This is a genomic window from Pseudomonas sp. ANT_J12 (genome assembly GCF_008370045.1).
Taxonomy (GTDB): Bacteria; Pseudomonadota; Gammaproteobacteria; order Pseudomonadales; family Pseudomonadaceae; genus Aquipseudomonas.
This window is the reverse complement of sequence record NZ_VOBN01000022.1, coordinates 1-57,671: the sequence shown is the minus strand read 5'-3', so window position 1 is coordinate 57,671 and position 57,671 is coordinate 1. Positions and strand designations below refer to the sequence as shown.

The 57,671-nt window shown below is 61.6% G+C and carries 35 protein-coding genes, 1 rRNA gene and 2 pseudogenes (1 of these 38 running past the window's edge); 12 read left to right on the top strand and 26 right to left on the bottom strand.

Features of this window, described 5'->3' with window-relative positions:
- Window positions 1-265 carry the 3' portion of a slipin family protein gene (locus tag FQ192_RS28670; protein WP_133840018.1) on the top strand. 494 nt of this gene lie to the left of the window's left edge, so only the last 265 of its 759 coding nucleotides appear in the window; its start codon lies beyond the left edge, outside the window; its stop codon occupies window positions 263-265.
- A gap of 408 nt (window positions 266-673) precedes the next feature.
- A complete protein-coding gene (locus FQ192_RS28665) occupies window positions 674-1,048 on the top strand; it encodes a DUF6124 family protein (protein WP_149661538.1) in 375 nt (124 codons plus the stop codon).
- Between the two features lie 102 nt (window positions 1,049-1,150).
- Here the strand turns inward: FQ192_RS28665 and FQ192_RS28660 are convergent, their stop codons facing one another.
- The 7 genes from FQ192_RS28660 to FQ192_RS28630 all read right to left on the bottom strand — a co-directional run bounded on the left by FQ192_RS28660 (window position 1,151) and on the right by FQ192_RS28630 (window position 15,099).
- Entirely contained in the window at window positions 1,151-2,095 is a 945-nt protein-coding gene (locus FQ192_RS28660; protein ID WP_149661537.1) for a sulfotransferase family protein, read from the bottom strand.
- Window positions 2,083-2,868, bottom strand: coding sequence for an aspartyl/asparaginyl beta-hydroxylase domain-containing protein (locus tag FQ192_RS28655; RefSeq protein WP_149661571.1), 786 nt, complete (start codon window positions 2,866-2,868; stop codon window positions 2,083-2,085). The genes FQ192_RS28660 and FQ192_RS28655 overlap by 13 nt, the downstream gene beginning before the upstream one ends.
- Window positions 2,865-3,470 (bottom strand): adenylyl-sulfate kinase, encoded by a 606-nt coding sequence (gene cysC / locus FQ192_RS28650; protein WP_149661536.1) that lies wholly within the window; start codon window positions 3,468-3,470, stop codon window positions 2,865-2,867. The genes FQ192_RS28655 and cysC overlap by 4 nt, the downstream gene beginning before the upstream one ends.
- Window positions 3,454-4,971 (bottom strand): TolC family protein, encoded by a 1,518-nt coding sequence (locus FQ192_RS28645; protein ID WP_149661535.1) that lies wholly within the window; start codon window positions 4,969-4,971, stop codon window positions 3,454-3,456. Before FQ192_RS28645 ends, cysC begins: the two co-directional genes overlap by 17 nt.
- A 42-nt stretch (window positions 4,972-5,013) precedes the next feature.
- The gene (locus FQ192_RS28640; protein ID WP_149661534.1) at window positions 5,014-12,324 is read right to left on the bottom strand and encodes an Ig-like domain-containing protein; all 7,311 of its coding nucleotides are present in this window, start codon (window positions 12,322-12,324) and stop codon (window positions 5,014-5,016) included.
- A gap of 51 nt (window positions 12,325-12,375) precedes the next feature.
- Window positions 12,376-13,221 (bottom strand): sulfotransferase, encoded by an 846-nt coding sequence (locus FQ192_RS28635; protein WP_149661570.1) that lies wholly within the window; start codon window positions 13,219-13,221, stop codon window positions 12,376-12,378.
- A gap of 306 nt (window positions 13,222-13,527) precedes the next feature.
- Complete coding sequence (locus tag FQ192_RS28630; protein WP_149661533.1) at window positions 13,528-15,099, bottom strand: glycosyltransferase family 39 protein; 1,572 nt, start codon at window positions 15,097-15,099, stop codon at window positions 13,528-13,530.
- Between the two features lie 212 nt (window positions 15,100-15,311).
- Here FQ192_RS28630 and FQ192_RS28625 point away from each other — a divergent pair, with 212 nt between their 5' ends.
- Window positions 15,312-15,899 (top strand): phage tail protein, encoded by a 588-nt coding sequence (locus FQ192_RS28625; protein WP_149661532.1) that lies wholly within the window; start codon window positions 15,312-15,314, stop codon window positions 15,897-15,899.
- 54 nt (window positions 15,900-15,953) lie between these two features.
- Window positions 15,954-16,265, top strand: coding sequence for a hypothetical protein (locus FQ192_RS28620; protein WP_149661531.1), 312 nt, complete (start codon window positions 15,954-15,956; stop codon window positions 16,263-16,265).
- Between the two features lie 68 nt (window positions 16,266-16,333).
- On the opposite strand, the gene FQ192_RS28615 is transcribed toward FQ192_RS28620, so the two are convergent.
- From FQ192_RS28615 to FQ192_RS28600, 4 genes are read right to left on the bottom strand one after another with little or no spacing between them, the layout of a single operon-like run.
- Window positions 16,334-16,831 carry a GNAT family N-acetyltransferase gene (locus tag FQ192_RS28615; protein WP_149661530.1) on the bottom strand — a complete coding sequence of 166 codons (498 nt, stop codon included), beginning with the start codon at window positions 16,829-16,831 and terminating at the stop codon, window positions 16,334-16,336.
- Between the two features lie 11 nt (window positions 16,832-16,842).
- Window positions 16,843-18,939 (bottom strand): biotin/lipoyl-binding protein, encoded by a 2,097-nt coding sequence (locus tag FQ192_RS28610; protein WP_149661529.1) that lies wholly within the window; start codon window positions 18,937-18,939, stop codon window positions 16,843-16,845.
- Window positions 18,940-20,259 carry an efflux RND transporter periplasmic adaptor subunit gene (locus FQ192_RS28605; protein WP_149661528.1) on the bottom strand — a complete coding sequence of 440 codons (1,320 nt, stop codon included), beginning with the start codon at window positions 20,257-20,259 and terminating at the stop codon, window positions 18,940-18,942. It lies immediately after the preceding gene.
- Complete coding sequence (locus FQ192_RS28600) at window positions 20,256-21,038, bottom strand: efflux RND transporter periplasmic adaptor subunit (protein WP_149661527.1); 783 nt, start codon at window positions 21,036-21,038, stop codon at window positions 20,256-20,258. Before FQ192_RS28600 ends, FQ192_RS28605 begins: the two co-directional genes overlap by 4 nt.
- 500 nt (window positions 21,039-21,538) lie before the next feature.
- On the opposite strand from FQ192_RS28600, the pseudogene FQ192_RS28595 reads away from it, so the two are divergent.
- Window positions 21,539-22,226: pseudogene (locus FQ192_RS28595) on the top strand (NYN domain-containing protein).
- Here FQ192_RS28595 and FQ192_RS28590 read toward each other — a convergent pair.
- The 11 genes and pseudogenes from FQ192_RS28590 to FQ192_RS28540 form a co-directional block, all read right to left on the bottom strand.
- A complete protein-coding gene (locus FQ192_RS28590) occupies window positions 22,207-23,799 on the bottom strand; it encodes an efflux transporter outer membrane subunit (protein ID WP_149661526.1) in 1,593 nt (530 codons plus the stop codon). The pseudogene FQ192_RS28595 and the gene FQ192_RS28590 sit on opposite strands and share 20 nt — an antisense overlap.
- Complete coding sequence (locus FQ192_RS28585) at window positions 23,796-24,857, bottom strand: HlyD family secretion protein (RefSeq protein ID WP_149661525.1); 1,062 nt, start codon at window positions 24,855-24,857, stop codon at window positions 23,796-23,798. Before FQ192_RS28585 ends, FQ192_RS28590 begins: the two co-directional genes overlap by 4 nt.
- Before the next feature lie 26 nt (window positions 24,858-24,883).
- The gene (locus tag FQ192_RS28580) at window positions 24,884-26,419 is read right to left on the bottom strand and encodes an MFS transporter (protein WP_149661524.1); all 1,536 of its coding nucleotides are present in this window, start codon (window positions 26,417-26,419) and stop codon (window positions 24,884-24,886) included.
- Between the two features lie 247 nt (window positions 26,420-26,666).
- Window positions 26,667-27,593 (bottom strand): annotated as a pseudogene (locus FQ192_RS28575) (LysR family transcriptional regulator).
- Between the two features lie 164 nt (window positions 27,594-27,757).
- On the bottom strand, window positions 27,758-28,624 hold the full coding sequence (locus FQ192_RS28570) for an ABC transporter permease (RefSeq protein ID WP_149661523.1): 867 nt from the start codon (window positions 28,622-28,624) through the stop codon (window positions 27,758-27,760).
- A 20-nt stretch (window positions 28,625-28,644) separates the two neighbouring features.
- Window positions 28,645-29,505, bottom strand: a complete 861-nt coding sequence (locus FQ192_RS28565; RefSeq protein ID WP_149661522.1) for an ABC transporter ATP-binding protein — start codon at window positions 29,503-29,505, stop codon at window positions 28,645-28,647.
- A gap of 5 nt (window positions 29,506-29,510) precedes the next feature.
- Window positions 29,511-30,536, bottom strand: a complete 1,026-nt coding sequence (locus FQ192_RS28560) for an ABC transporter substrate-binding protein (protein ID WP_149661521.1) — start codon at window positions 30,534-30,536, stop codon at window positions 29,511-29,513.
- A gap of 17 nt (window positions 30,537-30,553) precedes the next feature.
- Window positions 30,554-31,441: a TauD/TfdA family dioxygenase gene (locus FQ192_RS28555; protein ID WP_149661520.1), complete on the bottom strand. Its 888-nt coding sequence runs from the start codon at window positions 31,439-31,441 to the stop codon at window positions 30,554-30,556.
- Window positions 31,442-31,864: 423 nt separating this feature from the next.
- Window positions 31,865-33,232, bottom strand: a complete 1,368-nt coding sequence (locus FQ192_RS28550) for an HlyD family type I secretion periplasmic adaptor subunit (protein WP_149661519.1) — start codon at window positions 33,230-33,232, stop codon at window positions 31,865-31,867.
- Window positions 33,222-35,378 (bottom strand): type I secretion system permease/ATPase, encoded by a 2,157-nt coding sequence (locus FQ192_RS28545; RefSeq protein ID WP_149661518.1) that lies wholly within the window; start codon window positions 35,376-35,378, stop codon window positions 33,222-33,224. The genes FQ192_RS28550 and FQ192_RS28545 overlap by 11 nt, the downstream gene beginning before the upstream one ends.
- Before the next feature lie 42 nt (window positions 35,379-35,420).
- Window positions 35,421-36,773: a TolC family outer membrane protein gene (locus FQ192_RS28540; RefSeq protein ID WP_149661517.1), complete on the bottom strand. Its 1,353-nt coding sequence runs from the start codon at window positions 36,771-36,773 to the stop codon at window positions 35,421-35,423.
- A 359-nt stretch (window positions 36,774-37,132) separates the two neighbouring features.
- On the opposite strand from FQ192_RS28540, the gene FQ192_RS28535 reads away from it, so the two are divergent.
- Window positions 37,133-44,491, top strand: coding sequence for a retention module-containing protein (locus FQ192_RS28535; protein ID WP_149661516.1), 7,359 nt, complete (start codon window positions 37,133-37,135; stop codon window positions 44,489-44,491).
- Between the two features lie 148 nt (window positions 44,492-44,639).
- Window positions 44,640-44,978, top strand: coding sequence for a hypothetical protein (locus FQ192_RS28530; RefSeq protein ID WP_054050336.1), 339 nt, complete (start codon window positions 44,640-44,642; stop codon window positions 44,976-44,978).
- 155 nt (window positions 44,979-45,133) lie between these two features.
- On the opposite strand, the gene lapD is transcribed toward FQ192_RS28530, so the two are convergent.
- Window positions 45,134-47,080 carry a cyclic di-GMP receptor LapD gene (gene lapD / locus FQ192_RS28525; RefSeq protein ID WP_149661515.1) on the bottom strand — a complete coding sequence of 649 codons (1,947 nt, stop codon included), beginning with the start codon at window positions 47,078-47,080 and terminating at the stop codon, window positions 45,134-45,136.
- Window positions 47,081-47,094: 14 nt separating this feature from the next.
- Complete coding sequence (lapG, locus tag FQ192_RS28520) at window positions 47,095-47,787, bottom strand: cysteine protease LapG (RefSeq protein ID WP_149661514.1); 693 nt, start codon at window positions 47,785-47,787, stop codon at window positions 47,095-47,097.
- 266 nt (window positions 47,788-48,053) lie between these two features.
- Here lapG and FQ192_RS28515 point away from each other — a divergent pair, with 266 nt between their 5' ends.
- From FQ192_RS28515 to FQ192_RS28495, 5 genes are all read left to right on the top strand, one after another.
- Window positions 48,054-48,755, top strand: a complete 702-nt coding sequence (locus tag FQ192_RS28515) for a GntR family transcriptional regulator (RefSeq protein WP_149661513.1) — start codon at window positions 48,054-48,056, stop codon at window positions 48,753-48,755.
- 763 nt (window positions 48,756-49,518) lie between these two features.
- Window positions 49,519-50,295, top strand: coding sequence for a DUF3050 domain-containing protein (locus FQ192_RS28510; protein WP_149661512.1), 777 nt, complete (start codon window positions 49,519-49,521; stop codon window positions 50,293-50,295).
- The gene (locus tag FQ192_RS28505) at window positions 50,292-51,221 is read left to right on the top strand and encodes a diiron oxygenase (protein WP_149661511.1); all 930 of its coding nucleotides are present in this window, start codon (window positions 50,292-50,294) and stop codon (window positions 51,219-51,221) included. Before FQ192_RS28510 ends, FQ192_RS28505 begins: the two co-directional genes overlap by 4 nt.
- Window positions 51,222-51,234: 13 nt before the next feature.
- The gene (locus FQ192_RS28500; protein WP_149661510.1) at window positions 51,235-54,645 is read left to right on the top strand and encodes a non-ribosomal peptide synthetase; all 3,411 of its coding nucleotides are present in this window, start codon (window positions 51,235-51,237) and stop codon (window positions 54,643-54,645) included.
- A gap of 22 nt (window positions 54,646-54,667) precedes the next feature.
- Entirely contained in the window at window positions 54,668-55,135 is a 468-nt protein-coding gene (locus FQ192_RS28495; RefSeq protein ID WP_149661509.1) for an SRPBCC family protein, read from the top strand.
- Window positions 55,136-55,192: 57 nt separating this feature from the next.
- Here the strand turns inward: FQ192_RS28495 and FQ192_RS28490 are convergent, their stop codons facing one another.
- Window positions 55,193-57,073, bottom strand: a complete 1,881-nt coding sequence (locus FQ192_RS28490) for a methyl-accepting chemotaxis protein (RefSeq protein ID WP_149661508.1) — start codon at window positions 57,071-57,073, stop codon at window positions 55,193-55,195.
- Window positions 57,074-57,369: 296 nt separating this feature from the next.
- Window positions 57,370-57,485, bottom strand: a 5S ribosomal RNA gene (gene rrf, locus FQ192_RS28485).
- Between the last annotated feature and the right edge of the window lie 186 nt (window positions 57,486-57,671).

Below are 57,671 nucleotides of genomic sequence, written 5' to 3'. Positions count from 1 at the left end.
CAATGAATCGATGATCCGCGCCATCGCCAAACAGGCCGAGGCGGAACGGGAGCGGCGGGCCAAGGTGATCCACGCCGAGGGTGAATTGCAGGCCTCGGAAAAGCTGATGCAAGCCGCGGAAATGCTCGGGCGCCAGCCGGGGGCGATGCAGTTGCGGTACATGCAGACGTTGAGTTCGATTGCCGGGGACAAGAGTTCGACGATTGTTTTTCCGTTGCCGATTGAGTTGTTGAAGGGGATGGCGGATTTGTCGTCGAAACCTTAAAAGATCGCAGCCTTCGGCGGCGCCCACAGGCGCGTAGGCGCTGCCGAAGGCTGCGATCTTCTGATCTTTCCTACAGGCACCAACGTCCGGCAATCCCGTCGGAGATTTCCTTCAAGTTGTAGTGGTGTTCGTGAACTTGTTCCAGCCCGGAGCCAGGTCTAGTCTGGCTTTGTCACTGAATAAACGGTGACACGGACGTGCAAGTCCGACGAAACTGTTTAGGTTGCAACTGCTATGTATCCAACGAGCCTTTATCGGCTCGCTGCTTTATGGCGGCTGCGCGCAGGAGATCCTCGGATCTGCTGGGTGTCCTAAACAGTCCCGGTCTTGCACACCTGCGCTCGGCCGCCACCCCATTCGCGTGCAAGCGAACGGTGACGGCCTCCACTTACTGTTTAGGATTTTTATATGCACAAAGTTACTCCGAATCCTCCAGATAACTCTGGAACCGATTCCCCCGAAGCACTCGACGCCATAAAAATGAAAGAAGCCGCCGACCGCGCCTTCGCCCATTACTTCCCCCCAGCGGATGCAAAACCCGCCAAGCGCCGCAAATACCAACTCTTCACCGTCGCCCCGGACATCGACGACCCCGAAGCCCTGCTGGCCAATGCTTCCGAAGACTTGCTGTCCATCAGCGCCATCGCGGCCGGCCTGGCGGACGATGTGGAAGGCTCACTCCGTTCGGTGGCCCTGGCGATCAGCCGTTTGACCGATGGCGTGCAATTGTTGGTGGAGCGGGTGCTGGATCACCATGAGGCGAAGGCTGAGGCCAAACTCTAGCCGTGAGATTTGTGGTGAATTGATGGGCGCCATCGCGGGCAAGCCTTGCTCCTACAGGATTTGCGCTGCCCCTTGTAGGAGCGAGGCTTGCCCGCGAAGGCGTCAGACCTGACGCCCCGTTTCCAGCGCCTGGTACGGCGTTCGCGCCCAACGCTCCACCCGCTCGATCAACAACGCCGAAGCCTCGCGACGCTTGCTGTCGCTGTCCCCGACAAACACTTCCGATGGCTGCTTGGCATGCCGCCCCACCGCCGCAAACACCTGCTCGCGCTGCCCATCATCCAACCCGAAAAACCCGGCCAACCGTCCGGCCATCGCGTCCGGTAATTCGCTGTAATTAACAGCCAATCCCCCAAACTCCCGGCAATGCGCCAACCCCGTCGACAGCAACCGCCCCACCCTTCGAGCGATGTAATCCTCGCGGCTCTCAACCGGCAATTCGTCATCCAGCCCACTCGCGCCAATCATTCCCGGCACCATGTGCATGCCCGAACGGCGCACATGGGACACGGCAATTTCCAACGGATCGCGGTACAAAAACATCCACGGCGTCTCAGGAAAACACGCCCGCAACAACGGCAATTCAGCAATGTTCCAGGCATCAAGCTTGATCACCAACCGCTGCTCCGAACCGCAACGCCGCTGACCATAGGCGGACAGCAATCCTTCGATGGCGACACGCCGTTCAACGGCAGGCAAATCACCGCGCAGCAAGGCATCCAGCGGCGGCGGTTCGCTGATGACGATGTGATTATCGAGCCGGGCCAGCATCTGACTGATCAACGTCGAGCCGCAACGGGAGGCATGAAAAATAAACGCACTCGGCGCCAACCCAGGACTCTCGGCCTGCCACTCACCGAGAGCGGCCAACGGCGTTTGCCGACGAAACGCCTGGTTGAATGGCAACCGCAGCGCATCGTCCACGGCCTCGCGAAAAAACGGCTGATGCAGCGGCGTATCACCAAACCAGCACCAATCCACCTGCCACTCGCCGGCCGGCTGCCAGACCCGAATCGGCAACCACCCTTCCAGGTTCAGGCGTTCCATTGTTCATTCCATTGGCGACGGCCGTTGCGCATCGCCGCCCGCAGTTCTTCCCGGGAAAACACCAGGCCTCGCTCCGCCGCCAGTTCTAAAGTACGAGCGATAAAAACCTCGGTGTCGGCCAAGCCCTGCAACGCTTTCGAAAGCCCGGCATCCCCCGCCACCAACCGCTGAAATTGCTGCAAAGCACCCTCCCCGACATCAGGCGAAGGCGTCGTCGGCACCCCATCGATAATCGCCTGCTCCAGCCACGCACCGGGCCGGCAATCAAGCACCAGATGCACCCTCGCCGAAGTGTCGCGATTGTCCACCCGATGCGGCCGCGACAAATCGAGAAACCAGCATTCCCCCGCCGCCATCGGCATGCGCTGGCCATCGAGGAAAAAATCCACCTGCGGCGGACTCAGCAACGGGATGTGCAGACGCAAATCCGCCCCCGGCGCGCCCAGGTCATAGTCACGATGCTCATGAATGTGCCCGCCCGGACCGAGCCGCAACAGGCGCGCCGAGATGATTTCCAACGACAGGTCGCGCAAGGCTTGCTGCCAGCGGCCATCGCGCAACCACGGCGCGCGCAACAGCGGCTCACCCAGGCCCGGCGACAATTCAGTCAACGCATCCGCCGCCGAAATCAGCGCCACGCCACTCCACTCGCCCGCAAAGTAAGCCGTGTTGAAATGCCCGTGCCATTCGTCCTCACCAACCGCCGCCAACGCTTGCAACAGCAGCGGCAAATCCACCGCCACCGGCAGGCGCGAGAACGCGGCTCGGCTCATCGTGGCGGCAGGACCGCGCATTCGCCGAGCCAGGTCAGCAAGCGGTCGAGGCAGGCCTCGACCGACTGCACGCCGGTGTCGAGCACCAGCGACGCACACGGTGGTGTTTCGTAAGGCGCGGAAACGCCGGTGAACCCCGCCAGATCGCCGCGCCGGGCGCGGGCGTAATGACCTTTCGGGTCGCGCTGTTCGCACACCGCCAGGGAGGCGCTGCACCAGACTTCGCGGTAGTCCTCGCCCAGGCGCTGGGCAAACATTTCTCGCAACTCCACCAATGGCGCAATCATCGCCAGGATCACAATCTGCCCGTTCTCCACCAGCAACGCGGCGAGTTCACTGGCACGGCGAATGTTTTCCTGACGATCACTGTCGGCAAAGCCCAAATCGCGATTGAGCCCGACCCGCAGCCCGTCGCCATCGAGCACCACGCTCTGCACCCCGCGTTCGAACAACTCGGCGTGCAGCGCCTGGGCCAGGGTCGACTTGCCCGCCGCCGGCAAACCGGTGAGCAGAATCGCCGTGCCGCGATGGCCGTTGCGGGCCTCGCGTTGGGCACGGCTGATGCTGGCGGTCGGCGCCCGCAGGTTATTGAGCTGGGGCATGCGCCGCCACCGGCACCGCAATGTTGCCCGACGCCCACGCGGCTTCACGATTGGCCAACGCGGTGGCGATGGACTGGACTTCGGTGGATTGCACTTCGTCCGGCATCGGGTCGAGCCCGGCGCTGGCGAAGATCTGGCCGTACGCGTTGCGCAGATCGGCGTAGGACAGGTCCCGACGCAAATCCGCCTGCAAGGTGTTGAGTTCGCCCTGGATCAAATCCAGCTCGCCAATGCCGGCCGCCTGATGGCGGTTACGCAACTGGCCGAGAATCTGCCCGTCGATGCTCGACAGTTCCTGGTTGGTCTGGAATTGATGCAGCGCCTCCTGGTAGTTGGCGTTGGCCACGTAGAGTTGCGCCAGCACGGCGATCGACATCGCCTGACGCCGCGCCTTGGCCACTTCTTCGCCGGCCTTGGCCACGTTGATGGCCGCCGGGGCAGAGATCACGTTGAACAGGTTCCAGGTCAGCTTCACGCCGTAGTCGGCCCACTTGTCGTTGACCAGAAACGAGTTGCTGTCGTAATGCCCGCCAGCGGAAAACTCCAACCCTGGCAACAGCCGCAGCATGGCTTTGCGGGTTTCGGCGGTGCTGATGCGGGTCTGGTAATCCTGCTCGCGCAGTTCCGGACGGCTGGCCAGGGCTTCGTGCTCGAGGCTGGCCATGCCGACTTTCAATTGCGGAATCGTGTAGTCATCCGGGGTCGCCAGTTTCAGGTCGGTGCCCATCGGCAAGTTGATCAGGGTCGACAGTTCGGTCTTGGCCAGGGACAACGCGCGGCGCTGTTCCTGCAACTGGCGGGTCGCTTCGATCAGCGAGCGCTGGTAACCCAACGCAACCACCGGATCGCCGATGCGTTGATCGCTCATGCTCTGGCTGTTTTTGCGCGCCGTATCGACCCGCGCCGTCAGGCTGTCAATCTGGGTCAGCAAACGTTCGGCAGCCACCGCGCGCCAATACGCCGAGCGCACGTCCTGGACGATGGTGTTGATCACTTTGCGCCGGCGTTCCTGCACGATCAGACGCTGGTCGCCCTGCTGCTTGGCGCTGATGTAGCTGACGCCGAAGTCGAGGACGTTCCACACCATGGTCAGGTCGGCGACGCGACGGTCGCGGTCCTGGGAGGTCGACGGTTCCAGGGACTGGGTGCCGGTCAGCACGCTTTGGCTGCTGGAGGCGCCCTGGTTGCTGCGCCCGGCATAGCCGGCATCGAGGGCCATGCGCGGCAGCATGTCGAAACTGGCGAGGTCGAGTTGGCGCTTGGCCAGGGCCTCTTCCATGATCTTGAGCCGGCCTTCGAGGTTGTATTTCACCGCGCGAGCCATGGCCTGGTGCAAGGTCAGCGGGCCATTGAGCGGCTCCTGGCCGGTGTACATGGTTTGCATATCGCTTTTGGCGCGTTGCTCACTCACGCTGCGTTCAATCGGCTCACTTTTGACGGCACATCCGCTGATTGCAAGCGCCAGCAGGCTGGCGCCGAATAACTTATGACTTCTTTTCATCCCTGGATCGCCCCTAGGTGCCGCACTGTATTAGGTGTGTGTTCAAGCCTGCATTTCGCTGATGCCGGCCTGTTGCAAAGCTGCGGCCAGAAGGCTGACCTGCCGCTGCTCGGTGTCTTTGAGTTCTTGTAATTGCTGGGTCAGGCTCGGCGCGCCAAATACGCCACGCAGTCCCTGGGAAACATCGCCGCTACGGATCGAATGATTGCCGAATGAATTCAGCGAATCGCGCTCGGCGCCGCTGTCCTGATGGAACAGGCTCGACAACGTGCTGGTGCCGAACACCCCGCCATCGCCGCCGCCAAACCCGAGGAAACCGTGCCCCGAGCCATCGCCGGCACTGTCGCTGCTGGCAAAGACCTGAGCGATGAAGCTCGGTGCCAGCGCGCCACGGTTGATGAAGATGTCCCCCAGCGGCCGGATACCGTCGCCCAGCACCCGATCTTCGAACAACGGCGCAAAGGTCAGTGGCGAGGCCAGCGTGCCGGTGGGTGCGGCGAAGATCACCGGTTGCAGCGGCAGGTGCGGTTGATCGATGACGATCACCGGTGCCGGGGTGCGGAATTCCGGATCCGCCGGCACCACCACGACTGTCGTCGGCGGGGCGGTCACGGTGTTGATCGCATAGCCGTTGGATTGGCTGGTGCCGCTGCCGGCATTGCCCGAACCATCGGTCACGCCCGCGACGTTAAGGCTGATCGCATTGTTGGCGTTGCTGAGGTTGCTGGTGGGCGTCAGGGTCGCGGTCCAGGTTTTGCCGCCGTCGTTGCTCGCCAGGTTGGACAAGGTGCCGTTGGCCACGCTGATGTCGGACAGGTCGAAACCGCTCACCGCTTCGTTGAAGCTGAACGTCACCAGCGAGGTCTGGCCCACGCCCAGGTTCGGGTTGGCCACCACCACCGTGGCGGTCGGCCGTTCACTGTCGATGGCGTAGTTGTTGGACACCGCCACGCCCGTGCCGGTGTTGCCGGCCAGGTCGGTGACGTTGCTGGTATCGAGTGCGATGAAGTTGCTCGGGTCGGTCACGCCGGCGGTTGGCTTGAAGGTCGCGGTCCAGGTCTTGCCGCCATCGGTGCTCGCCAGGTTGCTCAACTCGCCGTTGGTCACGCTCAGGTCCGACAGGTCGAAATTGCTCACCGCTTCGCTGAAGGTGAAGGTCACCAGCGTGCTCTGGCCGATGCCCAGGTTCGGGTTGGCGACCGAGATGGTCGCGGTTGGCCGGGTGGCGTCGAGGATGTAGTTGTTGGAGATCGCAATCGTACTGCCGGTGTTGCCGGCGAGGTCCGTCACGTTGCTGTTGTCGAGGATGATCAGGTTGGTGGTGTCGTTGATGCTGGCCGTCGGCGTCAGGGTCGCGGTCCAGGTGGTGCCGCCGTCACTGCTGAGCAGGTTGGACAGGGTGCCATTGGCCACGCTGAGGTCCGACAGGTCGAAACCCGAGACTGCTTCGCTGAAGGTGATGGTCACCGTGGTGGTCGAGCCGATGCCCAGGCGACTGTCCGCCACAACAATGGTCGAGGTCGGCCGCGCGGTGTCGATGGCGTAGTTGTTGGAGTCGGTCACGCCCACGCCGCTGTTGCCCGAGGCATTGGTCACGCCGGTGTTGTCGAGGCTGATCAGGTTGGTGGTGTCGGTCACGTTGACGGTTGGGGTGAAGGTTGCGGTCCAGGTAATGCCGCCGTCACTCGACGTCACGTTGCTCAAGGTGCCATTGGCGATGGTGAGGTCGGCGTTAGTGAAACCGCTGACCGCTTCGCTGAACGTAATGGTCACCCCTGAAGTTTCCCCGACTTTCAATGCGTTGTCGGCGACCACGATAGTCGCCGTCGGCACCTCGGTGTCCACCGCATAGTTCGCTGAGTTGGTCACACCGGTCCCGGCATTGCCGGCCAGGTCGCTGATGCCGGCATTGTTGAGCGTGATGAGGTTGGTGGCATCGGTCACGCCCACGGTCGGGGTGAAGGTCCCGGTCCAGGTGATGCCGCCGTCACTGCTGCTGACGTTGCTCAGCGTACCGTTGGCGACGCTCAAATCACTGTTGTCGAAACCAGTCACGGCTTCGCTGAAGGTGATGGTCACCAACGAGGTTTCGCCCGGCCGCAGGTCGGTATCAGCCATGACGATTGTGGCGCTCGGACGCTGACTGTCGATCACGTAGTTGTTGGAATCGGTGGTGCCTGCACCGGCGTTGCCGGCCAGGTCCTGAATGCCGGTGTTGTCCAGGCGAATGATGTTGCTGGTGTCGGTGATGCCAGCCAACGGTGACAGGGTCGCGGTCCAGGTAATGCCGCCGTCGCTGCTGCTGACGTTGCTCAGGGTCGCGTTATCGATCAACAGGTCGGCGTTGGTAAAACCGGTCACGGCTTCGCTGAAGGTGATGGTCACCAGGCTGGTTTGACCGACGCCGAGTGCCGCGTCGGCGACCACGATGGTCGCAGTGGGACGCTGGGTATCGATGGCAAAGTTGTTTGAGTTGGTGACGCCGCTGCCGGCGTTGCCCGAGGCGTTTTGCACGCCGCTGTTGTCCAGGGTGATGAGGTTGGTCGCGTCGGTGATGGCGTTGGTCGGTGTAAACGTCGCCGTCCAGGTAATGCCGCCATCGCTGCTGGTCACCCCCGTAAGTGTGCCGTTGGCAATCGTCAGGTCGGCGTTGCTGAAGCCGGTCACGGCCTCAGAGAACGTGATCGTCACCAACGAGGTTTCGCCGATGTTCAGCGCGTTGTCGGCGACCACGATGGTGGCGGTCGGCAGCACGGTGTCGATGGTGTAGTTGCCCGAGTTGGTGACGCCTGCGCCCGCGTTGCCGGCCAGGTCAGCCACACCGGTATTGGCCAGGGTGATGACGTTGGTCGCGTCATTCACGCCAACGCTCGGCGTGAAGGTCGCGGTCCAGGTGAGGCCGCCGTCGCTGCTGCTCACGGCGCTCAACGTGCCGTTGGCAATCGCCAGGTCGGCATTGGTGAAACCGGTCACGGCCTCAGAGAAGGTGATCGTCACCAACGAGGTTTCACCAGCGCTCAGGGCGGTGTCGGCCAGGACGATGGTCGCCGTCGGGCGGACCGTGTCGATGGCGTAGTTGTTGGAATCGGTGGTGCCGCTGCCAGCATTGCCCGCCAGATCCTGAACCCCGGTGTTGTCGAGGGTGATCAGGTTGGTCGCGTCGGTGATGGCGCTGGTCGGGGTGAAGGTCGCCGTCCAGGTGATGCCGCCGTCGCTGCTGCTGACCGCCGACAACGTGCCGTTGGTAATCGTCAGGTCGGCGTTGGTGAAACCGCTGACCGCTTCACTGAAGGTGATCGTGACCACGGAGGTGTCGCCGATTTTCAGCGCGGTATCCGCGAGCACGACGGTAGCCGTTGGCCGCACGGTGTCGATGGCGTAGTTGTTCGAATTGCTGGAACCCACGCCGACGTTGCCGGAGGAAACGCCTTGTACGCCGGTATTGTCCAGGGTGATCAGGTTGGTCGCGTCGGTGATCGCGCTGGTCGGGGTGAAAGTCGCCGTCCAGGTCACGCCGCCGTCGCTGCTGCTCACGGCGCTCAACGTACCGTTGGCGATGGTCAGGTCGGCGTTGGTGAAACCACTGACCGCTTCGCTGAAGGTGATGGTCACCAACGAGGTTTCGCCGATTTTCAGGGCGTTGTCGGCGACCACGATGGTGGCGCTCGGCGCGACGGTGTCGACCACGTAGTTGCCCGAGTTGGTGGTGCCGCTGCCGGCATTACCCGCCAGGTCCGCCACCCCGGCGTTGGCCAGGGTGATGACATTGGTCGTATCGTTGACGCCCGCGCTCGGGGTGAAGGTCGCGGTCCAGGTGATGCCGCCATCGCTGCTGCTGACAGCGCTCAACGTGCCGTTGGCGATGGTCAGGTCGGCGTTGGTGAAACCGGTGACCGCCTCGCTGAAGGTGATGGTCACCAGCGAGGTTTCGCCGGCACTCAGGGTCGTGTCGGCCAGGACGATGGTCGCCGTAGGTCGGACCGTGTCGATGACATAGTTGTTGGAGTTGGTGCTGCCCGTGCCGGCATTGCCTGCCGAGTCATTGACCCCGGTGTTGTCCAGGGTGATGACGTTGGTGGTGTCGTTGATGCTGGCGCTCGGGGTGAACGTGCCCGTCCAGGTGACGCCGTCGTCGCTGCTGCTCACGGCGCTCAACGTGCCGTTGGCGATGGTCAGGTCGGCGTTGGTGAAACCGCTGACCGCCTCGCTGAAGGTGATGGTCACCAGCGACGTCTGGCCGATGGCCAACGTGGTGCTTGCGACCACGATGGTCGCTGTAGGTCGAACCGTGTCGATTACGTAGTTGTTGGAGTTGGTGGTTCCCGTGCCGGCGTTGCCTGACAGATCGCTGACTCCGGTTTTGTCCAGGGTCACGACGTTGGTGGTGTCGTTGATCGAAGCGGTCGGGGTCAGCGTGCCGGTCCAGGTAATGCCGCCGTCGCTGCTGCTGACCGCCGTGAGCGTGCCGTTGGCAATGGTCAGATCCGCGTTGGTGAAACCGCTGACTGCCTCGGAAAAGGTGATGGTCACCAACGAGGTCTGGCCGATAGCGAGGCTGGAGGTGGCGACCACGATGGTGGCGGTCGGCCGCACGGTATCAACCCCGTAGTTGTTGGAGTTGGTGGTGCCCGTGCCGGCGTTGCCCGACAGGCTGCTGACCCCGGTGTTATCCAGGGTGACGAGGTTAGTGGTGTCGGTTATCGAGTTGGTTGGGGTCAGCGTAGCGGTCCAGGTGATACCGCCGTCGCTGGTGCTCAGTCCACTGACGGTGCCGTTGGCCACGGTCAGGTCGGCGGTGGTGAAACCGGTCACCGCTTCGTTGAAAGTGATGGTCACCAGCGAGGTTTCGCCGATGGCCAGTGCGGTGTCGGCGACGACGATGGTCGCGCTCGGGCGCACGGTATCCACGGTGTAGTTGTTCGAGTTGGTGCTGCCGATGCCCGCGTTGCCCGCCGTGTCGCTGACCCCGGTGTTGTCCAGGGTAATGACGTTGGTGGTGTCGTTGATGCTGGCGCTCGGGGTGAACGTGCCCGTCCAGGTGACGCCGCCGTCGCTGCTGCTCACGGCGCTCAACGTGCCGTTGGCGATGGTCAGGTCGGCGTTGGTGAAACCGGTCACGGCTTCGCTGAAGGTGATGGTGACTTGCGAGGTTTCGCCGGCGGTCAGCGCGTTGTCCGCGACCACGATGGTCGCGGTCGGCCGCACGGTATCGACCACGTAATTGTTGGAATCGCTGGTGCCGATGCCCACGACACTGCCACTGACGCTCTGCACCCCGGTGTTGTCCAGGGTGATGACGTTGGTGGTGTCGGTGATCGATGCGCTCGGGGTGAACGTCGCGGTCCAGGTCACGCCGCCATCGCTGCTGCTCACCGCGCTCAGCGTCCCGTTGGGGATGGTCAGGTCGGCGTTGGTGAAACCGGTCACGGCGGTGCTGAAGGTGATGGTCACCAGGGAGGTTTCGCCGATGCTTAAGGTCGGGTCGGCCACGACGATGGTCGCGGTGGGCGGCTCGATGTAATTGTTGATCAGGGTGCCGTCGTTGCGCAGGTTGGTCACGTTCGAGGGCGTGCTGCCCGCAGCGCCGCCGCCCGATGCACCACCGCCGGAGCCACTGCCGCCGACGTTGCCGCTCAGGGCCGTGAAGTTGGCCGCCGTCATGATCAGCGTGCCCTTGTTCCAGATCCCGCCGATGCCTTGGCCGGCCGCACCGCCGGGATCAGCGCTACCGCCGTCACCGGCGATCCCGCCGCCACCACCACCGCCGCCACCGGCCGCGATGTTGCCGGTGATGTGCGAGGTGCCAATCACGGTCAAGGTGCCGGAGTTGTAGACGCCGCCCGCAGCTGAACCGCCGATACCGCCGACCCTGTCCCAACCGGAGCCGCCACCGCCGCCACCGACCGTAATGGTGCCGTTGGTGGCTGAACCGCCATGGCCGCCAACGCTGTAGCCCGATGTGCCGGAAGTGCCGCCAGCACCGCCGGTACCGTTGACGGCACCGCCACGACCACCGAGATGAATCGAGTCATAACTGCCGCCGATACCGCCCGCACCGGAACCACCCACGGTCCCGAAATACGTTGGCCGGCCCTGTGCCGTGGTGTTGCCGCCGGCACCGCCGCCTGCTCCGCCAACGCCGCCGCCACCACCACCGCTACCACCGCCGTAAATCGGCGTCACGCCACCGCCGCCACCGCCCCCGGACGCCGCGTTGGCCGTCACGGTGACGTTTTTCAGGGTCAGGTTACCGGCATTCGAAATCCCGCCGCCCAAGGCGTCAGCAGCGGTGAAACCACTGTTGGCGCCATTGCCGGCCGCCAGGCCTTTGGTGATGGTCAAGCCGTCGAGTATCACGGTGCTGCCAGACGCGACTTCGATGACACGGGTTTTGTATTGACCGCTGAGGGTCACGTCCGCCACGCCGTCGTTGTTCAGGTCGCCGTCGATGGTGACGTTCTTATTGATCAGCAATTCGGTGTTCAGGTTGACGGTCATGCTGGCGCTGAACGTGACGATGTCGCCGTTCTGTGCCAGCGCCAGTCGGCCGCGCAGGGACGCACTGTCGCCGCTGTCCAGGTTGTTGGTCGCGGTCCAGGTCGCCAGGCCCCATTGGTAGGCGCTCATGGACTGGGTCGAGAGCACGTTGACGCTTTCGATGCTGCCGGTTGCGATTTCCAGGTTCCAGTCGCCGCCCACACCGGTGCGGTTGGTGGACGCGGCAACATCGCGGCCGGTCATGCTGGCAATCGAGCCGACGAAACTCAGGCCACGATCACCTTCGGCGGTGTAGCAACCGTAGATCAGGATGTCGCCACCGACGTTCATGTCCTTGCCGATTTGCCCGAGTACCGCGCTGCGCTCGCCGACGTTATCGGCGGACAGGTAAGTGCTGCCCAGCCACAGATCCCCGGCGTTGCCGTGGGCAATGATTTCTACCGTGCTGATGCCTTGGTGGCTGCCGAGGTAATCGGCGATCTGTTGCAAGCCGTCCTTGCTGCCGTCGAGTTGCACCACCTGGGTGCCGGGAGCGACGCCTTTGAGCAGGCTGTCCGAGTCTTTGACCCGCGAATCGACGAACACCACCGTCTGCCCTGGCACCGCAACCGGCGTGGCGGCCGGCGCAGGTGTCGCATCGGCTTGGCCGTGGGTGTCCTTGCTGGCGACCGGGTGATCGGCAGTCGGCGCTTTGGCGGCGTCGGCGGTCGGATGGCTGTCAGGCTGGGCGGCATCGGCCACCGTGGCTGCCACCGCGCCGTCGAACAGCATGCGCGGTTCCAGCGAAATGATCATGGGGGCAGCCAGTGCCCGTGCGCCTTCGGTAACCCGTGACTTGCCTTTGCTCCACCACATGCTGCTCACCCGAACTCGAACTTTCTTGAGGCATCATTGAAAACGCCGCGATCAACTGATCGCGGCGTCGGCTTTCATACGAATGACATTGGCGGCGCTGGCTGAGCCATCGAGCCAAAAGGACAACTCTGCGTATTGTTTGAACAAATCCGGCGGCAGGACGGTGCGTCGGGTTTGCAGTTCAACCTTGGGTTTGACCTTGTGCAGGCCCGCGACCCCAAGACCTTGATCGAACTCCGGCGCGTCATACGCCAGGTTGTTGAAGTCGTGCTCAAACCACGGCTCGTCGATAAAGTCGTAGACCAGCCGCAGCACTCGCTCCGGGGCCTGGGTCAGCAGGTCGTAATCGACCAGCAGCAACGAATCGGCCTGTTCGCCGTAATACGCTTCCTTGAGCGCCGCCCAGGCAAAACCCACCAAACGATTGCGCTGGGCCAGGGTTTCGCAACGGCTGTAAACGGTGTTGCGCTCAGCGGCGTCGACAAACAGCTTGGTGTTTTCATAAGGATTGGCGCGGTAAATGCGCTCGAGGCTGTCCATCACCCAGGCGACATTGCGCACACAGGCAATCACCTTGGCTTTGGGGAACAGGTCGTTGATGGCCGGCAGACGCGAACTCCAGAGCCGGTTGGTGTCGAACACCACCGGTTTGTCGGCCTTGTCGGCATAGAAAGAGTCGAACAACCCGCGAAGCAAACGGCGGCGCAGGTCGGTATCGATTACCGCGCCAAACTCACTGCCGGCGCTGCATTGATCAAGGACACTACTGAAGAGAGAACCGACCGGGCTGGTCATACCGGCGTGAAAACGCGGGTTCTGCAAAAGAATTGCAGAAAGCAGGGTGGAGCCTGAGCGCGGCAAGCCGGAGATAAAGTGGAACTGCTGCAATCCCTTCACCCTAGTCATAAGTCCATTTGTAGGGCAAAGCGTAGTCTATGGCTGGGGTTTCGACTAGTGGTGTTTTGATATCAAATTGGCGCTGAACGGGCGGGAAACTGCGGTGAATGTCACTGTTTTTCAGGTGAAACGTTTAAGCGATTTTCAAGAGGCCGACAAACGGTAATGCTGGTTCGATTCGTAGGTTGTGTTGGCATGCGGCTTTACTTTGTAGCGACGGGTTGAATCAAAGCTTGGTCCAGAGACTGGCGTCGTGATTACCGAGGCGCATGCACAACCCGCCAACCAGCGGTTTCACTATGCCCCTCACGGCCGCACAAACAACCTCGCACGGATATCGCCCACCCGCTTCTCGCTCAGGTTTTTCCAGCCGGCAGGCAATGAAGGAAACTCATCCGGCATCTGTGCCAAACCAATCAACCAGACGCGCCCGCCGTTTTTAACCACATCATCGAGTCGGTCTACATACACATCGCTGCTCATCAATGTACCGAAGCCATAGGCATTCGGCCGGCTCGATGCTCCATCGGCCTGGGGCGGCGTATACAGCAGCGGCTTGGCCTCGGTGCGGTTGTAATAGACGTAAACGAGATACCAGAGCATGTCGCCCGTCACGATTTGGTCACCGGGGGCGAAGTGCTGATTGACGTAGTCGACCATGACGCTGAATTGTTCATCCGGATTGGCCGAAGCGTTGTTCTTCACCCCCACCAGTTCAACGCCGATGAACAACACCAGAATAGCCAGGGCCAGCACCCGGAAGTGGGCGTACAGGCGATCAACCGCCAGTGCCACCAGCATCGGCAAGCCCAACGCATAAGCGGTCAAATAACGCTCAATGAACACCGGCGAGATGAACGACACCGCGAAGACCAGCAGAACCGGCAGCACGCCGAAAAGTGCCAACAGCACGCTGCCACGGAAAACGCTGCGATCCCGTGCCAGCGCCACGCCAATCACCGCCAGCAACGCCAGCGGCAAGGTGATGAACAACCAGATTGGTAACGTTCCGCCATCGTCCTGAGTAAAAAACAACCAGATCATCGACGGCAACGAGCTCAGCGTGACCGGGTCTTCCCAGCCGACATCACCGTTGGCCTTGAGCGCGTCCATGTGCTGCACCAGATCGATCAGGTTGGGCACCCAAGGCAGGTACAACAATACAATCGCCAGGTTCGCCAACCACCAGGCCGGACGCTGGACATGCCGCAGGCGATAACCTGGTTGCAGACGCACCACGGCCAGCCACAGCCAGTGGCCGATCACGCACAACGCAGTGAAATAGTGGGTATAGAACGCCGCCGCCATCAGCAGCGCATAGACCACCAGGTAGCCGTTACGCCGGGGCTGCCGTACCCAGTAAACCAGCGCAATCGTGGCGCCGATCAGGAGCAGGCCGAGCAGGGAGTACATGCGCACTTCCTGGCTGTAACGCACCGCCGTGGGCAGCAGCGCCAGGAGGATCCCGGCCAGCAACGCCGCGCGCCGGGTGGCGAGCAAATCCACCAGCCACACGCCCAGCCCGACCGTGATGATCCCCGGCAATGCACTCAGGGTGCGGATCGAAAAAATGCCGTCGCCGAACCAGTCGATCCAGCCGTGCAACAGCAGGAAATACAGCGGTGGGTGCACGTCGTGGGCGGCATGGACCCAGATGTCGCTGAACGAATTCTGACTCAGCAGCAGGCTGGAACCTTCGTCGCCCCAGATCGCGGCGGCCGTCAGGTCGTAGAAACGCACCAGCGTCGCCAACACCATGATCGGCAACAACCAGTGTTCTTTGGCCCAGCGAACCCATCGTTGAGCGCCCATCCAGGCGCCTGGCGCTGCGTGGGGATCTTGCCTGTCGCCGACCGGCGTTTCTCTGCGCGCCTCCATTACTTCCTCTTGCGGGGCCGGTAAATTCACGACGGTGTGGTCACTGAAACATGCCGTCACTTTAGGCCAGCCAGGGTTAGCCGTCGATGCTGGCCTTGTCTGACACGACATCCGGCAGCACCGCCGATCCGGGTCTACGCTCTGCCTTGGCGTGACCTGGCCACGCACAGACGCGGGGCCCGCCAGAACATTTACCTGAAGGATGAGGATTTATGGACGTATTTATGGGCACCGTCATGACGTTTGGCTTTAACTTTGCGCCCAACGGTTGGGCTTTGTGTAACGGTCAGATCATGAACATCCAGCAATACCAAGCCTTGTTTACGCTGCTGGGGACCGTCTATGGCGGCAACGGCAGCCAGACATTCGGGCTGCCCAACCTGCAAAGCCGCTTGCCGATCTGCCAAGGCACCGGCCCGGGCCTGACCACCCGCGTCATGGGGGAAAACTCCGGCACCGAAAACATCACCGCCACCCTCAGCAACCTGCCCAACCACACCCACACCCTGAGCGGGATCACTGCGACCACCACCCTGCAATTGGCCAACCCGGCAAGCAACCCGGCCAGCGTGCCGACCGCGACCAATGCCTATCTCGGCACCTCGGGTGGCGGGCCAGGTCTGGCGACGATCTATTCCGACGCTCAGGGCGCATCGCCCGTTGCGCTCAAAGGTGCGACCACCACCGTGTCCGGCACCGTTTCGCCCACCGGCACCGGCCTGCCGATGGCCAGCATGAACCCCTTCCTGGTGCTGAACTTCAGCATCGCGCTGCAAGGCCTGTTTCCTTCGCGCAACTGAAAACACGCCGGGGGATTCGCCTCCCCCGGCCACTCACTTTGCTGGAGCGACACCATGCTGGAACAGGTTCAAGACCAACACTTCCAACCGCTGCTGGGCCAGACCACCACGTTGCGCCTGCCCGATGGCAGTGAACTGCCGATTCATATCGATAGCCTCGAACAAAAAACCCGCTCGCAACTGCCCCACAGCGAGCGTGTGCCGTTTAGTGTGGGATTCAACAGCCTCGAACCGACGGAGTTTGTGGACGGATTATGTGCGCTGGACCTGCCGGGGTTGGGGGCGGTGCAGGATATTTTCGTGTCCCGCGTGCCGGCGATGGGGCGGGATCCGGCGTTGGGATATTTCTATATCGCGTTTAATTGACCAACCGCCAACATCTCCACTGTGGGAGCTTGCTCGCTCCCACAGGTTATGCAGCGTTTTTTCGGGCTCTAACCTCGCGGATACCAGACCAACCGCTCCGCTGCCGGATTACACTCTTCAACCGAAAACCCCAACGCCAGGTAATGCCGACGCGCATGCGGATTGCTCGCCCACACCACCGTCGCCACCGGGCAGCGAATCTGCTGCGCGGCTTTCTGCACCCCTTGCAGCACCGTGCGGCCATGCCCTTGGCCGCGCGCCTGAGGAATGAACGCCAGGTACAACACGCGAATTTCATTGGGGCCGAAATCCGTGGTCAGCGCGCCGATGGGGGTGTCGAGTTTTTCCACCACGTAATGCATCGCGTGGGGGTATTCATCCTCAATGCCTTGTTCCTGCACCCGAAACTGCTGGGCGACCAATTCTTCGACCCGCTCGGGCTCGCCGTCGATCCATTGCAGATCCGGCCGGGCCGACTGATACAGGCTCTGCAGAAAAGGTCCGTCACTGGCCCGCGAAGGCCTTACCACCAAACCGTCCGCCGCCACTGCACCCTTGTTCGCCATGCTGCTCTCCCTTAAAAACCGCTTTCCCTGACACCCAGCGCCGCCATGCGCCGCCAGGCCGTACCCAGCAATGATTCACCGCTGCCCTGCAACACCACAATGCCGCGCAGGGGCTGCATCGGTGTCGACGCATTGTCGAGCAGGCTGAGCCGTGCGCCGTATTGCGCTTGTACCGGCTCCGCCCGTTGCGATTGATCACGGCGCACGGCAATCGGCCCGTGATGGTCGGACGTCAGCGCTTCCTGATCCACATAAGCAACGCCATTGGCATCAATGTCGGTCAGTTGCACGGCGACGGCCGGGTGCATCGGATCGTCGGCGATAAAGCGCCCGTGCGCGCCCGGCGTCACCCGCCAGAGATCAGCCTCGGCCAGATAACCGCGCAACCGCGCCCCGTCTTCGACCACCCGCGCCAACGCGTCTTTGGTGGCCAGCCAACGACCGGGCACCAGTTGCGGCAATAGATCGCGCACTGTGCCGGCGTGGGGCGCGCGAAGCAGCAGGCGCTCGCGCTGAGCGGCCAGCCCACGGTATTCGGCCACCGCTTCGGCGAGGCGTTGTTCAACGATAGTGGCGTCCGCCGCGGTTTCGCTGCGACCGGCCTGACGGCGCATCTGCAACTGCTGGATCTGAATTTCCTGGCGCACGATCGCCTGGCGCGAATCCAGGTCCGGCGATTCCAGCTCGACCAGCACATCGCCCTCGGCAACCACCTGACCGTCCTGCACATTCACGCGTTTGACCCGCGATGCCACCGGCGCATGCAAGGCACTGGCGCGTCCGGCCTCGAGCATCGTCGGCAACTCCACCGCGCTGCGCCATGGCAACACCAGCACCAGCAGCATCCCGAGCAACGCCAGGCCACTCAGCAATACGCGCGACCCGTGGGCCTGTTCACGACGGGTCCACCACTGGCGCCATTCACTCATGATCGGCAGAAAAATGAACCACACCAGCTCCACCAGCATCAGGAAAATCCCCAATACCTTGAAGAACAAGTGGTAGACCGCCAGCGCGATCCCGAAAAACAACACCGCACGCCACAGCCATGAGCCATACCCCCAAATCAACAAACGCCGCTGCATCTTCGGCGACCACGGCTCCGGCGCCGCTTCGCCATAGCCGAACAGAAACTCGCGCAGACGCCAGCGGCACAGGGCAAAGGCCCGCCCCTGGAGGTTGTCCACTTCGAGAAAATCGCTGAGCAAAAAATAACCGTCAAAACGCATGAATGGATTGAGGTTGATCACCAGCGTGGTCATCCACGTGGCGCTGGCGAGCATGAACGCCGCCGTGCGCGCCGGGCCGTCCGGCAGCAGTGACCAAGCCAATAGCGCGATGCAGGCCAGCAGCAATTCCGCCAACACGCCGCCGGCACCGATCAGCAGCCGGGCTCGACGGTCATTGACCCGCCAGGCATCGCTCACATCCGTATAAAACATCGGCAGCATCACCATGAACGCCACACCCATGCTCTGCACCCGACAACCGGCGCGCTTGGCCATGAACGCGTGGCCGAACTCGTGACAGAGCTTGGCGAAGAACAGCGCCACGCCGAAGGACAGCGCGCCGCCGAGGCTGAACAGGTGCGGGAACGTCGCGATAAAGCGCTGCCAGTCGCGGGACACCAGAAACACACCCAGCCCCAAAGTGGCCGGCAACCCGTAGCGCAATGCACGCGGGCCGTACCGCTCCAGCCACGGCCAGGCGCGATTGAGAAACGCGTCGGGGCGCCACAGCGGAATGCGGAAAAACAGGTACTGATGCAGCAGGATTTGCCACAGGCTGCGGCGCTGAGCGGCGGCTTTCAGGCTGTAGCTGGCACGTTGTTGCGGATCGAGTGCGGTGATCAAATCGTGGCTGCGCAAAAACCCCAGCAACTGCTCAAGCTCGGCACCGTCCAGCGGCAAACCCGGCTCACGGTTGGCGGCACGCAGCACTTGCTCGGGATCGCCAAGGGACCAATGCCGCAACAAGCGCATCGCCGCCGCGCCGAGTTTGAAATAGCGCCCGCGCACCGGATCCGCCAGGGTCCAGCGCGGCGAGCCGTCGAGGGCTGGGGCGGCGGCCGACAATTGCAGGTCGGCCCGCAAGCTCGGCAAGGTCATTTAGAGGCCCACGCTTTGCCGTAACCCGGCCAGCGGCCGGCGCAACAGGTACAACGCGAGCGGCGCGCGGTCGCCGAAGATTTTCGCGGTGCCGCGCAAACCGATTCGGGGCGGGGCATTTTCGAAATTGGCGTCCAGTCGGTAAGCCAGTTGCCCGCCCGCCGTGGGCTGCGCCTCGTAGGCTGAGCGTTCGAGTTTGGCCAAGTGACGCTGCAAGGGGTCGCTGTCGAGGAACAACGCGACCTGCGCCCCCGGCGCCAGGGCAATCGCATCGCCCACCGCCAGTTCGATGCGCAGTTCAGCCTGGTTCGGGTCGGCAATTTCCATCAACCGTTCGCCGGTCTGCACTGGTTTTCCGGTCCAGCGGTCGGCGTCGGCAAACACCGCGATGCCGTCGCGTTCGGCACGGACTTCGCTGCGTTTGAGCAGTTCGCGGGCGTAATCACGTTCAGCGCGTTTCTGCTCGACCCGCGCCGCCAACAGATCAATCTTCGAACTGGACTCCGTGTCGGCGAACGAGCGCTGGGAATTGGCCTTGAGCTCAGCTTCCGCCACACCCAGCGCACGATCGGCCACATCGGCCTGAGCCTTGAGGGTGGTGCTTTCGAAGCGCAGCAGCAGGTCGCCGGTTTTTACCGCTTGGTTGGGTTTGACCAGAAATTCGGCGATCACCCCGTCCAGCGGCGCCGCCACTACGCGCCCACCCAGCGGCACCACTTGCGCCGGCGCCAGCACCGATTGGCGCACCGGGATCAACAACCCCAGCAACAACACGGCGACCAAGGCGACCTGACGTTTTCGGGTCCAGCGCAGGCGCCAGGGTTTGCGCGGTTGCAGCGCCAGCCAGGCGTGGCTGTAGGTGTCGCCCAGTTGCGACAGCAGGATTTGTTCGGGTGGGTTCCACGCCACGTCGCGGGCCAGCCATAAACCGCCAAACACCTCGCCCTGATGATCCACCAACGGCAACCAAAACACCTGGGCGCTGGACAGACTTTTCCAATCGGCCTGAATCGGTTCGCTTAGCAGCGTGGGGGAAATCGCTCGCGCCTGTTTCAACAGCTCGAGCTTGAACAACTGCGCCACCGCCTGCTCGACAAACGCCACGAACGGCGCGTTCGGGTCCACGGTGCTGACACCGGTCACGGCTTGCACTTTGCCGGCAATCAACAGCGCCGCGTGGCGGAAACCGAACAACGCTTGGCCGTCATTGACCAGGCTGTAAGCCAGTTGCGCCGGGTTGCGAGCGGCGCGGGTCTGACGTTCAAGGTCGAGGAATCGGGCGAAGACCTGCTCGGCCCCGCCGGTCATCGGGGCGTTCACTTAAGCTCCGCGAATCGTGCCGTACCGCTCATACCCGCCATCAGGCCTGCAGCGTTCGGCAGCGTCGCTACCAACAGCAAGGTCTGGCTGCCTTCATCGATCCGCGCGCCCAGGCGCTTGACCGTGGCGTTCAGCGGTTGACCGGTTTCATCGGGGACAAAACTGAAGGTCTGGCCGGGCTTGAGCTTGCCCATCCAGCGCGACGGAATCAGCAAATGAATTTCCAGGGTGCGGTTATCGACTACATCCAGCAACGGCGCACCGGCCGCCACGCTTTCATAACGCTGGACCTTGCGCTCGACCACCTGGCCATCGAACGGTGCGAGCACGCTGCAGCGTTTGACCTGCACCTGATACACCTGGGATTGCGCCTGAGTCTCGCTGACCTTGGCCTCGGCCCGCGCCACTTCGAAACGCCCGACCGAATTCAACGCCGCCAATTGTTTGTTGTGCGACAGCTCTTCACTGGCGCCACGGCTGGCGGCTTGCGCGGCATTGAGCTGGGCCTGAAAACCCGAGCAATCGAACTTGGCCAGGGTATCGCCCTTCTTGAACGACTCGCCCTCGCTGAACGGCAACTCGACAATCCGCCCCGGCAACTCGCTGGCCAGCACCGCCTGATCCCGCGCCCGCAACACACCCCGGGCCTCACTGCTGGCCTGGGCAGTGCCACCGGCCGCGCTGTTCTCCAGCAACGGATCGTCTGGCGCAGGGGTTTGCGCTTGTACTGCGCACGTTACAAAGGTCAATCCGATAACCCAACTTCCAAAACGCGGCATAACCGTGACTCCCTGACGGATGACCGGAGTCTACGACAGCGGGGGGTTGCGTCAAGCAAATAGCCAGCATTGGGTGGAAATGTGTTGTTTCAAAAAGGACAAAATTTTCAGAGTGCTTGTTTGCTCTCTCGCCTAATGAGGACGGGTACAAAATCCCACACGAAATTGGGAACTCGCCTTCAGTCGAAACTGAAGCGGGGGATGGACGCTTCGCCCCTGCACACCATCCCCCTCTTCGCAGCTTGCCTGTTGCAACAATCGTTAACAGATGAAGCCATTTGTGACTTGACCCTCAACCTGGCAGCTGTCCAAAACTGGGTTGCCGGCGCTGGAAAGAATCCAGTCGAGTAGAGCCCTGATCCGTCAATGGTTGACGTGCATGACACATGCAATTTAGGATTTGCGCACTACTCAACCCCGTACGCAGAGATTCAGTTCTCTGGCAGTTGGGGTGAAAAAACCGGCTTCGGCCGGTTTTTTCGTTTCTGAGGGTTGGATTTGTGCGCACTGCGTTCTTCGTTGATGGCTACAACGTGTTCTACGGGTTGCTGGCTGATACCCCTTACAAATGGCTAAACCTGCCGCAGTTGTTGGCCTATATCGCTCACATTGAAAACCCTCAAAGCTCTGTCGCCTCAATCGACTACTTCACTGCGTCGGTTAAACCGGAACTGGCGACTCGTGGCATCGCATCCAAGGAGGCTCAAGATACTTACGTCCGGGCTCTGAGGGCTCACAAAGTTGACGTTCACTATGGCCGCCACCAACTCGAACCGGCGCGCGCCCCGTTTCATCAACAAGAAAATCGGTGCCTCGCGGCAGGACACAACGCCTATCTGGAAGCTGGAAGAAAAGGAAACTGACGTCCATATCGCGATAAGCATGTACCGCACAGCGGCCAGGCAAACCAAGGTCACCGCAGCTGAAAGCATCCAGCAACTCGTTCTGGTATCCGGGGATACAGACATGGCTCCCGCACTGAAAGCTATCCGAGAAGACTTTCCCCACATAACCATAGGTATCGTTCTTCCCTACAGGACAGGGCTCAAACGAATTCCGCCCGGTTCTTTGAAGGACCATTCGCACTGGATGCGACGTGCCATCTCCGCAGAAGAGCTCCAGTCACACCAGTTTCCAGACAAGGTCCCTACCCGCAAGACGCCAGCCATCAAACCGGATTATTGGTAGTGACTTTCGCCACCGAATAAACCGACTCCCACCCTCCCCCCAACGCCTTGTACAACCCCACCATCGCCAACGACACGCCCGTCGAACTCTCAACCCACTGCTGCTGAGTTGCCAACAACTCCCCTTGCACCGTCAGCACGTTGACGAAATCCACCACGCCTTCCACGTATTGCTGTTGCGCGGTACGTAACGCGATCTGGTTTTGGCGGACGGCTTCGGCGAGGCTGTCGCGGCGCAGTTGGCTGGCGTTGTAGGCGGTCAACTGGTCGTCGATTTCATGCCAGGCGCGCAGTACGGTTTGCTGGTAGGCGATGGCCGCTTCCTGTTGTTGGGCTTCGCGCAGGTTGAGCATGCCGCGCAGTCTGCCGCCGTCGAACAGCGGCAGGCTGAATTGCGGGCCGATGCCGAACGAGCGCGAGCCCCAGGAGCCGAAATCGCTCAGTTGCATGGCCTGGGAACCGATGTTGCCCGACAGGGTGATCCGCGGATAGAAATCACCCTTGGCCACACCGATGCTCGCTGTTGCGGCATGCAGGCGGGCTTCGGCCTGGCGGATGTCCGGGCGCCGTTCGGCCAGTAGCGACGGCAGGCCAATGGCGACCTGGCGCGGGGTCTGCGGCACGGGCGCGTCTGTGGATAACTCGGCGTGCAACGCTTGCGGTGGTTCGCCCATCAACAGGCTCAGAGCGTTGATCAGTTGTGACTGGCGCTGCTCCAGCGCGGGCAGGCGCGATTCGATGGCCGCCACTTGCGCGGCGGCTTCGGCGACGTCCAGGTCCGTGGCCACGCCATCGGCCAGGCGCAGTTGCGAGAGCTTCAGGCTATGCCGGGCGACGTCGAGGTTCTGCTCGGTGACGGCGCGGGTGTTCTGCACGCCGCGCAGTTGGATGTAGTCCTGGGCGGTTTCGGCCAATACCGACAACAGCACGCCGCGACGGTCGTTTTCGGCGACTTCGAGGGTTGCGTCGGCGGCTTCGGTTTCGCGGCGCACGCGGCCCCAGACATCCAGTTCCCAGGAGGCGGAAAAACCGGCGTCCCAGAGGTTGAAGGCTGAGTTGCCGTTTTTGCCTGAAGGATCGCTCAGGCCTTCGCCGCTGTTGCGTTCACGCCCGTAGCTGCCAGTGGCGGCGGTCGTGGGATAGCGGTCAGCGGTGATGACTTGGCGTGCGGCGCGGCTTTGCTGCAAGCGGCTGCTGGCGAGTTTCAGGTCGAGGTTATCGGTCAGGGCACGTTGGCTCAGGGCCGAGAGTTTCGGGTCATGGAACACTTCCCACCAGCGCTCGTCCATGGTTTGGGTGACCGCTTGGCTTTCGGCAGCCTTTTGCGGTTTTGACCATTCGGTGACCTGTTGTGGCTCGGGTTTGTGGAAGTCCGGGCCGACGGTGCAGGCGCTCAGGAAAAACAGGCTCAACACAAGAGCGACTGGCTGCATGCAGCTTTTGTGGCGAGGGGGCTTGTCGGAATGCCGCACCACCCCGTTGGGCCGCGAAGCGGACCCAGAATCTGCGAGTGCTGCGCACTCGAACGGGGGCAAGCCCCCTCGCCACAGGGATGAGTGATTAGCGGAGTTCATCGCTTGGCCACCTCATGCATTGGCGTCGCCGTATCAATCCGCGCCTCCACCGACATCCCCACCCGCAACCGATCCGCCAATGGCTGGCCCGGATCGAGGACGATCTTCACCGGAATCCGCTGCACGACCTTGGTGAAGTTGCCGGTGGCGTTGTCCGGTTTGACCGAGGCAAACGTCACCCCGGTGGCCGGTGCAATGCTTTCGACGCGGCCGCTCAACATCTCGCCGCCGAGACTATCGACGCGCACCTGCACGTCCTGCCCCTGCTGCACATCCCGCAGCTGAGTCTCCTGGAAATTGGCCACCACAAACGCCTGGGCCAACGGCACCACGGCGAGAATCTTGCTGCCCGGCGTCACGTAGGCGCCGACCCGCACCGCGCGCTCACCGACCATGCCATCCTGCGGCGCGACGATGCGCGTGTAGGACAGCTCGTAACTGGCGATTTCCAGCGCCGCTTGCGAGCGTTTCAGTCCACCTTCGGCGGCATCACGCTGGGCGGTGAGAATGTCCACTTGCTTGCGCTCCGCCGCCAGCACCGCCGTGGCGTTGGCCAGCCGCGCGGTCGCCTGATCGATGCGGGTACGTGCCTGTTGCGCGTTCTGCACCGTACCGGCGCCGACGCCGGCGAGGTGGTCGTAGCGATTCAATTCATGCTCGGCGAAGGCCATTTCCGCCTTGGCCGCGACCACCGTGGCCTGGGCCTGGGCGATCACCGAGGTCTGGCGTTCAAGAGTCGCTCGAGCGTTTTGCAGTTGCGCCCGTGCGACCAGGGTTTCGGCGTCGGCAGCCTGGGCGGCGGCGCGCAGGTCGCGGTCATCAATCAAGGCCAACAACTGCCCGGCCTTGACCTGCTGGTTGTCCTCCACCAACACCTCTTTGATAAACCCGGCGACCCGTGGCACGACCAGGGTGAAGTCCGCCGAGACAAAGGCATCGTTGGTGCTCTGTTGCGTGCGTTTGCCGAACAGCCCCGGCGCGACCAGGTAAATCAGCACGCCGACCGCGATCGCGGCGGCCACGCCAACCGCCACTTTTTGCTTGGTAAAAGTCGTCATAAAAATCTTCTGTTTCAGTGAAGCGTTCAAGTCGGCGCACGGGGCGGGAAGATCCGCGTCGGCAGCCAGAAAATCAGCAGGATCAGCGCGACCGCGACGCCCGCCATGCACAGATAAAGATCGGAGGCCGTGAGCACCACGGCCTGCTCGTGCAGTCGGTGGGCAAGGCCGGCGCTGTCGCTGTCGGCCAGGGGCGAGTTGCCGAGGTTGTCCACCAACATGGTCGAGTGGAAATGCAGGCGGGCGGTGGTCAGCGCGTCGATGACGCCGGTGGCGATCACTGCCGACAGGCCTTTGACGGTGTTGAACCAGGCCGAGGCGAACGGCCCTTCCATCGGCGTGATGCTGCCGGTTGCGAGCATCAACAGCGGCAACACCGCCATCGGTTGCCCGAAGATTTGCAGCAGTTGCAGAACGTAGAAATCATCACGAATCCACACCGAGGTCAGCTGCGAACCCCCGAGGCAGGACAGCGCCAACATGCTCAAGCCAAGCCCCAGCACCCAGCGACAATCGACCCAGCGCAGGTTGCACAACGCCGCCACCAACGGCAGCGCGATCAACTGCGGCAGCGCCGCCAGCAGCATGATCGGCGCGGTCTGGATCGGCCGATAACCCTGGACTTGCGCCAGGTAACTGGACGGAATGATCACCACCGCCAGCAACACAATCAACACTCCAGCGAGTGTCATCAAGGCAAACGACAGGTTGCGAATGCCGAGCATCTGCAACTTGAAAAACGGGATCGGTTGCGACCATTCGTTGATCAGAAACAGCACCAACAACAGCAAACCGCCGCCGAGCAAAAAGCAGATCAGGCTCGATTCGAACCAGTCCAGCCGATTGCCCTGCAAGATGCCGATCACCAACATGCAAATCGCTGGGAAACCCAGCAGCAAACCGCGCCAGTTGAATTGCTTCAAGCGTTCCAGGCGCAGCGGGTCCTGGGGCAAACCATAAGCCACGGCCGCCATCGCGATCAGACACGGCACGATGATTTGCCAGAAGGTCCATTGCCAGCCGACGTACTCGGTCCACAACCCGGCCAGCGGCGTGCCGAGGCCGGGGCCGAAGGTCGCGGTCAGGGCATACCCGGCCAGGCCGTAGAGCTTGACGTTGGCCGGCAGGAAACGCAGGGCGACGGTCATCAGCATCGGCGGCAACGCCCCGCCGGCCAGACCTTGCAAGATGCGCATGAGCAACAGGCTTTCGTAGTTCGGAGCGAATGGGCACAGCACGCCCAGCAGCGTGAAAGTGCCGATGGCGTAGAGGGTGAAACGCCTCAAGGAAAACGTCACCGAGCACCACGGCGCGAACGCCATCGCCGCCACCGACGTCGCGGTGTAACTGGCGACCAGCCAGGTGCCTTCGTCGTAACCGATGGCCAACGCGCCGCGAATGTCGGCGAGGGCGACTTTGGTCACCATCTCGTTCAGGCCGGACACCAGCACCGCCAGCAACACGCCCACCAGACCGATGATGATCCGCAGGCCGAAAACCGGCGGTGTGACGGCGGCAGGGCTGGCCACGGCGAGAGGGGCCGGGGCCGTGAGGGAAGTCATGGACTGCGAGCTCCGGGGTGTGAATACCGGGGCATTTTAGGGAGGATGAGGCGTTACGAAAATTGACTTGTTGGCAGGTTATAAGTGCGTCAGACGCAGCAATTGCGGGATCAGGCTTTTGTGGCGAGGGGGCTTGCCCCCGTTGGACTGCGCAGCAGTCCCTGTGCTTTGGTTTTGGGGCCGCTTCGCGACCCAACGGGGGCAAGCCCCCTCGCCACACAAGCCCGCGCCTACAAGGGGGCCGTGATCAACTTGAGATGGGCTGCGCGGCCAACCACGTCTCATCGCAACACGCCTTCAGCGTTTCACGCATCCAGCGATGGGCCGGATCCTTGTCGTAGCGTGGGTGCCAGGCCTGGGTCAGCATCAGCGTCGGCAGTGGAATCGGCAGCGTGAACTAGCGCAGTTTCAGGCCCAGGCGCCGTACGCTCAGCAGTGCTTCCTGGGGCACCGGCAGCAGCAGGTCGGAATCGGGCAGGGCAAACATCGCGGCATGAAAGCTCGGCGCAATCACTGCCACACGACGCTCCAGCCCCAACGCCTCAAGTGCCGTGTCGATTGGCCCACGGGCAATCCCGCGCCGGGACATGCTGATATGCGAAAACCCGGCGTAGCGCTCGGCGGTGATCTCCTGACCGAACAACGGATGATCTTCCCGCGCCAGACCAACGAAATGCGTTGAAAACAGGTTCTGGATCTTCACTTCCGGCATCGACGGGCGATTGTTGCTGACGCTCAGGTCGATTCGCCCTTCGCGCAGCGCCTCGTCGTCGCCATCGCCTTCAGGGACGAACCGCAGCTCGCAGTGCGGGGCCTGGCGCTCCATGGTGTCGAACAACTTGCCGCCGTAAACGCCGACGAAAAAATCATTGGCGCGGATGCTGAAACGCCGGCGTAACGTGCCCAGTTCCACCGCATCCGCCGAGCGAAATAGCAATGCGGCTTGCTCGACCACATCACGCACTTGCTCGCGCAACGCCAGGGCTTTAGGGGTTGGCACCAGGCCACGGCCAGCGCGGACCAGGATCGGGTCGCCGATGGCTTCGCGGATTCGGGTGAGGGTCCGGCTCATGGCGGCCGGGCTGAGGTTCATCCGCCGCGCGGCGCCCACCACACTGCCCTCATCGAGCAAAGCGTCGAGGGCGACCAACAGGTTCATGTCCGGGAGTTGCATGCTGAGCACTCATCGCTGATCAGGATTGATTCAGGCGCAATGCTAGCAGCGAATCCGTACTGTAGGAGCAAAGCTTGCTCGCGATGGAAGCGTCGCGGTGTATCAGGTGGACCGCGTTATCGTTTATCGCGAGCAAGCTTTGCTCCTACGGCGGGGTGGGTGTTTTAGCGTTGCATCCCCCAACGCTTCACCGTCACCCGCTCCAACGTATCGAACACCAGGTTCTCCACCAACAACCCAATCAGAATCACCACGGCCAACCCGGCAAACACCTTGTCGGTGTACAGCTCATTGCGATTCTGAAAGATGTACCACCCCAACCCGCCCTTGCCGCTGGTGGCACCAAACACCAACTCCGCCGCGATCAACGTGCGCCAGGCAAACGCCCAACCGATTTTCAGCCCGGCCAGAATCGACGGCAGCGCCGCCGGGATCAGGATGAACAGCACGAAACGCATGCCCTTGAGGCCGTAGTTACGCCCGGCCATGCGCAGGGTTTCCGAGACACCGAGGAACCCCGCGTAAGTGTTCAAGGCCAAGGCCCACAGCACCGAATGCACCAGCACAAAAATCAGGCTGTTCTGCCCCAGGCCAAACCACAGCAACGCCAGTGGCAACAACGCAATCGCCGGCAGCGGGTTGAACATCGAGGTCAGCGTACTCAGCAGATCACGACCGAACTGCGTGGAGACCGCCAAGGTGGTCAAGGCAAATGCCAGGACGATGCCGATCAGGTAACCCTTGAGCAAAACCACCAGCGAAATCCACACTTTGCCCAGCAATTCGCCGCTGAGCAGGCCGTCATACAGCGCGCTGCTGGTTTGCAGGAAGCTTGGCAGCAGCAGGTCGTTGTTCTGGAGACGGGCCACCACTTCCCACAACACGGCGAGCAAGATCAGGATCAGGCTTTTGCGAACCCAGCCCTGTTGCCATACACGCTGGCCGAGGGGCAATTCTCGCTCCAGCGGTACGCTCGTCAGGGGCTCTAATACGGTTTCGAATTCTTGACGCGCGGATGAAAACTGGCTCATCGGGCACTCCTCTCAATGGCTCAATAAGCGATGCGGATGTCAGAAAAATCCAGCTCGCGCTCGGTTTCCGGCGATTGACCTTCATCGAACAACAACCGGTGAATGCGCCGCGCCGATTCCTGAAACGCCACGCCACCCAGGCTGTGCAAGTCGTATTGATGGCTGTGGACTTCCGCCCGCACCCGCCCCGGATGCGGCGACAGCAGCAGGATGCGATTACCCACCACCAGCGCTTCTTCGATGGAGTGGGTGACGAACAGCAGGGTGAAGCGCACTTCTTCCCAAAGCAGCAGCAATTCTTCCTGCATCTTGCGTCGGGTCAGCGCGTCCAGGGCGGCGAAGGGTTCGTCCATCAGCAGGATTTTTGGCTGCATGGCCAATGCCCGGGCGATGGCCACCCGCGCCTTCATGCCGCCGGACAAGGTGTGCGGATAAGCATCGGCAAACGCCGCCAACCCGACCTTGTCCAAATAGTGCAGCGCCCGCTCCTCGGCTTCCTTGCGCTTGAGGGTTTTCGAGGCCAGCAGCGGAAACATCACGTTCTGCTTCACCGTTTTCCACGGCGGCAGTTGATCGAACTCCTGAAACACCACGATTCGGTCCGGCCCTGGCGCGTGGACGGTTTGCCCCAACAGACGAATCTCGCCCTCGCAAGGCTGGATGAACCCGGCCACCGCTTTGAGCAATGTCGATTTACCGCACCCGGACGGGCCGAGCAGCACAAAACGGTCCGCCGGATCGATCTCGAAACTGACCTGATGAGTGGCCCGGACAACGCGCTGCGGCGTGCGGTATTCCAGGCAGACGTGATCGACCGACAGCAGCGCCTGGGCTGCCGTGATCGGGTTGCTGGCCGTGTGGCCTTGCAAAGGAGCGTTCATCTCGATCAGCTCCCTTGCAGCGGTTTGGCGTCCTGGAAGAAGTAATCCTTCCACGAATCCGGTTTGTTTTTGATGGCGCCGACGCGGTAGAGGAATTCGGCCAGCGGGTAGGTGTTTTTCGGCGTGACGCTGAATTCGAACTGCGGGTTGTCGATGATTTTCAGCAGCGCCGCACGGTCGATTTTGGCCTTGGTCACGCGGAGGTAAGTGTCCGCCGCTGCGCCTTTATCGTTCTGCGCGAATTGCGCCGCTTCGGTCAGGGCTTCGACGAAGGCCTTGTAGGTTTTCGGGTTCTCGTCGCGGAATTTTTCGGTGGCGAACAGCACGGTCGGCGAGTTCGGGCCGAGCAGGTCGTAGGTGTTGAGCACCACATGCACGTTGGGGTTTTCCAGCGCCTGATCCTGGAACGGCGGGTTGGAGAAATGCCCGATCAGCTCAGTGCCGCCCGCGATCAGCGCCGCCGTAGCGTCCGGGTGCGGAATGGCGATGGTGTATTTGTCGAGACGATTGAATTCCTTGTCGCCCCACTGCTTGGCGGCCGCGTATTGCAGGAAGCGCGACTGCACCGACACCCCGACCGCCGGCACCGCAATGCGGTCCTTTTCGGTGAAGTCAGCGATGGTTTTAACCTTGGGATTGTTGCTCACCAGGTAATACGGGAAGTTACCCAACGAAGCGACCGCTTTGACGTTCTGCTTGCCGTGGGTGCGGTCCCAGATGGTCAGCAGCGGACCGACGCCGGCCCCGGCTATGTCGATGGAGCCGGAGAGCAACGCATCGTTGACCGCCGCCCCGCCCGAGAGCTGGGTCCAGTCGACCTTGATGTCGATGCCTTCCTGCTTGCCGTATTTCTCGATCAGGTTTTGATCGCGGACCACGTTGAGCAGCAGGTAAACAATACCGAACTGCTCGGCGATGCGGATTTCACCTTCAGCCTGAGCCACGGTCGGCGCCAACAGGCTGCTGGCGATCAGGCTGAAACCCAGGCCGATGGCCGCAGCCAGCGGTGCCAATGAAAGACGTTTGGACATGGTGGTTCTCCGACAAATCAGAAAGGCGCGTCGCCCTGGATGGTGGTGCGATACAACTTGCGGCGCAGGTAGCCGGGGCAGCCGGCGGCAAGGTGGATCAGCGAACGGTTGTCCCAGAACACCAGGTCGTGGGGCTGCCACTGATGGCGGTAGATGTTTTGCGGCAACACGCTGTGGGCGTAGAGCTCGGCGAGCAGCTGTTTGCTCTCATCTGCAGGCAGGCCAACGATGCGCGTGGTGAAGCCTTCGCTGACGAACAGCGCCTTGCGCCCGTTTTCCGGGTGGGTGCGGACAATCGGGTGCACGACTTCGGCGACCTGGGCGAGTTGCTCAGGCGTCAGGGTCGGGCGCCAATTGCCTTCGAATTTGGTTTCGCTGTAACGCGCCGTGTAGGAGTGCGCGGCGGAGCGGCCTTCGACGGCTTTTCGCAGCGCGCCGGGCAAGCCGTCCCAGGCTTTGTGCATGTCGGCGAACAGGGTGTCGCCGCCTTCGGAGGGCAATTCCTGGGCATGGAGCATCGAGCCCAGGCTCGGCAGCTCTTTGTAGGAAAGGTCGGAATGCCAGAACTTGCCGGCATCACCGAGGCCGACGGAGACGCCGTTTTCGATGATGTTGGACACGATGAGGATTTCCGGGTGCCCGGCCAGCAGGAACTGCTTGAGCACATGGATCTGCAACACGCCGAAGCGGCGGCTGAAGTCGATTTGCTGTTCGGGGGTAATGCGCTGGTCGCGGAAGACAACGACGTGATGATCCAGGTGCGCGCGGTGGATGCGGGCGAAGTCCTGGTCATCGATCGGGCGGGACAGGTCCAGGCCGATGATTTCGGCACCGACGGCGCCACTGAACGGGCGGATGTCGAAGGTTTGCGGCGCGATGCTTTGAGATGCAGAGACGGCTGACATTTAAATCACTCCCACGCACGGCACGCTCAAGGGCGCGCGCGTCGATCAGAAACTCACGGAGGTCCCGTGTTGGTTCGTGTCGTGCGGCGCGCCGATTGGTCGGCAGGTACGCAGGAGAGTGACTTTATAGTCATAAGAATTGAAATTTAAATACCGTTAATGAATAACGATATGCCACCGATTGTTCCCACGCCCCGGTGTGGGAACACACCCCGTGACGCTCTGCGTCACGGTGGACGCGGAGCGTCCAGGGCGGCATTCCCACGCAGAGCGTGGGAACGATCAGCAAGTGGTGTTTTTGAGGACGCCTTCGCGGGCAAGCCTCGCGCCTACAGGTCCGCGTCGCACACAAATGATGTGAACGACACAAACCTTGTAGGAGCGAGGCTTGCCCGCGAAGAGGCCATCAGCCCCTGCGAAGATCTACCGCTCGTGCAACGCCTCAGCTCGCGCCCGAATGATCGGCTTGAGCAGATAGCTGAGCACCGTCTTCTTGCCGGTGATGATGTCCACCGACGCCACCATCCCCGGAATGATCAGCAACGGCTTTTCATCGGTCCCGAGGTGACTGCGATCGGTGCGCAGCTTGATGATGTAGTAGGTGGTTTTCTTGTCTTCATCGGTAATGGTGTCAGCACCGATCTGCTCCAGCTTGGCTTTGAGCCCACCGTAGATGGTGTAGTCGTACGCGGTGAATTTCACCGTCGCCTCTTGCCCCGGGTGCAGGAAGGCGATGTCTTGCGGGCGGACTTTGGCTTCCACCAACAAGGTATCGTCCAGCGGCACGATTTCCACCAGGTCGACGCCCGGCTGGATCACGCCGCCAATGGTGTTCACCAGCAATTTGTTGACGATCCCGCGCACTGGCGATGTCACCAGGGTGCGGCTCACGCGATCTTCCAGGGCCTTGCCGGTGGCCTGGGCCTTGTTCAGGTCGGTGCGGGCTTCGTTGAGTTGGGTCAGGGCTTCGCTGCGGAACTTGCCGCGGGTCTCGTCGATCTTGCGCTGCACTTCCTTGATCGCCGATTCGGCGCGGGGAATGGCCAGGGTCGTCGCGTCCAGTTGCCCGCGGGTTTCCACTTCAGCACGTTTGAGCCGCAGCACTTCCACCGGCGATACCGCGCCCTGGGCCACCAGCGGCTCGGACATGTTGATTTCCTGGCGTTGTAACGCCAGGCCATTGCGGTACTGCGACTGCTTGGAGGAGAACTCGCGCAGCTCTTGCTGACGCTGGATCAACTGTTCCTGCAAGCCGCCGATTTCATCGTGCAACTGCTGACGACGGCTGGTGTACAGCGACTCTTCGCTGGCCGCCTGGCCGGGCACAGCTTTGAGCACGTCAGCCGGGAAATTCAGCGGACGGTCATCGACCTCGGCGCTCAGGCGCTCGACCCGCAGCAGCATCGACAGGCGATCCGCCTCGGTTTCGCCAACGTTGGAGGCGAATCGCGTGTCGTCCAGGCGAATCAGCGGCGCGCCAGCCTCGACGATCTGCCCTTCCTTGACGAACAGTTCGGAGACGATCCCGCCCTCAAGGTTCTGGATTTTCTGGATCTTCGACGACGGAATCGCCTTGCCGTCGCCCTTGGTCACTTCGTCGATCACGGCGAAGTTGGCCCACAGCATCAGGAACACGAAGAAGCCGATGATCGCCCAGATGGTCAACCGCACCACACGCGGCGCATCTTCGATCAGTGCTTTGTTCACTTCCGGCAACGGCTGGCCTTGCAGCGAGGCAGAGCCTTTGAAGTAGCGGCGGATAGAGTCCTTGAAACCCGACTTAAGCAACACTGATCTGCCCCTTCTTCAACGCTTCCATCACAACGGCTTTCGGCCCATCGGCGAGAATCTGCCCACGGTCGATCACCAACAGGCGATCCACCAGCGACAGCAGCGACGCCCGGTGCGTCACCAGCACCACGGTTTTGTTTTCAACCACCGCGGCGAGGCGTTGCTTGAGGCGTTCTTCGCCGGTGTTGTCCATGGCACTGGTCGGTTCGTCGAGCAGCAGGATCGGCGGGTTGAGCAGTAGCGCACGCGCCAGGGCCACGTTCTGCCGTTGGCCGCCGGACAGGTTCTGTCCGCGCTCGCCCACTTGCAGTTCATAACCCTGCGGGTGCAGACGGGCGAATTCGTGGACGCCGGCCAATTCGGCGGCTTGCAACACCAGTTCGTCTTCTACATAGCGCGCGCCCGAGACCAAATTGTCCCGCAGCGTACCGGCGAGCAATTGAATGTCCTGAGGCACGTAGCCGATGTTGTGGCGCAGTTCGCTGACGTCGATCTGGCGGATATCAACGCCATCCACCAGCAAGGCACCGTCGTCCGGCTGATAGAGGCCCACCAGCAACTTGGCCAGGGAGCTTTTGCCCGAGCCGCTGCGACCGATGATGCCGATTTTTTCGCCGGGCTTGATGATCAGGTTGATGTTCTTCAGCGCCGGGTTTTGCTGGTTCGGGTAGGTGAAGTTCAGCTGACGGCATTCGATGGCGCCTTGCAGGACCTTGCGGCTCAGCGGGCGCTCTTCGAAGTTGCGCTCTTGGGGCAACTCCATCATCTGGTCCACCGACACCATGGTCACCCGCGCTTGCTGGTAACGGGTCAGCAGGCCGGAAAGCGAGGCCAGCGGGCTCAGCGCACGACCGCTGAGCATGTAGCAGGCGATAAGGCCGCCCATGCTCAAGTTGCCGGCAATGATCTGGTACACGCCGAAGACAATCATGATCACCCCGGCCAGTTGCTGGATCAGCAGGGTGATGTTCATCGCCAGACCGGAGAGCATTTTCACTCGCAGCTCGAGGCGGCTGAGGGTGCCGATGGTCTGTTCCCACTGGTACTGGCGTTCGCTTTCGGCGTTGTTGACCTTCACGGCATCGAGGCCGGCGAGGGTTTCGATCAGGCTCGACTGGCGCTCGGCGGCCAGAGCCATGGTGCGTTCCATGGTCGCTACCAGCGGCTTCTGCAAGGCGTAGCCAATCAGCAGCGCTATCGGGAACGCGAGCACCGGAATCCAAACCAGATGGCCGCCGAGAATGGCGATGACCATGAAGATCAACAGGGTAAACGGCAAATCGATCAGGCTGGTCAGGGTCAGCGAGGCGAGGAAGTCGCGCAGGCTCTGAAACTCATGGATGTTCTGGGCGAAGCTGCCGACCCGGGCCGGGCGGTACTTCATGGCCATGCCGACGATGCGCTCGAACAGCGTGGCCGAGATGATCAGGTCGGTTTTCTTGCCGGCCAGGTCCAGGCACAGACTGCGCAGGCTCTTGAGGATCAGGTCGAACAGGTAGGCGCCAGTGATGCCGATCGCCAGCACCCACAGGGTCGATTCCGCCTGGTTCGGCACCACGCGGTCGTAGACGTTCATCACGAACAGCGGCGCGGCCATGGCGATGATGTTGATCAGGAAACTGGCGGCGATGGCGTCGGCGTACAGCCAGCGCGAACGCTTGAGGGTGTCGCGGAACCACGAACGCGCGCGGGGAATCAGCGTGCCGTGGTTAACGTCAAATTTATGTTGCGGTTGGGCGAAGAAGACTTTGCCGATGTAGTCGTCTGCCAGCAGTTCACGGTTGACGACACTTTCGCCGCCATCGGTTTCGCTGAGCAGCACACGGGCCTGATCGTCGCCCTGCCAGCCAAGCAGCACCGCACTGCGGCCGTCCTTGAGCAGCAACAGCGCCGGCATCGCGATCGCCGGAATATCTTCCAGCTTGCGCTGCAGCACCCGCCCTTGCAGCCCGGCGCGAGCCGCGGCGCGGGGCAGCAACTCGATGCTCAGGCGTTGCTTGGGCAGCGGCAGGCCAGTGGTGAGCATCGCCGCGCTGGCGGGTTTCTGGTGCAGCGTGCACAGGGCCAACAGACCATCCAGTAACGGATCGTCATGCAGCGCGCGTGGATCATGAATGAGTTGAACTCGACTGACTTCTGATTCCACGCTCGGCACTCTTGGCTAACAATTGAACGATAAAGGTCCTGCTCAATTCATACCGGGCAATTGAACCTTTGGCTTCACGTCGTTCTGCACAACGGATGCCAACGGTGCGACCACTCCCTGGCTCTTGAGCAACTCGCCCATGGTCGCCTTGATTCGGAACTGAGTAAATAACTGAGTGTTTTTAATGTCCGCCAGGCGGCGCGAAGCGGTGAACAACTCGTTTTCACTGTCGAGCAAGTCGAGCAAGGTGCGCTGACCCAGGCTGAACTGCTTCTGATAAGCCGTGCGTACCGCGGTGCTGTGATCGACATATTGCTGGGCGATCGGCACCTGGGCGTTGGCGTTGTTCAGGGCGTTCCAGGCCAGGCCCAGTTCTTCGTTCAACACGCGCAAGGCGTTGTTGCGGATGTCCAGCGCCTGGTTCGACAGGTACGACTTGGATTCCAGGTCCGCCTTGTTGCTGCCACCGGCGAACAGGTTGAAGCGCATGCGCAGCATGGCTTGCCACTCGTTGCTGTGGCCATTCTGGCCGTCGACATCGTTGTCGGCAGAGCGGCCCAGTTCGGCATCAAAACGCGGGTAGAACGACGACTTGGCCGCTTCGTACTGTTTTTCCGCCGCAGAAATGTCGGACTCGGCGGAGCGCAGGATCGGGCTGTTTTCCAGCATCTGCGAGCGGGCTTCGTTCAGGTTGGCCGGCAGCAGGGCGAGGAATGGCGCAGGACGCTCAAGCTGATCGGGCATCTGGCCGACAGCGCTGAGGAAGTTGGTCTCGGCGTCGGCCAGGTTGGTCTGTTCGGTGATCAGGTTGTTGCGGGCCTGGGCCATACGGGCTTCGGCCTGGTCCATGTCAGCGCCGCTGCCGACACCCCGGGAGGTGCGCAATTTGATCTGGTCGAAGATGCGCTCGTGGCTCTTGAGGTTGTCTTCGGCCAGGCGCACGAATTCACGACGGGTCAGCACGTCGAGGTAAACCTGGGCCACGGTCAGCGCGGTGCGCTCGGAAGTGCCCAGCAGGGAATAGGCGCGGGAGTTAACGGTGGCTTGTTGACGCCCCACTTCGCTGGACGTCGCAAAACCGTCAAAAACCATTTGCGACAGACGCAAACTTGACTCGCTGCGGTTCAGGGTTTCCCAGTGATTGCTGCCGGTGTCGGCGCGGGTGGTGACGTTATCCGTGCCTTCGCGCCCGTAACCGCCCAGCAGATCGACCCGTGGCAGGTATCCACCTTTGGCGGCCTTTAACTGATAATCCGCGGCCAATCGGCTATTAACCGCTGCCTGGATCTCCGGATGGACGTCCAGCGCTTGTTGCATGGCTTCTGGAAGGCTTTGTGCTTGTACGAAACTGGCGGCAAGGGCGAAGGGTAAGGCTTTGAACAAGTACGAACGCATGAAGAAAATTTCCCAGAACTTCTTGTCTTGAGTCACAGCAAATAGGGGCGCTGCGTCGGATGATGGCAACAGTAATGACCGTATGTCGGAAAGTTCAAAACAGGAACTGGATCACACGCTGTAGGACAGGTCGCCGCTTAAATATCAATGTGACATTACGGGGGCGATTGTTTAGGATGGCACCCATAAGGTCAATAGTTTGGCATAAAGTAAATAGCGAAAAAATATAGCCAAATTGTTGACGGATTACAGCGTCAAGCTTATGCCCTACATTTTTTAAAAGTACGTCCAGACTGCTTTGGCGAGTTCGCCATCAGGTCCATGGAAGTCAACTGAACGTGACACCCGGAGAGTCTTCAATGAGCAGTGTTGTTGCCATCGTCAAAAGCATTGTCGGTCAGGTTTTCGCGGTGTCCCCAGAGGGCGTGCGCCGCGTACTCGTTGAAGGCGATCGACTGCTTGTCGGCGATCAGGTAGACACCGGTGCCGCTGGCGCCGTCACGCTCGAACTGGCCGATGGCCGGACCCTGGACCTGGGCCGCGACACTCAATGGAGTGGCAGCGCTCCGGATTCCAGCACCGACCTGGCAGAAGCCACTGCACAAGCCGCGCCATCGGTTGAAGAACTGCAGCAGGCCATCGCTGCCGGCGCCGACCCGACCACAGACCTCGAAGCCACCGCAGCCGGCCCGACCGCTGCCGGTACAGGCGGCGCGGCCGGTGGCGGCCATAGCTTCGTGATGTTGGACGCCACCGCTGGCCGGGTAGACCCGACCATTGGTTTCCCGACCGCGGGCATCGGCGCTGCCGGAGCGACCACGCAGAACACCATCGGCGGCCAAACCACCAACAACGCCAACATCGTGCAGGCCTCGACCCTGAGCCTGAGCGCCACGCCAACCATCACCGAAGCCGGCGGCGTTCTGGTTTACACCGCGACCCTGACCCAGGCACCGACCAGCGACCTGACCATCACCCTGTCCAACGGCGCGGTGATCGTGATTCAGGCTGGCCAAACCACCGGCACCGTCAACGTGCCGCTGGCGCCGAACGACACCGTCTATAACGACCCGACCCAGATCGACGTGACCGTCACCGGCACCACGGGCGGCGCCGGCATCATCGTGACCCCGCCAACCGTGCCGGCGACGACTCAAGTCACCGACACCATCGACACCACCACCGTCACCCTGACGGCGGGCGGCACCGTGACTGAAGGCGGGCAGATCACCTACACCGCGACCCTGACCAACCCGGCGCAGACGCCGGTTACCGTCACCCTGTCCAACGGCTCGACCATCACCATCGGCGCCGGCCAGACCACCGGCACCGTCAACGTTCCGACGCCCGCCAATGACGTCTACAACAATGGCAGCACCGTCAGCACCACGATCACCAGTGCAACCGGCGGTAACTTCGAACAGTTGTCTCCAAACCCAGCGCCAGCGGTCACGACTATTACCGATTCGGTGGACACCACCAACCTGACCCTCACGGCCACTGGCACCGTCGTCGAGGGCGGCGAGATCACCTACACCGCGACATTGACCAACCCGGCACAAACGCCGGTCACTGTGACCCTGTCCAACGGTTCGACCATCACCATTGGCGCCGGCCAGACCACCGGCAGCGTGAACGTTCCAACGCCAGCCAATGATGTCTACAACAATGGCAGCACCGTCAGCATCACCGTTACCGGCACTACCGGCGGGAATTTTGAGAACCTGGTGCCGAGCAACGTAGCGGCCGTCACCACCATCACCGACTCGATCGACACCACGACCGTAACGCTGACCGCGACCCCGAGTGTTGCGGAGAACGGCACGATCACCTACACCGCGACCCTGACCGACGCCAAAGGCAACCTGGTCACTGCGCACAACGAGCCCGTCACCGTGACGCTGAACAGCGGCAAGGTGATCACCATCGCGGTCGGTGAAAGCTCCGGTAGCCTGCCGGTCACGGCGGACAATGACGTCTATAAAGGTCCGACCACCGTTTCCGAGTCGATCAAGGATGCCTCGGGCGGGAATTTGGAAGCCGTTGCGCCAAACACCACGCCAGCCACTACCATCGTCAGCGACGTGAATGACGCAACGACCGTGACGTTGACCGCCTCACCGACCGTGAATGAAAACGGCACGATCACCTACACCGCGACCCTGACCGATGCCAAAGGCAACCTGGTCACCGCGCACAACGAACCCGTCACCGTCACCCTGAACAGCGGCAAAGTCATCACCATCGCGGTCGGTGAAAGCTCCGGTAGCTTGCCGGTCACGGCGGACAACGACGTCTACAAAGGCCCAACCACCGTTTCCGAGTCGATCAAGGATGCCTCGGGCGGAAATTTGGAAGCCGTCGCGCCGAACACTACGCCTGCGACCACCATCGTCAGCGATGTGAATGACGCAACGACTGTGACGCTCACTGCCTCGCCGACCGTGAATGAAAACGGCACCATCACGTACACCGCGACCCTGACTGATGCCAAAGGCAACCTGGTCACTGCGCACAACGAGCCCGTCACCGTCACCCTGAACAGCGGCAAGGTGATCACCATCGCGGTCGGTGAAAGCTCCGGTAGCTTGCCGGTCACGGCGGACAACGACGTCTACAAAGGTCCGACCACCGTTTCCGAGTCGATCAAGGAAGCAGCCGGTGGCAACCTCGAAGCCGTCGCGCCAAACACGACGCCAGCCACGACCATCGTCAGCGACGTGAATGACGCGACGACCGTGACGCTCACTGCATCGCCGACCGTGAATGAAAACGGCACGATCACCTACACCGCGACCCTGACCGACGCCAAAGGCAATCTCGTCACCGCGCACAACGAGCCCGTGACCGTGACGCTGAACAGCGGCAAGGTGATCACCATCGCTGTGGGTGAAAGCTCCGGCAGCCTGCCGGTCACGGCGGACAATGACGTCTATAAAGGTCCAACCACCGTCTCCGAATCCATCAAGGAAGCGGCCGGTGGCAACCTCGAAGCCGTTGCGCCGAACACTACGCCAGCCACGACCATCGTCAGCGACGTCAATGACGCCACCACGGTAACCCTGACCGCGACCCCAGGCGTTGCCGAGAACGGCACCATCACCTACACCGCGACCCTGACCGATGCCAAAGGCAACCTGGTCACCGCGCACAACGAACCCGTGACCGTCACCCTGAACAGCGGCAAGGTGATCACCATCGCTGTGGGTGAAAGCTCCGGGATCTTGGCCGTGGCGGCCGGCAACGACGTCTACAAAGGCCCGACCACCGTGGCCGAATCCATCAAGGATGCGGCCGGTGGCAACCTCGAAGCCGTTGCGCCGAACAAAACGCCGGTCACCACTACGGTGAATGACGTCAATGACACGACTACCGTGACGTTGACCGCCTCACCGACGGTGAATGAAAACGGCACGATCACCTACACCGCAACCCTGACCGACGCCAAAGGCAACCTGGTCACCGCGCACAACGAGCCTGTGACCGTCACCCTGAACAGCGGCAAGGTGATCACCATTGCCGTCGGTGAAAGCTCCGGCAGCCTGCCGGTCATCGCGGGCAACGACGTCTACAAAGGCCCGACCACCGTGGCCGAATCCATCAAGGATGCGGCTGGTGGCAACCTCGAAGCCGTTGCGCCGAACAAAACGCCGGTCACCACTACGGTGAATGACGTCAATGACACGACTACCGTGACGTTGACCGCCTCGCCAACCGTGAATGAAAACGGCACGATCACCTACACCGCAACCCTGACCGACGCCAAAGGCAACCTGGTCACTGCGCACAACGAGCCGGTGACCGTCACCCTGGACAGCGGCAAGGTGATCACCATCGCCGTTGGCCAGAGCTCCGGCAGCTTGCCAGTCATCGCGGGCAACGATTTCTACATCGGCGCACCGACTGTCACTGACTCGATCAAGAGCGCCAGCGGCGGTAACCTCGAAGCCATCGGCGCGAACAAGTCAGTCGTTTCGACCACTGTCACCGACACCATCGACAAGACCGAAGTCAGCATCACCGGCAGCACCTCGGTGACCGAAGGCCAGACCGCCAGCTACACCGTCAGCCTGACGCACCCGGCGCAAACCGACGTGACGCTGAAAATCGTCTACAGCGGCACCGCCGCCGACGGTTCGGACTTCACCGGTGTGTACACCGTGAAGATCCCGGCCGGCGCCAGCAGCGCCAGCTTCAACGTGGCGACCATTGACGACAAGATCACCGAAGGCACCGAAAACTTCGTGGTCAAGATCGACTCGGCCACCGGCGGCAACTTCGAGAACCTCGCAGTCAGCGCCACCAATGGCAGCGTCAGCACCTCGATCATCGACAACGATGCGCCGCCGGTCATCGACCTGGATGCCAACAACTCCAGCGGTGCCACTGGTGCCAACTACAACGTGACCTTCACCGAAAACACCCCGGGCGCGGGCGTGTCGATTGCCGACACCGACCTGAAAATCACCGACCCGGACAGCACGATGCTGACCGGCGCGACCGTGGTACTGACCAACCGTCAGGACGGCGATGCGCTGAACCTGGGCAACAGCGTCAACGGCATCACCATCAATGCCAACAGCACCAACGGCACGGTGACGCTGACCCTGTCGGGCAACGCGACGCTGGCCGACTACATGCAGGCGATCAAGAACATCAGCTTCACCAACAACAGTGAAGACCCAAGCACCGTGCCGCGGATCATCACCGTGACCGTGACCGATGGCGGTAACTACTCGAACGTCGCAACCACCACCGTCAACGTGGTCGCTGTGAACGATGCGCCGACCGCTGCGCCAGCCAATGTCACCGGTACCGAAGACACCCCGCTGATCCTCGGCTGGTCGACCTTCGGCGTCAGTGATGTCGACAGCCCGGCCGCGAGCCTGGGGGTGAAAATCACCGGCCTGCCGGGCGAAGGCAAGTTGCAGTACCTGAATGGCTCGACCTGGACCGACGTCACCAACAACCAGACCTTCACCAAGGCTGACATTGACGCCGGCAAGCTGCGTTTCACTCCGGACGCTAACGAATCCGGGACCAACGGCTACGGCGGCACCGGCCTGGGTAACAATCAGGCGGACTACGCGCAGATCAAGTTCCAGCCAACCGACGGTCAATTGCTGGGCAACACCGGCACGATCAAAATCGACATCACGCCGGTCGCCGATGCACCGTCCCTGACCGTTGCGGACAACAGCGTCAAATCCACCGGGCTGATCAAGGAAGTCTGGACCGGTCTGTCGGGCCTGGGCACCGACGGCAGCGGCGCGCCGACTGGCACGCTCAAGTCGGTGATCGACGCGGCGGGTACACCGAACTCCAGCACCAACGTGACCAACGTGCAGTCCGACGGCAGTGTCGCAGCGGGTACGGCATCGAAAACTTCCGGCCTGATCTACCTCGAAGCCGGCAAGACCTACACCTTCAGCGGTTCTGGCGATGACAGCCTGCTGGTGACCATTGGCGGCAAGAACGTCGCGTCCGCCCTGTGGGGTGCGGGCGGCAGCTTGAGCGGTTCGTTCACCCCGACCGCCAGCGGCTACTACACCCTCGACATCTACCACCACAACCAGAGCGGCCCAGGCAGCTATGACGTCAACCTGTCGGTCAATGGCGCGACACCGGTCGATCTGAGCAGCGCGGGCGTGCCGTTGTACACCGGCGTGGCGGATCTGGCCGCGTCCGGCGTAACCGTCTCCGACCTGCATGGCACGGGCGGTGAGGGTTACTACGACGGCTACAAACTCAATACCGGTTTCGAAGGCACCAGCGTTCACCTGTCCGCGATAAAGACTGCACTGACCGACACCGACGGCTCCGAAAGCCTGAGCGTTAAAATCAGCGGCATCCCGGCAGGCTCGATCCTCACCGATGGCGCCGGCCACACCTTCACCGCCACCGCGACGGTCGGCGAAGCCAACGTCACCGGCTGGAACCTCGGCACCCTGACCGTGACCCCGCCGCCGTACTACAACGGCCAGTTCAACCTGACCGTGACCTCGACCTCCACCGAGGCCCTGGGCGGTTCGGCCATCAGCACGGCGCAGATCCCGGTCACCGTTTTCCCGGCGACGTACAACGCGATCACTGCCACCTCGGCCAGCGACACCGTCACCGGTACCGACGGCAACGACATCATCGTCGCCGACATCGGCGGCCTGACCGTGGTGCCGGGCACCAACTACAACATCGCCTTCATGGTCGACAGCTCGGGCAGCATGAGCGCGTCGTCGATCAACGCGGCCAAGGACTCGCTGACGTCGGTGTTCAACACCCTCAAGCAGAGCATGGGCGGCAACTCGGGCACCGTGAACATCTTCCTGGTGGACTTCGATACCCAGGTCAACAAGTCGGTGTCGGTCAACCTGAACGACCCGAACGCGCTGGCCTCGCTCAAGGCCGTCCTGAACTCGATGGCGTCGGGCGGCGGCACCAACTACGAGGACGTGTTCAAGACCACGGCCAACTGGTTCCAGAGCGCCGATGCAGTGGCCAACACCGGGGCGAAGAACCTCACGTATTTCATCACCGACGGCAAGCCGACCTACTACCAGAGCGGCGAGCAGACCAACCCGACGCTGTACAGCAACGTGAAACTCGACGACGTGGTGAAAACCAGCAACTACAAACCGGGCGACACGTTCTCCACGACCATCGACAGCACGCACATCCTGAACATCAACAGTGCGGGCGTCGCGACGCTGAAAACCGCCAACTGGTGGGGTGGCTGGGACTCCAGCAACCTCGGCACCGTTCACGCCCAGGGCGATGGCACCTACGAGTTGTCGGCGCTGGCGGGCAGTGGCAGCAGCACCACCCAGACCACCATCGACAACGCCAGCAGCAGCTTCGCGTTGTTGGGTAGCCTGTCGAACGTCGAAGCCATTGGCCTGAACAGCGATGTCACGCTCAACGACCTCAAGCCGTACGACTCGGACAAAACGCCGCAAACCAACATCAACCCCAATGACCTGGCCAACTCGATCATCGGTCACACCGAAGCGACGCTGCCAGGTTCCGACACGGTCAATGGCGGTGACGGCAACGACATCCTGTTCGGCGACCTGGTGAGCTTCAACGGCATCGCCGGCGAGGGTTACCAGGCCATGCAGGCGTTCGTCGCCCAGCAGACCGGCGTGGACGTCAGCAAAGTCACCACCAGCAACGTGCATCAGTTCGTGACCGAGCACTACACCACGTTCGACGTGTCCGGCGCCCACGACGGCAACGACACACTGCTGGGCGGCGCAGGCAATGACATCCTGTTCGGCTCGGGCGGTAACGACCTGCTCGATGGCGGCAAAGGCAATGACATCCTGCTCGGCGGCACCGGTAACGACACGCTGATCGGCGGTTCGGGCAACGACATCCTGATTGGCGGCTCGGGTGCCGACACCTTCGTGTGGAAGGCGGGCGACACCGGCAGCGACGTGATCAAGGACTTCAAGGCCAGCGAAGGTGACCGTATCGACCTGCGCGATCTGTTGCAGGGTGAAACCGGCAGCACCATCGACAACTTCCTGAAGATCTCCACCGTTGACGGCGTGTCGTCGTTGCAGGTCAGCTCGGCCGGCAAGTTCAACTCGGCGGATGCCGCGGCGGCGACGCCGGACGTGACGATCAAACTGGAAGGTAACAACTGGTCTACCGCCAACCTGCACTCGTTGATTGCCGGCAGCGATCCGACCATCAAAGTCGACCACAACAACAGCTGATCCAACGTAAAACGGCCGCCCTTATGGGGCGGCCGTCACGTTTGCGCCTATGTCACCGGTGACGATTTCGTCGCCGCACCGCATACTCGCCACCAGTTGGCCTATGCTGCTGACAGCATGACGCTGGTCCATTTCTGAGGGATGCTCAATGTTTTACGTGCAACGCGATGCGCAAGGCCAATTGGTGCGCGTGGAAGCCGCGGCCTACGCCGAGGCCACGGAAACACTGCCGGCCGACAATCACGAGATTCAGGCCTGGTACGCCAACGAAGTGATGGAAACCAGCCTCAAGCAGCTCAAGCAGAGCGACTTGGAAATGATCCGGGTACTCGACGACTTGATCCAGGTGCTGACCAGCAAAGGCGTGATCCGCGTCACCGACCTGCCGGCCGCCGCCCAGGCCAAGCTGATGGACCGGACCCAGGCCCGGGAAGCGTTGGGTGGGTTGAGCCATTTGATTGATGATGATGAGACGGGGTTGATCTAACCCCGGTCTTTTTAGATCGTTCCCACGCTCTGCGTGGGAATGCAGCCCGTGACGCTCTGCGTCACAACGGTGCCAGGCGCAATGCCGGCAGTGAGGCTGGAACGCGGAGCGTCCCTGGAGGCATTCCCACGCAGAGCGCGGGAACGATCAGCGGGTTACTTCCAGGGCTTGGGCTCACCAAACAACTGCCCCTGAACCCCATACAACCCCATCTCGCGAATCACCGACAGCTCCCCCTCTGTCTCGACCCGCTCGGCGATCAACGGCAAATCAATGCTGTGCGCCGCCCGCTGGATCGCCTCGATGAACAGACGCTTGTCACTTTCCTGGTCAATCGCCCGAATGTAGCTGCCATCGATCTTCAGATACGCCAACCCCAGCCGTGCCAGGTTGCCGATCATGCTGAACCGCCCGCCAAACCGTTGCAGGCTCAGGGAGAAGCCCAGCTCGCGCAGACGCCGGGTCAGTTGTTCCAGCACCGCTTGTTCGGGCAATTGCTCTTCGCCGATTTCCAGGGTCAGGCGCTCACCCTGGTTCGAGTGCTGACGCAAGATCTCGAAGACTCGATTCAACGCCTGCGGATCCGCCAGGGTCGCCGACGACAGGTTCAGCGCCAGGGACTCTTCATGCCCGGCCATTTGCTCCAGCACCAATTCCAGCATCAGCCGATCCAGCCGCGCGGTCCAGCCAAAGCGCTCCAGCCACGGCAGAAAGCGTCCGGCGGGGATGGTCTGACCCTGATCATCGATCAAGCGCGACAACACCTTGTAATGCAGCACCAGTGTGGTGTCTTGTGCCGCCACCACCGGTTGGAAGTACAACTCGAAGCGCTGCTGATTCAGCGCCACATCCAGCAAATTGTGCCAGGCATGATGGTCGTCGCCGACACTGGCCGAGGCGCTGTGGTCCAGGCACGCCCAGCTCGATTCGCCCTGGCCTTCGGCCTGCGCCAACGCCTGATCCGCCAGGCCGAGCACCGCTTGCGGCGAGTCGCCATGAACAAACGGCGCCAACCCGATGGACGCCACCGACGCCACATCGGTGGCACCGGTCGCGTGCAAACTGGCCAATGCACTGTCGAGGTTCTGTGCCAGTTGCAGCGCTTCTTCGCGCACCAGGCCCGGCGCCAGCACGGCAAATTCGCCGCCGCGAATCCGCGTCACGAGGTTCTGGGTTTCCGGGTATTTGGCGCACTCGCGGGATAATTGCTCGCCCACCGCTTTCAATAAATCATCGGTGCGTTGACCGCCCAGGCGCTGGTTCAAACCGGCCAGGTCCTTGACTCGCAACAGCAACAGATAACCGGAACTGGCCTGCTCCGGGTTGCTCACCCGGGCGTTCAATTGCATTTCGAAATAGCGCCGGTTGGCGAGGCCGGTGAGGTTGTCCTGATACGACTCGACCCGCAGTTTTTCGCTGCGCTCGGCCTGCTCCTGGAACAGCGCCTTGAGCTTCTCGACCATCTGGTTCATCGCCTGCACTACCCGGCGCAGTTCCGGGGTGCGCGGCAGTTCCGGCAGGCTGAGGAACTCGCGACGGGCGATGGCGTGGGATTGCTGGACCATGTAGTCCAGCGGTTTCAATTGCCGACGCAACAGCAGCGCGCCCAACACCGCACTCACCGCGCCGCAGATCAGCAACCAGCCGAGACTACCGAGCGCGCTCTGCCACAACTTGGCCAGGGCGAACATCGGGTGGCTGACCACCTCGACCCGCGCCGCTTGTTCCCAACCCCGGCTGACCAGTGCATCACCACCGGCCGGCTCCAGGCCGATCATTTTGACGAACCAGTCCGGCACGTTGTTCACCGCCGGAATGCCGCTGCGCTCGACGATGGTTTGATCCGTCTTGAGGTCGACCACGCGGATGCTCGCGTAGTAGCCGCTGTCGAAGATCGAACTGACCAGCAACTCGACCATCGCCGGGTCATCAATATTGGGCGTCAGGGACAATGCGAGCGCCGTGGCGGCGTCCTGGGCGTGGGAGCGCAACTGGTTGACGTACTGGGTGCGCGAGCTCTCCAGGCTGACCATGAAGCTGCCAGTGAAGGCGACCACAAGGAACAGGCAGATAGCGATCAACAGCTGTTTGAACAAAGACATCTGAGCGCGTGCTCCTAGTTAGTCGTCTCGACCGGAAATCCTTCGGCCTGCATTTTCTTCAACACATCCTGCCAACGGGACAGGCGCTTGGTGTCGCCGACTTTCTTGTTGCCCTTGGCGCCGGGCAGGTACAAGCCTTCGGCATTGAAAGAGTAGACCGGCAGCAAATCGGTTCGCTGGCTGGCGGGTTTGATCTCGTTGATCAGACTGTCGAGCACCAGCGGCATCGCCTCGGGCGTCGAATAGTAGGTCAATACCATGTGCGCCCGATTCAGGCGCAACGCCTTGACGTAGGTGATGCGCAGTTTGTCACTGGACACCCCGAGATGGCGCAGGCTGAAGTATTTGGCGATGGCGTAGTCTTCGCAGTCGCCGGCGCCTTTCCACAAGGCTTCGATCGGGGTTTCCCAATAGTCGACTTCGTGCCACAGGTCGATGTCTTCTTCGTAGCGCATCTGTTTATTGAAGAACTGGTTCACCACGTTGAGCTTTTCCATCTCGCCGACCTGCTTCTGGGTCGCCAGCAAACGCTGCCAGGCATCGATGCGTTGCTGCCCCTCGCCCAACGGCCCGTAAATGGCCTGAGCGCGATGGCTGATCAGGGAAAAATCCCAGTCGGCATGCAACCCGCCCAGCATGACGCCGGCCAGCAGCAGCGCGCAGCACAGCCAGCGCATCATCCGAGGGATCGCGAAACGTACCGCCAATGCAAGGCATCCAGGGTAGGCAGGTGGGAATCGGTTGATGGTGAAGCTTAGCTCGATAAAAGACAATGGCACGGTGCAATCACTGTTGCCACGCTAGACTTGATATGTGGCTGATCATAAAAAGATTGCCGCGCAAGACAGATCCTACAAAGTGACGGGCGTGAGGTATTGTTGCAGCGTTCTTTTACAAGGTTTGACAACGTGTATAACAGTCACTAGTGTCCATTGGATCCAATAACAACTTCAGTCATTCAGGGTGCGTAGTAGTGACACAGAAGCCCAATCCGTTAAACAGCATCAAGGTCAACGGGCCGATACCCGCTCATCTGGCGCGTTCGGTTATTGAAGAAACCCTGCGCTCGGCCATTCTCGACGGGCGCATCCCGTGCGGTACCGCCCTGCGCCAGCAAGACCTGGCCGACCTGTTCGGTGTCAGCCGCATGCCGGTGCGCGAAGCGTTGCGCCAGCTCGAGGCGCAAGCGTTGCTCAATGTGGTCGCCCACAAAGGCGCCGTGGTCGCCGCGCTGGTTCAGGGCGACGCCGCTGAAACCTATGAACTGCGCATCCTGCTTGAATCCGAAGCACTGCGCCGCTCGATTCCCTTGCTTGAAGCCGCCGATTTCGAACTGGCTGCCCGCTACATCGACGAATTGGAAACCGAGCACAACTACACCGAGCTCGGTCGGCTCAATCGGCTGTTTCACATGACCTTGTACAACAAGGCACCCAATCGCCGGTTATTGCGCCTGGTGGAAGACGGGTTGAACGAAGAAGAGCGCTTCCTGCGCTTCAACCTCGAAGCGATGGGCCTGGGCAAGCTGTCCCAGGAAGATCACCGGGACCTGTTGCGAGCCGTCGAAGACCGGGACACCGAACGCGCGGTAAAACTGCTGGAGCATCACCTCAATCGCGGTGTCGAGGTCATCACCCAATACCTCGCCAGCTCTGTCGCCCAGAAAAAACCTTGAAGTAGTACGACACCCCGCGCGCGGGCGAGCCATTGCGCTCGCCTTGCCTGGCTGATACCCGTCCTGGGTTACTCGGCGAATAGCTTTCTTACAAATCCCCTGTTCACTTATCTCTGATCGCCCGTGCGATGCCGTTCCTGCCAGTCCTGAGTCCCGCCTGCAACGCCCCCTTCCAGCTCGATAAATGCAGTCATCGAATGACGCACCAACGATAGCGGCTGCCGCCATTTACGCTCACTCTTGGGCCTGCCAACCCAACAATGACGGATGACGCGCCGCAGCCACGGCGCAGTCAACGCACCAAGAACCTACGGAAGGAGTCTTGCCACGGGAAAGGAAGTCAACGGCGTACTCCCGGCCAACTTCCATCCCCTCAGATCACACCAACGATTGCAGTTTTAAAGTTGCTCTGAGTGAGGCATTCACTCTCTTATTCGATTCTGACTTATATAAGCCGGAAGGAGCAACTTCATCCAAATAAAACTTGAGCCAGAAGTTTTATCGGAACTTGTCGCGCCCGCGAAAGTTGAACTTTCAAATAATATAAAAATAACTTGCCGGGAACTTTATTGATGTATTAGTTTTTCTCCGCCGACATTGGATCCAGGCGCAAGCCAGATTCCACAAGGCCCGCAAAGACTGTTTCATTACTTAAACACATCAATTCGATTGAGGCCCGCGCTCGCCAACAGAAAACATTAACCCACTGTCGCTTATTGATTACGTCCCACTTTGGTATTCCCACTAACTTATAGGCTCGCCCATGAAACCGACTAAAGACCGTCTCAATCAAAAGAAAGCAGAACTTAGCGCCCACCCGATTTTTGGCGAAATACATTCGCTTTCCATCCTGCAGCGCTTTATGGAAACCCACGTCTTTGCGGTCTGGGATTTCATGTCGCTGACCAAGCGCCTGCAACAGGAACTGACCTGCGTTCAACTGCCCTGGCTGCCGCCGCGAGATCCGCAGGCAGCGCGACTGATCAACGAGATTGTGCTCGGCGAAGAGTCCGATGATCGTCCCGCCAATGGTCACTACAGCCATTTCGAGTTGTACCTGGATGCGATGCGCGAAGTCGGTGCAAGTACCGCGGCGGTGGAACGTTTCGTGGCGCTGCAGAAGGAAGGCGTGAGCTACGACGTGGCCCTGCAAAGCGTGGACGTCGACCCCGCCGCCGCACAGTTTGTGCGCGACACCTTGCACACCGCGCTGCATGCCCCCGGCCATAGTGTGGCTGCCGCGTTTTTGCATGGTCGCGAGAGTGTGATCCCGCAGATGTTCCAGCGGATTCTCGACGACTGGGGCATTGGCATCGAACAGGCGCCGACCTTCCGTTACTACCTGGAACGCCACATCGAAGTCGACTCCGAAGACCACGGCCCCGCAGCGGAAAAACTCCTCGCCCGGCTGATCGATGGCGACCCGCAACGCCAGGAAGACGTGTACGCCAGCGCCATCGCCGCCGTGGAAAGCCGCATCGCCCTGTGGGATGGCTTGCGCGTCAGCATGAGTGAATCCGTCGGTGAGGTGAGCGCATGAACGCTGCCGACTACCAATCCTTCGCCGACGCCTGGGAAAGCCGCGCCACCATCCGCACCCGCCCTCGGCGCGTGCTGGAGAACGACACCAGGCTGATCTATCCGTTGAGCCGCCAACCCTTGGTGCTGAGCGAAACCTTCCTGCGCGAATGCCCGGAACAACGGGACTTCGCCCTGGTGCAGACGCTCTACAAGTTCATCAACGACGTGGTGATTTTCGAAACCGAGATCGTCGACAAGACTGCCCGCAGCATCGCCAAGAATCGCTTCACCGTGGCCTTCCCGTTCGCCTGCCGCTACGACGCCATGACTGTGGTGATAGACGAGGATTACCACGCGTTGGTGGCGATGGATTTCATGCAGCAAACCGTGGCGATGACCGGCATCACGCCGATCGAGTTGCCGGATGAAATCGAGCTGAGCCGGGCGATTCCGGCCGCGGTGGCCCTGGCCCCGGAACACCTGCGCAGCGCCGTGGAACTGATCTGCGTGGCCATCGCCGAGAACACCGTGACGGGTGACGTGGCGGCGTTCGCCAAGGACGACACGGTCAAGCAGTCGATCAAGGGGCTGATGGCCGATCACTTGCTGGACGAGGGTCGCCACTCGAGTTTTTGGGCGCGTCTGGTGCGCATCTACTGGCACACCGCGAGCGAAGCCGACCGCCAGTGCATCGCCCGGATCCTGCCGGTGTTCATCGCCCATTACCTGACCAACGACCTTCAGAAGTCCTTCGACTTTCGCCTGATTGAGTCCTTGCAGATCAGTGACGCCGCGCGCCGGGCACTCAAGAGCGAAGTCTCGGGGCTGGCCTTCCCGATCAATCGCCATCACCCGCTGGTCGCCAACATCGTGCGGTTCTTCCGCAGCAGTTCGCTGCTCGATTCGCCGTGCGTTCAAGAAGCCTTGAGCGACTACCTGGTTTAACGAGGAGAACATCATGAGACGTCTCGACATTGTGCTTATAGGGCAGAGCCAGGCCTTGACCGACCTGGCGCTGGAGCTCGAACTACATGGACATTCACTGGTACGCCTGACGGATGTCGGCGAGCCAGGGTTGGGCAGCGTCGATTTGGTGATCGACGATGCCAGCCTGGCCTTTCCCGACTTCGGTGAAGTGCCGCGATTGACGTTGCAGCTGGGTGTTGGTGAGGCTTCGGGCCTGCCAACTCTGGACCTGCTGTGCACCTACGGCAGGACGCTGTTCACACGCGTACCGATTGCCGAGGAACCTTCCGGTAACGGACAGGCGTTGCGTCTGCGCGCGGTGGCGGATCTGGTGGACCACGTGGCACTGCTGGTCAGCCGTTTTTCCCGGGATACCGAGTATTTTCAATTCGCCGAAACGACGGCGCCCGCGCACTTCGAACGCGTGGAAAACCTGCTGTTTCTGGAGCACTTGGCCTTCGTCCACCAACTCAATCTCACGGCGAATCCCGAGCTGCTGCAACGGGGCCAGATCCCGATGATCGAGCGGCTTGAACAGCGCTTTATCCACTGCGCCGAACGCCCCGCGCTGAACATCGCCGGCACCTCGCTCAGCTATCGTCAATTGCATGCCCATAGCCGTGCGATCCAGCAGCGTTTGCAGCCGTTGCTCGATCAACATCAAGGGTCGTTGGTGGTGGGTATCTGCCTGCCGAAAAGCAGCGCGTTGTACGCGGGGATCCTGGCGATTCTGGGCAGCGGTGCGGTGTACCTGCCGCTGGAGCCGAGCCATCCGCTGCAACGTCAGCAATACATCCTGGAAAACGCCGGGGCAGTGTTGCTGCTGCATGATGGCGAGCATCCCCTGACGGGTCAGGTGCCAGGCCTGGACATCAGCCGTATCGACATCGCTGACGCGGATCTCGATCAACCGTTGATGCGTCGACGCCCCGTCCTCGATGCGCCCTGCATGGCGCTTTACACCTCGGGCACCACCGGGCACCCGAAAGGCGTGTTGCTCAGCCAGGCCAATCTCGCGCACTTCACCGCGTGGTACGCCGACTACGTGCAGCTGACGGAACAGAGTCGAGTGCTGCAGTTCTCGTCGCTGAGTTTCGACTCGTCGCTGATCGATATTTTCCCGACGCTGCTGCAGGGCGCCGAGCTGATCGTGCCCAGCGATGATCAACGCCGTGATCCGTTGCAACTGGTTGAACTGATCCGTCATCAGCAACTGAGCCACGCCTTCCTGCCGCCGGCGCTGTTGAGCATTCTGCCGCTGGATCAGTTGCAGGTGCTGGATCATGTCATGACGGGCGGCGACGTCTGCGAACCCTACGTCATCGAGCAACTGACCCGCCAGGGCAACCTCCACAACCTCTACGGCCCGACCGAAGCCACGGTGCTGATCACCGCGCGGCAACTACGGCCCGGCGACAACAACCGCACCCTCGGCGGCCCGATTGCCAACAGTCAGGTGCTGATTCTCGATGAGGATTTTCAACCCGTCGCCGAACAGACCGTCGGTGAGTTGTACATCGTCGGCCCGGGCGTGTGCCTGGGTTACCTGAACAACCCGCAGCAGACCGCCGAACGTTATCTGGACCTGAGCCTGCCGACCGGTGAAAGCCTGCGCGCCTACCGCACCGGCGACATGGCGAAGTGGACGGGCGACGGTATCGAGCTGTGTGGGCGGCGGGACAATCAGGTGAAGATCCGCGGCTTCCGGGTCGAGCCGGAAGAGATCGAACGCTGCCTGCGCGACAGTCAGTTGTACCGGCAGGTGGCGGTGGTCATCGACAGCCAGCGGCGGATCCTGGCGTTCCTCGCCCAGCCCCAGGAGGACCAGCCCGGCGTCGCCCGCGAAGCGTTGAAGGCCCACGCCGTGCAGTTCCTGCCGGACTACATGCAACCGGTTGCCTGGACCGAACTGGCGAGCATGCCATTCGCCAGCAACGGCAAGGTTGATCGCAAGGCGCTGCTGGCGCTGCCGGTGACCGTGTTGGAGAACAGTGCGCGTCGGTTGCCGGCCAGTGCCGATGAAGCGTTGCTGCTGGAGATCTGGGCCGAGTTGCTGGAGCTGCCGGCCAGCGACATATCCACCGACGAAAGCTTCTTCAATCTCGGCGGCCACTCGATCCTGCTGTCGCGCATGTTGTTGCGTTTGCGTGAGGAGTTCGGGCGCAGCATTTCGATCAACCGCTTTATCGAGTTGCCGACGATTGCGAAGTTGGCGACGTTGGTGCGCGGCTCGGGCACCGAAGAAGTGTTGAGCGAACAAGCGATGGCCGACGCCTTCCGCGAGCTGGATATCCAGCCGTTGCCAGTCAGCCGCATGGGCGATGTGCATAAGGTGATCGTCACCGGCGCCAACAGTTTTGTCGGCGTGCACATCGTCGAGGCGTTGCTGGCCTGGGGCGCCACTGAAGTTGCTTGCCTGGTGCGCGATGGCGGTGGGCAATCGGCGGCCGAGCGCTTCGCCCAGGCATTGCGCGAGAACCGGTTGGAGCATCTGGACCTGCATCGGGTGCGGGTTTACGCGGCGGACATCACGCGTCCGTTGCTGGGGCTTACGCAGGACGTCTACGAGCGCCTGGATCGAGAGTTCGGCGCACTGGTGCACAACGCGGCCAACGTCAATCACGTGCTCGATTACGAGTCGCTGGCGCGGGACAACGTCGAGCCGATTTTCGAGTGCCTGCGTTTGTGTGAAGGGCGCAGCAAGAAGATCTTCAACTTCGTCTCGACGCTCTCGGCCTCCAGCACGATTTCTGACGATGGCCGGGTGCTGGAATTGCCCGCCGCGCAAACGCCACCGATCTACATCAAGAACGGCTACAACCTGTCGAAGTGGGTGGGCGAGCGGATCCTGGAGCGGGCGCGCGGGCGCGGTGTGCGGGTCAACCTGTATCGCCCCGGCAACATAAGTTTCAACAGCCTTACCGGCGTCTGCCAGCCGCACAAGAATCGCTTGATGCTGATGCTCAAGGGTTCGATCCAGCTCGGCCAGGTGCCGGAGTTCTCCCTGAACTTCGACCTGATGCCGGTGGACTTCCTCGCTCGCTTCATCGCCTTCCATGCCAGCCGTTATCAGCCGGAACACGCTGTGTTCAACCTGCACAACCCCGAACCGCTGAGCTGGGATGCCTACGTGGATTCGTTTCGCCAGGCCGGTCGGGAGTTCTCGATGGTCAGCGTCGCCGACTGGCAGCAGCAACTGGGCCGAGTGGATAGCGAAAACGCGCTGTTCGGTGTGTTGGGGTTCTACCTCAACGGCTTTGAAGAAGACATCGGCGACATCTCGATGATCGGCCACGACAACGCTCAGGCCGGTGTCCGGCAGATGGGCGCGCACTACCCGCAAAAGTCCCCGGCGCTGCTGCGTCGCGGCTGCGATTACCTCAAAGAAATCAACTTCATCTGAACCACCCCACTGGAGCAAGACCATGAAAACCCTGCAACCCGATACCCTGATCCAAAACCCACACGGCTGCCACGTGGCGTCTTCGGTGGAAGTGCCGGCGGACGCTTCAAAAGTCTGGGCGGTGGTCGGCGACTTTGCCGGCTTCGATAAATTCATCCCCGCGCTGTCGCACATCGAGATGACCGGCGAAGGCGTGTCGTCCCTGCGCAAGAAAGTCTTCAAGGACGGCAATCTGGTGGTCGAGCAACTCAACTCCCGGGACGACCAGGCGCTGAGCATGACCTGGACGACCATCTACAACACGCTGGGCGTAGCCAACTTGTGGGCGGCGATGAACGTGGAATCCCTGGGGGTAGGCAAGTCCCGGGCGACCTGGACCATCATCGCCGAACCGGCCCAGGGTGGCGCCGAGGCGCTGCCGGGGTTCCAGGACTTCGTGCAGGGGTTTGCCGATGACGCGATGAACAATGTGCTGAAGCTGTTTGCGTAAGGCATGAAAAAGCCCGCTGTGGAGGTGATCCGCAGCGGGCTTTTGTACATCGTTGGATCAGATTTTGAAGCTGTCGACCAATTGCTTCAAACGGTTGGCTTGCAACGACAGCGCATCACAATCCTTCAACGTTTCATTGAGGTTGGCCACGCTTTGCTGGTTCAACAGATTGATCTGGTTGACGTCGACGTTGAGGGTTTCCACCACCGCGGTCTGCTCTTCGGTCGCCGCGGCAACCGATTGGTTCATGCCGTCGATCTCGCCGATGCGCTGGGTCACGCTGACCAGACGCAAACCGGCCTGGTTCGCCACTTCAACGCTCTCTTCACTGGAGACCTGGCTGGCGTTCATGGTGGTCACCGCTTCGCGCGAACCGATCTGCAGCGAGGTGATCATCTTGTGGATTTCTTCTGCCGATTCCTGGGTGCGATGGGCGAGGTTACGCACTTCGTCCGCCACCACCGCAAAACCACGACCGGCTTCACCGGCACGGGCCGCTTCGATGGCCGCGTTCAGGGCCAGCAGGTTGGTCTGCTGGGAGATGCCTTTGATCACATCCAGAATGTGCCCGATGTTGTCGGTGCTGGCATTCAGGGTTTCGATCTGGGTGCAGGACAGGCTGATTTTCTGCGACAGCTCGGTCATGGCCAGAATGGTTTTCTCCACCACCTGACGACCGTCGTCGGCCTGCTCGCTCGCGCCGCTGGCGTGCTGCGAAGCATCGGCGGCGTTGCGCGCAATTTCCTGAGTCGCGGCGCCAAGCTCGTTGATCGCGGCGGCCACACTGTTGGTGCGGGCGCTTTGTTCATCGGAACCGATGATCGAGGCGTTGGACGAGGCCATTACGCGTTGCGACAGGTCGTGGACCTGACGGGTCGCCGAGGATACTTCGGAAATCGACGCGTGAATCCGTTCTACAAACTGGTTGAACGCACCGCCCAGCTCGCCGAATTCGTCTTTGCTTTCCACGGCCAGGCGGCGGGTCAGGTCACCTTCGCCCTGGGCGATGTCTTTCATCGCACGGCCCATAGTGGTCAGCGGGCGCATCAATACGTTGATCAGCAGGCTCAGCAGCACGGCAATGGCGCTCACGGCGATAAACATCGCGATGAGTGCCGAGGTACGGAATTGGCTCAGTGGTGCGTAGGCCTTGTCCTTATCGATCGACAGACCGATGTACCACTCGGCATTCGGCAAGCCACTCACCGGGGTGAACGAGAGGATGCGGTCCTGCTTGTTCAGGGTGACGTCCTGATTACCCTTCTCGATGCGTACGCTGGAACCTGGGTAGATGTCTTTGAGGTTCTTCATCACCTGATCTTTGTCCGGGCTGACGATCACCTGACCGTCGGCGCTGACCAGGAATGCGTGGCCGATACCACCGAAGTCCACCGAGTTGATGATCTTCACCAGGGTTTCCAGGCTCAGGTCACCGCCGACAACGCCGAGCAGTTCGCCGTTCTTTTTCACCGGCATGGCGATGGTGACAACGAGGCCACCGACCGCGGCCATGTAAGGCGGGGTCAGCATGGTCTTGTCGGCAGCGACGGCCTGTTTGTACCAGGGACGCTGACGTGGGTCGTAGCCATCCGGCATCTTCGCGTCAGGCCGCTGGGTGAATACACCGTTGGCCTGGCCGACGTAGGTGAACTGGAAGTTCGAGGTGAAGGCGGGTTGATCCACCAGTCCTGGCAGATCGGCATTCGCCCCTTGGTGAGCAACGTTCTGCGCCAGGTTCTCCAATACCAGCACGCGGCCGCTCATCCAGTTCTGAACGCTGCTGGCGGTCAAGTCGCCCGCTTGCTGCACGGAGGATTCGAGATTCTGCCGGATGGTGTTTCGCTGCAAATAGTCGTTGTACAAAGTGAACAACGCGAAAGCCAGCACCACGACGCCTGAAGCGGCCAGCAGGATTTTATGGCTGAACTTGAGATTCATTTCATGGGACTTCTTATGCAAAAAGTGGGGATGCGTTCCGGATTGCAACATTCCATGTAACAGCGCAGGCAGCTTTCTGAGGCCGCTCTACTTTGGTGCACGCATGTCTCACCAGTTTTTCGGCACGAGTAGGAGAAATCTTAGGGGTTTGTATGAAATGGATGACATTCACGCCAGTTTCCCGCCGAACGGTGTACTTGAGCGTCTGGATCGGCATTGCTGGCGCTTGAGATTTTGTCGGCACCAAAACGACAAAACCCCTGTCTGCGTTAGCAGACAGGGGTTTCGGAATTCAATCTTGACGATGACCTACTCTCACATGGGGAAACCCCACACTACCATCGGCGATGCATCGTTTCACTGCTGAGTTCGGGATGGGATCAGGTGGTTCCAATGCTCTATGGTCGTCAAGAAATTCTGTGACCAGCCCGTTACCGCAGCAACGTGCCAGCAAAAAAGGTGACTTCTACTAAAACAAAACCCCTACCTGCATACGCAGATAGGGGTTTCGGAATTTAATCTTGACGATGACCTACTCTCACATGGGGAAACCCCACACTACCATCGGCGATGCATCGTTTCACTGCTGAGTTCGGGA

Excerpts from the sequence above, each read along its gene's own strand:
- lapD (WP_149661515.1), bottom strand. The coding sequence starts at position 47,080 with ATGTCTTTGTTCAAACAGCTGTTGATCGCTATCTGCCTGTTCCTTGTG.
- FQ192_RS28630 (WP_149661533.1), bottom strand. The coding sequence starts at position 15,099 with ATGGAGGCGCGCAGAGAAACGCCGGTCGGCGACAGGCAAGATCCCCAC.
- FQ192_RS28625 (WP_149661532.1), top strand. The coding sequence starts at position 15,312 with ATGGACGTATTTATGGGCACCGTCATGACGTTTGGCTTTAACTTTGCG.
- FQ192_RS28590 (WP_149661526.1), bottom strand. The coding sequence starts at position 23,799 with ATGAACTCCGCTAATCACTCATCCCTGTGGCGAGGGGGCTTGCCCCCG.
- FQ192_RS28555 (WP_149661520.1), bottom strand. The coding sequence starts at position 31,441 with ATGTCAGCCGTCTCTGCATCTCAAAGCATCGCGCCGCAAACCTTCGAC.
- FQ192_RS28580 (WP_149661524.1), bottom strand. The coding sequence starts at position 26,419 with ATGACTTCCCTCACGGCCCCGGCCCCTCTCGCCGTGGCCAGCCCTGCC.
- FQ192_RS28495 (WP_149661509.1), top strand. The coding sequence starts at position 54,668 with ATGAAAACCCTGCAACCCGATACCCTGATCCAAAACCCACACGGCTGC.
- FQ192_RS28585 (WP_149661525.1), bottom strand. The coding sequence starts at position 24,857 with ATGACGACTTTTACCAAGCAAAAAGTGGCGGTTGGCGTGGCCGCCGCG.
- cysC (WP_149661536.1), bottom strand. The coding sequence starts at position 3,470 with ATGCCCCAGCTCAATAACCTGCGGGCGCCGACCGCCAGCATCAGCCGT.
- FQ192_RS28660 (WP_149661537.1), bottom strand. The coding sequence starts at position 2,095 with ATGGAACGCCTGAACCTGGAAGGGTGGTTGCCGATTCGGGTCTGGCAG.
- FQ192_RS28655 (WP_149661571.1), bottom strand. The coding sequence starts at position 2,868 with ATGAGCCGAGCCGCGTTCTCGCGCCTGCCGGTGGCGGTGGATTTGCCG.
- FQ192_RS28600 (WP_149661527.1), bottom strand. The coding sequence starts at position 21,038 with ATGCCGCGTTTTGGAAGTTGGGTTATCGGATTGACCTTTGTAACGTGC.
- FQ192_RS28490 (WP_149661508.1), bottom strand. The coding sequence starts at position 57,073 with ATGAATCTCAAGTTCAGCCATAAAATCCTGCTGGCCGCTTCAGGCGTC.
- FQ192_RS28500 (WP_149661510.1), top strand. The coding sequence starts at position 51,235 with ATGAGACGTCTCGACATTGTGCTTATAGGGCAGAGCCAGGCCTTGACC.
- FQ192_RS28610 (WP_149661529.1), bottom strand. The coding sequence starts at position 18,939 with ATGACCTTGCCGAGCTTGCGGGCCGACCTGCAATTGTCGGCCGCCGCC.
- FQ192_RS28505 (WP_149661511.1), top strand. The coding sequence starts at position 50,292 with ATGAACGCTGCCGACTACCAATCCTTCGCCGACGCCTGGGAAAGCCGC.
- FQ192_RS28560 (WP_149661521.1), bottom strand. The coding sequence starts at position 30,536 with ATGTCCAAACGTCTTTCATTGGCACCGCTGGCTGCGGCCATCGGCCTG.
- FQ192_RS28565 (WP_149661522.1), bottom strand. The coding sequence starts at position 29,505 with ATGAACGCTCCTTTGCAAGGCCACACGGCCAGCAACCCGATCACGGCA.
- FQ192_RS28510 (WP_149661512.1), top strand. The coding sequence starts at position 49,519 with ATGAAACCGACTAAAGACCGTCTCAATCAAAAGAAAGCAGAACTTAGC.
- FQ192_RS28615 (WP_149661530.1), bottom strand. The coding sequence starts at position 16,831 with ATGGCGAACAAGGGTGCAGTGGCGGCGGACGGTTTGGTGGTAAGGCCT.
- FQ192_RS28530 (WP_054050336.1), top strand. The coding sequence starts at position 44,640 with ATGTTTTACGTGCAACGCGATGCGCAAGGCCAATTGGTGCGCGTGGAA.
- FQ192_RS28640 (WP_149661534.1), bottom strand. The coding sequence starts at position 12,324 with ATGTGGTGGAGCAAAGGCAAGTCACGGGTTACCGAAGGCGCACGGGCA.
- FQ192_RS28620 (WP_149661531.1), top strand. The coding sequence starts at position 15,954 with ATGCTGGAACAGGTTCAAGACCAACACTTCCAACCGCTGCTGGGCCAG.
- FQ192_RS28570 (WP_149661523.1), bottom strand. The coding sequence starts at position 28,624 with ATGAGCCAGTTTTCATCCGCGCGTCAAGAATTCGAAACCGTATTAGAG.
- FQ192_RS28540 (WP_149661517.1), bottom strand. The coding sequence starts at position 36,773 with ATGCGTTCGTACTTGTTCAAAGCCTTACCCTTCGCCCTTGCCGCCAGT.
- FQ192_RS28665 (WP_149661538.1), top strand. The coding sequence starts at position 674 with ATGCACAAAGTTACTCCGAATCCTCCAGATAACTCTGGAACCGATTCC.
- FQ192_RS28645 (WP_149661535.1), bottom strand. The coding sequence starts at position 4,971 with ATGAAAAGAAGTCATAAGTTATTCGGCGCCAGCCTGCTGGCGCTTGCA.
- FQ192_RS28535 (WP_149661516.1), top strand. The coding sequence starts at position 37,133 with ATGAGCAGTGTTGTTGCCATCGTCAAAAGCATTGTCGGTCAGGTTTTC.